This is a genomic window from Streptomyces cellostaticus (assembly GCF_023630175.1).
Lineage (GTDB): Bacteria > Actinomycetota > Actinomycetes > Streptomycetales > Streptomycetaceae > Streptomyces > Streptomyces cellostaticus_A.
On the sequence record NZ_JALLIN010000012.1, the window covers coordinates 1 to 57,671 of the forward strand.

A 57,671-nucleotide genomic window follows, 5' to 3' on the forward strand; every position below is an offset into this window, starting at 1 on the left:
GGCCCAGCGGCCGGGGCGCCCCGCACCGCGCAGCCGGGCCTTGCCCAGTTCGGCCATGCCGACGAACAGCAGCGGGACGAGGAGCGCCAGCGGGAGCAGCGGCCCCCGCCACAGTGCGCCGAGCAGTCCGGCGACGGCCGCCGACGGGACGGCGACCAGCAGGCCGGGCGCCGCCGCGCCGTCGGCCGGCGCGGACCGCCGCGCCCCGGTGCCGCCGCTGCCCTCGCGCGGTTCCGCGTCGGCGCGGGACAGGGCGGCGAGTTTGGGCAGCAGCGCCGAACCGGGCACCGGCTCCACCCGGCCCGCCAGTCCGGTGAACCGCTGGGCCACCGACCGCATGGGCAACGCCTGGCCGAGCAGTTTCCCGGCGAACTCCCTCAGGCCCTCGCCGATCCGTTCCCCGATGCCCTCGGCGGACGGCACCCGCAGGCCGAGGGCCGTCAGCCGGGCCGCCGATTCGGCGGGCGAGGCGGTCGCACCGCCGCCGCGCAGGGCGGCGCCGACGAGGTCCCGGTACTCGTCCAGCGCCCGGCGCGCCTGGTGGACGTCCGCCTCGAACGCGTCCCGGCGGCCGGGCCGCAGCAGCCCGGGCAGGCTCTGCAGCCCGGCCAGCGACTCCTCGGCGTGGTCGAGGGCCTCCGCGCAGGCGCGGTGGGCCTCGTCGGCCACCCCGCCGGGCTCCCGGTGCCGCTGGTCCCGGCCGCCGCGGGCCGCCACCAACCGGCGCAGCGGCTCGGGCAGATCCGCTCCGGAGGAGGCGGTCTGCGGGACGTCCGGCGCGAGTTCGGTGTCCTCGCCCGCGAACCGGGTGAGCGCGTCGCGCCAGGCCCGGTCGCGCACCTCCGGCGGCAGGTCCTGCTCCAGCAGCCGCACCCCGGGCGCGGCGACGGCCTCGGGCAGCGACCCGATCGCCGCCAGCACCCCCCGGTACAGGTCGGGCACCGACAGCACGTCGACCAGGACCGCCAGCGCGTCCGGATCGTCGGCGGCGGGCTGCTCCAGCGCGGTGTGCGCCGAGCGCAGATCACCGGCCCACAGCAGCCCGGTGCCCGAGGTGCGCAGCACGGCGGGCCGGACCAGTCTGCGGTCGGGCTGGAACGCCTCGTCCTCCCCGGCGTACGAGCCCGGCGCGCTGCCGACCAGCAGCACCAGCAGCCTGACCTCGCCCACCGCCCGGTAGCCGGTGAGCAGTTCGTACTGGAGCTGGTGGTCGGTCAGCCCGGCCGGGGTGTCGACCACCAGGAAGAGCGGGTCGTCGGGTTCCGGCAGCCCGGCCCGGCCCAGTTGCCGGGCCACCCGGGCGCGCAGGGCGGAGGCGCTGTCCAGCTCCGCCGCTCCCGCGCGCAGGTCCAGGTGGACGACGGCCGCGAAGTCCTGAGCGGTGCTCACTGCGCGTCACCGTCCCAGGGGGTGCGGCGGGACCGGTCGCGCTCGTCGCCGCCGTAGGTTCCCGACCCCGCGGAGTCGTCCCACGGCACCGTCGGCACGTCCTCGCGGCGGGACCGCTCCTCCGCGCCCCTCCCGGCGGCGGAACGGTCGTCCCGGCGGCCGTCCCGCTCGCCCCAGGGCTCCCGGCCCTCGTCGTCGTCCGTGCCGCGCCCGGCGCCGCGGTCCTCGCCGTACGCCCGCTCGTAGCCGCGTTGGCGGGTGCCCTCCGGGTCGCCCCGGCCGTCGTCGTCCGTGCGCGTGCGGGCGCCGCGGTCCTCGGCGCGCCGCCGCTCGTCACCGTACGACCGCTCGCCGTACGAACGCTCGTCACCGTACGACCGCTCGCCGTAGGGGCGCTCCTCGGCGTACGGGCGTTCCTCCTCGCGCGGCCGGTCGTAGCCGCGCGGGCGGGTGGCGTCGCCGTCCCCGTCCTCCCGGTCGGCCGCTCCCCGGTGGTTGTCGTAGGAGGAGACGGGGCCGGTGCCCCAGTCGTCGTCGTCGGCCGCGCGCCGGGGCCCGGGAACGTCCTCGCGGCCCTGGGGCCGCCCCGGTGCGCCGCCGCGCACGTGTTCCAGCAGGGTGCGCAGGGTGGGCTGGACGGCGCGCTGGTCACCGAACTCCTTGTCCAGCGCGGCCGGCAGGGTCTCCGCCCAGAACTCCCACAGCGGCCGCACCCAGCCCTCGACCCGCTCGCCGCCGCGTTCCCGGCGGTCCGCCAGCAGTTCGAGCTGGCGCGGGGCGATCTTCTCGACCAGGTCGACGAAGAGCGGATGGGGCTCGCTGCCGGTCCGGGCCAGGCCCAGCGGCTGCGCGCCCATCAGTTCACGGCAGTAGTCCTCGACGGTCCGCTCGTCGTCGAGGACCGTCCAGCGTTCGTACGAGCGCAGCAGCTCCGCCCAGCTCGACACCCCGCCGGGGAAGTCCCCGAGCCGGAGCCGGACGCCGGGGACGTGCGGGCCGGTCTCGGGGAACAGCCGCAGCCGGACCCGTTCCGGGGAGGCGGGGTCGCCGTCGACCACGTCCACCTGGCCGTTCCACATGCAGCACAGCAGCCGGTGCAGGATGGTGCGCCGGTCCTCCTCGCTGCTGACCATCCAACTGTCGCGGTGCCCGAGACGCTGACGCCAGCGCAGTACGTCCTGGGCCTGTTCGGACTCCTTCGCCCGGGCCCACTGGCGCAGCACCTTGCGGGCCTCCGGTACCTGGGTGAGGCTCATCTCGCTGCGGAAGAGGACCACCGTGATCGAGTCGCTCTCCACCGCCCGGTACTCCACGCGGTTCTTCGCGTCCGAGGGCAGCCGCAGTGTCTTGCCGAGGTACTCCTGCACCTCCTCCACGGCCTGCACCCTCGGGTGGGTGACCAGGACCCGCAGCGGTCCGGTGCCCTCCGGGGTGAACCCGACGGGCAGCAGTCCGGCGAGTTTGCGTCCGAACAGGTCGAGCGCCTCCTTGCTGACCTGGTCGGTGGCCTCCTGGTCGCCCGCCGCGGCGGACAGCAGGGTTCCCATGGCCGGCAGCAGCGGCCGCTCCTCCAGGTGGGTGCCGCTCTCGGCGAACAGCCGGGTGATGCGGGCCTCGAGCTGTCCCTTGACCTGCGCGACGGCGCCGTCCGGGTCACGCCGGCTGCGGGTGTGGACGCGGCGCCAGGTGTCGCCGTCGACCAGCTTGAGCAGCAGCGCCGCCTCGTAGTCGGTCTCCCGAAGGCCCTCGCGGCGGATCAGCCGGGCGACCACGTCCTCGTAGAAGTGGTTGATGGTGCGCTGCGGCGGCAGCAGGTAGGAGATCCCGGTGCGGTCCTCGTACAGCTCGTGGCCCTTCTGCGCGGAGGCCTTGCGCTCCTGGTCGCCGTGGCTGCGGAAGGCCCGCACCAGACGGTCCAGGTCGGCGCCCGCCGCGTCCGCGTGGGGCTGCCAGACCTGCTGCTGATCGCGCCAGGCCTCGTGCCAGATCAGACGGCAGCGCCACTCGTACCAGTCGTCCTGCTCCCGGATGGCGGCCTGGACGGCCTCGTCGCCCCAGCGGGCCGGCGCCATCCCGGCCAACTGCCCCTTGATCCGGGGGATCTTGGGCGGCTGCTCGGTGACCCCGCCCGGGCGCTGCGGGGCGCGGGCGCGGCTGTCCAGCATGCCGAGGAAGCCGAGCTTGACGATCCCGTGATCGCTGTCGGGTATGCCCCGCACCACCCGTTCGGCGAGGAAGGGATCGGCGCTCTGCAGCAGTTTGTCGATGGCGGGGCGCGGCGCGAACCGGTCGGCCATGACCGCGGCCTGGTGCTCGGCGTCCGCGCGCAGGGCGGCGAGCTGTCGCTGCATGTCGCCGATGCGCTCGCCCAGCGCCTGCTCGATGTTCTTGCCGCCGCGCGGCAGCGGGTCGGGCTCGGGCACCGGCAACTGCCGCCGTTCCCACAGCTCTTCCAGATGGGAGTCGGCGAAGAGCTGCCGGATCATCAGCACCCCGTTGTCGCCGCGCAGGGCGGCCCGCGGCCGCTCCACCAGTTCGGTGACCGACTCGCGCAGCATCCGGCCGGCGACCAGGTCGGCGAGCTGGTCCATGGGCGCCGTCATGGAGGCGACCAGGCTGGTGGAGACGCCCTGCCGGCCGATACCGGTGGGCGACAGCGAACTGCGGGCCACACCGCGGTTGATGAAGCTCGCGGAGAAGGTCTGGTAGTCGTCGTCGGTGGCCGTCTTGCGGCCCCGGGAGCGGCCGTCGCCCAGTTCGGTGCCGATCAGCGACATCACCAGCGAGACGATGGAGCGGCGCAGGTCGTCGGCCCGGATCCCGGCGGTGGGGCTGAACAGGAAGGCGGTGGGGAGGATTCCGGTGCGCAGCCGCACGGGGGTGGTGCCCGGGTAGCGGATGCCGAAGCCGGCGTCGTGGTCGAGGTCGCCGATCTCGGCGCCCTCGGTCGGCGCGTTCTGCCGGTCCACCAGCCGGAACAGGTCCACCAGGGCCCGGGCCGCGTTGAGTTCGGCCTCGCGTCCGCCGCCGGTGGCGGAGGAGAACGACGACGGCATCACCACCAGCGGATAGATCTTGACCCCTTCGAACCGCCGCACCTGGAACGCGTAGTTGATGAGGTGCAGGTAGTCCAGGAAGATGCCGGCCCCGGTGCCGCCGGCCACCGAGAAGGCGACGAACACGTCGCAGCCGCTGACCCTGCCGCCCCCCAGCTCGCTGAGCTCGCCCGCCGACTTGGCGATGGCGTCGATCGCCTGCAGCAGGGGTTCGAGGACGGGGTTCAGTCCGTGGCGGAGCGTCGCGAACAGGGCGGCGCGGCCGACGGTGGGAAGCTGCCCGGCGCCGTTGTGCAGCGGGGTGACCTCGGGCTCGCCGATGACGGGCGGGAGCCAGCCGGCCACCTCCTCGCGCAGGCTGGCCCGGAGCATCTTGGTGACCTCCGGTGAGCTGTCGAAGTTCGGCAGCAGGTGGTGGGTGGCCCGGGAGGTGCGGGAGTACGCGGCCCGCAGCGAGGGGTCCACGTTGAACTGCGGCAGCCGCTGCAGGTCGGTCTCGCTGTAGTCGGCGTACACGAACTGGAGGCAGTCCGGCAGTTGGTAGGGGGCCTGACCGCTCTGCCGGGTCAGCGCCATGCCGTCCGGTCCGCACAGTTCGGTGCGCAGTCTGCGTTCGAGTTCGGCGCCGACCAGTCCCCCGGTGCCGCCCAGGCCGACGAAGAGCATCGGCTGGAAGATCTTCATGGTTTCCTCCCCGCTCGCGGCCGGGGCGGCCGCGGGTTCGTGCTGGGACCTTCTGCGTGGTGCGTACGGCCTGGTGGCCGCGGTGCGGTGCGGTACGCCGGGCGGGCGGGGAGCGGTCGGGCCCCCCGCCCGCCCGGGGCGTCATTCGTAGGAGCTGTAGGCGCTGGGGGCGCTGCTCTCGGTGGTGCCGGGCTCGCGGCGGGGGCTGGACGGCTGCCGCCGGCGGCGGTTCGGCTTCGGGGGACGCCTGTCCTCGCCGAGGGCCAGTTGCAGCGTCTCGGTGAGCGGGACCGGGCCGCGGGCGGTCACCGGGGTCCGGCCGCCGCCCTTCCTGCGCAGGACCGCTCCGCCGCCCCTGGGGTCGCGCTGCACGGCGTACGGGCCGTGGGGGCGCCGTTCGATACGGGGGCTGCGGTGGGGTTCGGCGACGGTGAACTCGTACCACTGCTTCTGTCCGTGCCCGGCCTGGTGCTCGCTCAGGACGCTGCCGTCCTCGGAGACCAGTTGCAGCGTGAGGCCGTACGGGTCCCTGGCGCGCCGGCGCTGGCGCACCCGGGCCACGGCCACCAGGGCCAGCACCACCAGCAGGGCGGCGGCTCCCAGGACCATCCACTTGTACTTGTCCCAGAAGCCCGGCTCGGGCGTCACCCGCACCGAGAGCGGGGACCGTACGAGGGTCCGGGCGTGGTCGGTGGTGTCGGTGACGGTGACGGTTCCGGCGAGACTCAGCCCGTCGCCGCCGAGGCGGTCGCCGAAGACGCCCGCCGGGGCGACCTCGACGGTCACCTTCCGGGTGCCGGATTCACCGGGCGCGACCGTGATCCGCGCGGGGTCGACGGAGAGCAGCCCGGGCTGGAGGTCGGCCACGGCGAGCCGCAGCGTGTGCGACGCGCCGCTGGTGTTGTGCACGGCCAGGGTGCCGGTGACCCGGGCGCCCGGGTGGACGTCGGCGGCGGGCAGGTCGAGCGAGGTGGTGACCGGCAGTTGGCCGGGGGCGACCTCGCCGGACTCGCTGCGGGTGTCGGCGCTCAGCCCGGCGGCGGTCAGCGTGGCGCTCACCTTCAGCGCGCCGGAGGCGTCCTCGGGGACGCGCACGGAGCCGGTGAAGGAGCCGTCGCTCGCCGTGGGGTCGGCCGCCTTGCCGTCGTCGGCGAGGTCCAGCTTCAGCGGGGTGAACCCGTCCCCGGTGAGCGCGCTGCGCACCCGCAGCCCGTCGTAGTCGCGCGGGTCCTTGATCTGGTAGCCCTCCCGGGTCTGCAGCCGCATGGTCACCTTGACCTGGTCCCCGGCCTGCGGGGAGGGCGGGTCCATGGTGATGGCGCCGCGCAGCTCGCCCTGCCACAGCACGCTGACGGAGACCGGCAGCGAGCGGTGTCCCTCGGGCGCCTCGGCCTTCACCTTCCAGGGTCCGGGCAGCGGGTCGACGATCTTCAGCGCCTCCACCACACCGTTTCCGCCCGCCAGTTCGAAGGACGACTTGTGGTACTTCCCGTGCGTGGGAACCTTGTTGCCGTTGGGGTCGTAGTACGTGATCTCGACCGCGGGGTCGCCCTTGTCGACCACGATGCTGCCCACGGTCGCCAGCGGGGAGATGGCGATCTCCTGGGTGGACGGCGGCCGCTTCGGGGCCGGTCCGCGCTCGTGCCGCAGGCAGTGGGCGGCGGCGAAGATGTCCTCGAGCGTGGTGCCGATGGCCTCCGGCTCGACCTTCCTGGGCCCGGGGGTCGCGGACGGCAGGTCGACGCATCCCTTCTGGTATCCGCCGGCCGCCATCCGCTTCAGCTCGGCCATGCGCGGCTGGGCCCCGAAGCCGAGCGGCCAGACCTGCACGTGCTCGTCCCTGGCCTCCTTCAGCGCCAGGCGGAGCTGCCGGTCGCCCTCGTCGTCGCGGTGCGCGGGGTCGCCGTACTTGGGGCTGTCACCGACGTCCATGTAGCCGTCGGTGAGCAGGAACAGCACCCGGGGCTGGGACGGGTCGGTGCCGTGGGTGAGGTCGTGCACGCCCTGGCGTATCGCGCTCGGGAAGTCGGTGCCGGTGCCCTGGCTCTTGGTCCGGCCGCGCAGCTTGGTGACGCAGCCGCCGATCGTGTCGCGGCCCGCCGCGTCCAGCGCGGTCCGCGGACACACCGGGTCCACCGCGCGCTGGTCGTCGGACTCGGCGGCGGCGAAGCCGAAGACGGTGACGTGGGACTGGGAGGAGACGTCGCCGAGCGCGATCCGGGCGGCGGCGGCCTTCTCGGCCTTCATGTCCGCGGCGGAGAGGCTCGCCGACTCGTCGACGGCCACGGCGTAGTTGACCGCCGGGAACGCCTGCCGCGTGTCCGCCGCCGGCACCGGATCGTGGCCCGGTGGTGCCAGCAGGGCGCCGCACAACGCGGCCCCCGCCAGCGCCCCGACCGCGGCGCGGCGCATCCCGCCCCATCGCGCTTGCCGTCTTCCCGTGACTGTTTCCACGGCGGTCCCCTGATTCCTCGTTCGTCTCTGCATGGAGTGCTCGGTGCGGGCGAACCCGCTCAGCGCGGGGTCAGGCCCCAGGCGAGGGCCAGCGCCGCCGAGAGGGCGAGCGAGCCCACGCCCCAGCGGATGGCCCGGTACTTGGCGGACAGGATCGAGCTGACGTCGACGGCCTGGACCAGCAGCCACCCGGCGGGGTCGCGCCCGGCCTCGGCCACCCGGTCGGACAGCCCCGCGAGGTCGCGGGCGGCCACCAGGTCACCGAAGTACGTGACCGCGTCCCGGCCGCGGTGGGTACCGGTGCGCGGCATCACCGCGCCGACCAGCGCGACCACCGCGCCGCTCCAGAGCACCGCGGCGAGCGCCAGCACCACGTCGGCGGGCCCGCGCCAGCCCGGCGGGCCGTGCCATCCGAGCAGCAGGGCGGGCAGCGCGAGCGCACCGGACAGCAGTACGGCGGCCTTCGAGTCGGCTCGTCCCAGGTCCTCTCGGATCGTGTCGAGCAGGCGTTCGGCGATGCGCTCCCCCGCCCCGTCGTGGCTGTGCCGACCCCCGTCCGGCACGAGCACGACCGGGGCGGGGGAGGTCCTGGCGGCCTCGTCCCCGGCGGTCATCCGTCCTCTTCCGCCCAGGACCAGCCGTCGTCCCGCGGGCGTCTGCGGCCGCGCGGGGGCTCCCGGTCGTGATCGTCCGTCCTGTGGTCGCCGGCGGGGTCCGGCCGGTACGCCGAGCCCGGCGCGGGCGCCCCGTCGTAGGCGTCGGGCGGGTAGGGCCCGGGCCGGTGGGCGCGGCCCGGGGACGGCTCCCGGTCCCGGTCGTCCCCCCGGTCGCGTTCCGCACGGTACGCCCGGCTCCACGGCTCACGGTCGTAGTCGTCCGCCGGGTCGGCTTGCGGCCGGTACGTGCCGCCCCACGAGGGCTCCCGGCCGTAGTCGTCCGCCGGGTAGGGCTCCGGGCGGCGGGCGGGTCCCCGGGACGGCCCCCGGTCCCGGTCGTCCCCCCGGTCGCGTTCCGCACGGTACGCCGGGCTCCGCGGCGGCCCCGGGTCGTAGTCGTCCGCCGGTTCCAGCTCGGGCCGGGCCGTCCGGGCGCGCTGCGGCGGCCGGCCGTAGTCGTCCGCCCGGTCGGGTTCCGGTCGGTACGAGCCGCTCCACGAGGGCTCCCGGCCGTAGTCGTCCGCCGGGTAGGGCTCCGGGCGGCGGGCGGGTCCCCGGGACGGCCCCCGATCGTGGTCGTCGGCCGGGTGGGGCTCGGTCCGGCGGTCGGTGCGGAACGGCGGTTCGTCCATGACGGCGTCGTCGTCCCGGTGGGTCTCGGCTCGGTGCACCTCCCGGGTGGACTCGATGCGGTGGCTCTCCGTCCGGTAGGTCTCCGCGCGGTGCGACTCGCCCCGGTGGGACGTCCGCCGGGGCGGTTCGTCCGACACCCACTCGGGGGTGAACGGCCCCTCGGCGGCGGCTTCGAGCTCGCGGGGCTCCCGGCGGGCCGGGACCGCTCCGATGGGCCCCTGGAGCGGGCGGCGCCGGCCCTGGTTGAGCAGGTCGAGGACCTGCGACTCCACGTCCGCGGCGTGCAGCTCGCCCTTGAGCGCCATGGTGTAGAGCCGGTCGACCCGTTCCCGCTCGTCCTGTCGGCCCTCCTGGCGGATCTTCTCCAGGAAGTCCTTGGCGCCCTCGGGGTCGGCGGCCAGCATGAAGCTGAGCTGCTCCAGCTCGCCGCCCTGCAGCATGCGCCGGAAGGAGTCCTGGCGGACCCGGGTGACCTCGGCGTCGGCCTGTGCCCCGCGCCGCTGCTTCGCGTACTCGATGGCCTCGTCGTTCACCCCGAGCCGGACGTACAGCCGCACCCGCAGGCCGAGTTCGTTGCCCAGGTCGCTCCAGCGGCCGCCGACGCACTCCCGGGTGATGACGCGGTTGGCCTGTTCGGCGTCGGTCACCCGGTAGGTCAGGGTAATCTCGCGCAGCCGTTCCAGGACCGGGGAGGTGAGCCGGGCCGCGACGTCGGTCACGACCTGGACGGCGGCCAGGTAGGGGTCGTGCACCTCCCACTCGATGTCCACCTCGGCCTTGAAGAAGCTGGTGCCGCCCGCGGCCGGCAGTTCGAGCTGGAGCGGCGAGACGTACGTGCCCTGCGCGACCTCGCAGATGTTGTAGGGCCGCGCCAGCGCACGCTTGTCCACGTGGCGCACCCCGGAGACGGTGATCACGCTGTAGCCGCCGTTGCGGTAGAACAGCACCGAGGCCCGCTGCGCGCTCGCCGCCGGGAGGGCGCCGAGCGGGGCGTACTCCCGCAGGAACGGTCCCGCGGGTGCCGGGCCCCCGGCCGCCGTCTCGTCCTCTTCCTCAGCCATGCCTGTCCTCCTCGCGGGTCCTCTCCCGGCGCGTCCGCTCCCGGCGGTCCGGCCGCCGCTTCGTGACGGCGAGCCACCACAGGTCGCGCGCCCGCGCGTCGGGGAGGGGGTTCTCGGGGTCGTTCATCATGTGGCGCAGCAGCCAGTCCAGCCGCCGCTGGTCGTGATCCTCGGTGGCCAGCGCGGGCAGCAGTGCCGCGAGCCCCGGCCGGGTCCACTCGGTGCCGTCCTTGCGCACGGCGGACCGCAGCAGACGTTCCAGCGCGTCCATCGCCACGTCCCTGGCCCGGGCCGTGTTGAGCGTCGTCCACATCAGGTCGGCCATGGGGCCGACGAGTCGGGGGCGGGTGGCCGCCAGGGCGAGCGGCAGCGGCCAGTCGCCCCGGTCGCCCAGGGAGGCGTCGGGGTCCGCCGTCAGCACCTCGTCCACCGCGGTCAGCGACAGCCGTACGGTGGTCACGAGGCCCAGGTCCTGGTAGGGCTCGCGCTTGTGATGGGTCCAGTCGGCGATCCGCGTCAGCACCTGGTCCGCGTCCGGCAGCGCCAGCAGCCGCACGACGTTGAAGGAGGCGACCGCGAGCTGGTCGCCGTCGTCCCGGACGCCGATCCTGGCCAGCGCGTCCAGCGTGTCGTCCATGGTGGCCGCCCCGTTGCCGTAGCCCAGCGCCATCGCCGCCGTCCAGCGCAGCGCCTTGGTGCCGTTGCGGCTCCAGTCGCCGACCAGCCGGTGCACCGTCCCGCGGTGGGTCCCGTGGCCGGCGGCCTGGTCCAGGGTGGTCGCCGCGAAGACCCTGCGGCGGGGCGTGACCGCCTCGGCGAGCGGCCGCACCAGCTCGGTGTAGCCGTGGTCGAAGTCGCGTACGCACAGCTCGCCGGCGGCGACCGCGGCCCGCATCCACACCTGGGGGCGCGGATCGTCCGCGAGCAGTCTGAGCCAGCGCACCACGGGGGCCCGGACCGGGAAGTGCCGGTCCCAGACCTCGCTCAGCACCGCCGAGGGCAGGGCGGTGCCCCGGTACCAGATCAGCCGGGCCGGGACCTCGCCGCCCGCCACCTCGACCCGTCCGTCGGTCACCTCGGCGCGCGAGAGCGCCAGGTCGGCCTCCGGGTCGTCGCAGAACAGCGGGCGGGCCGGGGTGTTGTCGGGGTCGCACTGGACGGACAGTTCCCAGGTCAGCAGGTGGGCGGCGGCGGCCACCGCGCTGTGCGAGGCGCCACCGAGCACGGCCAGGGCGATCCGGAACGCCACCGGGTGGAACAGGGACGCCGTGTCCGGGCGCCCGGCGCCGTTCTCGCCGGCGGCGGGCCGCGCCGTCAGCGCCCGGTCCACCCCGGCGAACCACTCCTGGACCTGGCTCGCGGCCAGGCTCCGGCAGCCGGTCAGCAACTCCTCGTAGGAGATGTCGCCGAGCACATGGCCGGCCAGCAGGGAAGCGAGGAGTTCGGCCTCCGCCGGGCGCAGGTCCTTCAGCCCGACGACGCCCTCGACCTCCTCGCGGGCCCACAGTTCCTCGGCGCGGGCCAGCAGTTCGGCGGTACCCGACCCGCCGTCCGGTGCCCGGTCGGCGTGGCGCTCCAGCCGTTCCAGCAGCCGGGTGCGCAGCAGTTCACGGGTGGGCGCGGGCGGGCAGAGCATGCCGTACCGGCCGGCGAGCAGCGCGTTGGCGGCCGACCCGACGGTGACGACGAGGACCGCGTAGGCCGCGCGGCGGTCCAGGGCCGCGGCGAGCTCGTCCAGGTCCATTTCGGCGGGCGGCACCGCGCCGGGCCGGGTCAGGGACAGCTCCAGCAGGTAGCCGGTGGCGCTCGGTGTCTCCTCGCCGTCGCCGCGTGCGTGGCCCAGCGACTCGGCGAGCTGACGGACCCCTCCGTCCGGGTCGACCCGCCGCACCCGTGATCCGGTGCCGGACTCCGGGGCGTTCTCGTCGGCGGCTGCGGTGGTGGCCGCGGTGGTGACCTCGTCGAGGAGGGAGAGCGCCGTGCTGGTGCGGCCGGTGCCCGGTGCGGCGCCGAGGACCAGCAGCCGGCGGGCGCGCAGCGCGTTGCGCAGCCGCAGGTAGCCGTCCGGCTCCACGTGGACGCGGCGCAGCCGGCGCAGTTCCTCGTCGGGCACCGGCCCGCTGCGCATGCCGGCGCCGGACCGGCGGGCGTCCAGGTGGAGGTTGACGTCGCCGATGAGAGCGCTGTGGAAGTACGAGCGGTCGAAGCGGGTCAGGTCGCGGCCGACGTCGAACAGCAGTTGGGTGGCGCGGCGGGTCCGCGCGGCGGCGGCGAGGTCGGTGGGGCCGTCCTCGCTCTGCTCCGCGGCGAGGGGGTCGCGGGTGTACTCCTTGATCCGCCCGGCGGCGCGCTCCCGTTCCCGTTCGCGTTCCTTCTCCCGTTCGGCCGCCTCGTCCTCCGCGCCGTCGTCCTTGCCGGAGCCGCCGTCGTCGCGGGCCCGCTCGTCGCGGCCCTTGCCGTCCTCGGGGTCGGGCGAGCGGTCCTGGTCGGGCCGGTCGGGGGCGTCGTCGGCCGGGGCGTCCGGCTGCCTGTCGTCGCTCATGCGCCTCGGCCCTTCCGCCGTTCGTCGTCGCGGTCGGTGACGCGGCCGATGTGCACGGGCTGCTGGTAGACGTTGTCGTGGTGCTCGGACATGTCACCGTGCACCGTGTACCGGCTGCCGGAGGGGGGCTCCCGGTCCGGCCCGGCCGCCGGCGCGGCGTCGGCGCCGGTGTGCGCCGCCTCCGCCGCGCCGGCGGCCGGGTCGTCCCCGGGGCCGGGCGGCGGCACGTCGGCGGTGCTCCCGGACGGGGGGTCGGCGGGGATCTCCGGGGCGGGCAGGCCCGGCAGCAGGCACCAGGCGGTGACCTCGCCCTCCTTGAGCCGCAGCCGGACCCGGGCGTACTGGCCGGGCTCGATGAACTTGCCGCCGCCGCTGACCACGTCCTCGTACAGGGACTGCGAGGTGACCAGGACCAGGTCGGCCCCGTTGTCGTCGAGGAGGCGGCGGGCCGCGGAGGAGTCGGCCAGCCGGCAGGCCAGGTCGACCGCGCGTCCGCTGATGCCCCGCTCGTCGTGCCGGACGGGGCCGACGTGCATGCCGATGCGCAGTCCCAGGGGGACGCGCAGCCCCCGGTTCTCGTCCCGCAGCTTCTCACGCACCTCGACCAGCCACAGGCCGAGCAGCCGGCTCACCGGGATGCGGCCGGTGACCGCCACGAGCACACCGTCCCCGCGGTCCTCCAGGTGGAGGGCGTCGCGGGGCACCGAAGCGTGGGTGAACGCCGTCTCCAGCACCCGGTAGATCCGGGCGCGCATCCGCGGCTTGTCGACGTCGTCGTACTCCCCGGACCGTCTGGCGTCGACGCTGATCACCAACTCGTAGTGTTCCTCGGTGATTTCCGGTGCGTCGTGGTTCACCCGTGCCCCCTGCAGTGCTGTCCGCTCATGGATGAGGTGGTCGTCCCAACAGCGTCGGGCCCGGGACGCGGGGCCGTCTGTAGCCGTTTACACACGGCGGGCGGTGCGTTACTCGTGATGGCCGTCCGCGAGGAGGGCGAGCAGGGCCGGGTCGAGGATCTCGACCATCCGGTTGCCGGTGCGCACGATGCGCTGGCTGCGCAGCAGCCGCAGGGCCTTGGCGACGGCCTCCCGGGTGGCGCCGATGGTGGCGGCCAGCTCGTCCTGGGCCAGGTGGACGACGGAGCCGGCGGGCGGGGGGCCGGACGGGCGGACCGACGCGGAGGGGGTGTAGGGGCCCGCGGGTTCGGCCGCGGCGAGTTCGCTGAGCCGGCCGGCCAGGCGCTGCAGGACGGTGAGGGAGGCGAGCGCGGACCGTTCCTGGTCGGCGCTGCGCAGCCGGAAGGTGAGCTGGCGTATCACCAGTCCGCTGACGCGGGGATGCAGGGCGAGGAAGCGCCGGAAGGCGTCCCCGGATATGAGCTGGGCCTGTATCGGGCCGAGGGCGCGCACGGTCGCACTGCGCGGATGCGGGTCCAGCGCGGCCATCTCGCCGAGCAGTTCACCGGGTCCGCGCAGGCCGAGTATCAGCCGGGTGGCGCCGCGGTCGGTGGAGACGGAGACGGTGACCCAGCCCTCGATGAGGATCAGCACATGGCTGGACCGGTCGCCCTCGGTGAGGAGGTGGGCGTCGGGCGGGAAGTGCTTCCGGTTGCCGAGGGCCATGACGCCCTCGCGCTCCTGCGCGGACAGAGACTGCGCGAACGCAAGGTCATTGCCGAGCAGCCCCATGGCCACGCCCCCCGCCGCAGTGCCGATGGCCGGTTTTTCGATGGCGTTGATGGTGGCAGAGTGTCGTTTTCAGGCGAGTGAATTGCGCCACATCGGGGGTACCGTCCGGTAATGACGGATCTGCCAGGTAGGTCTTACGGGCAGCGCGTCTCCAGGAACCGATCCGGCCGCCGGGCGCGGTGGCGCGAGGCCGTTCCGGCCACCGGTGTCGATCAGCCAGGACGAGGTCAGACCCCCTTGCGGGTGACTCCTCGCATAAATGCGCCAGGTCGGCGAGCGGGGGGATTTGGCGAGAACTCAGGTTATCCGAGGGCGTGGCGCCGCGGATTTCAGCCTGCGGCGCAGGTCTCCCCGTTGAGCGTGAACTCGCGCGGTGTCCGGTTCCGGTCCCGCCAGGACGCGATGAAACCGAAGGACAGCGCCGAGCGCGCGGCGACGGACCTGTCGTAGTCGGCGGCGGTGGCGGTGACCCGGGAGCCCTCCTGACGGGCGGTCGCGTCCCACATCCGGCCGACCTGCTGGCCGTCGGGGAAGCTCCAGGCCACCTGCCAGCCGGTGAGGGCCTCGGCGGTGGTGACGGTGACGGTGGCCTGGAAGCCGTCGGGCCACTGGTCGACCACGTCGTAGGCGACCTGGCAGGCGGGGACCTGCGGGCCGGCGGGGCCCGCGCCGGTGGTGGCGGAGGAGGTGCCCTGGGGTTCGGGGCCGGGGTCCCCTGTCGCGCGCCGGGTCCGGGGAGCGGTCGTGGACGGGGTGGCGGAGGCCGGCTCCCGGGGCGCGGAGTCCCCGGAGACCGATGCGGTGGGCGCCGGGGAGCCGCCGGTCACCGGGAAGGCACCGGGGTCGGCGACGGGCCGGCGGTCGTCGCGGGCCGCCGCCTCCTCGCTCCCGGAGCCGCCGAAGGGCATCAGCGACACCCCGAGCGCCAGGGCCGACAACAGGACCGCCGCCGCCAGCAGGCCGCCGCGCAGCGCCCGGCCGGGGCCCGCGGGCTCCTCCGGTTCGCCGCCGGCGCCGGCCGCGTCCGGACGGCCGGCACCCAGCCGGACCTCGGCGGCGCGCCGCCTGCGCTCCAGATAGGCGAGGCCGCCCCAGCCGACGGCACCAGCGGCGATCGCGGCGGGCAGACCGTCGCCGTGCAGGCGCAGACAGGCCGCGGCCTCCGCGCACCGCGCGCAGGTGGCGAGGTGCCGGGAGAGGTCGGCCGGCGTCTCGGCGCCGGCCGACCGGGTCACCGCGTCCAGCAGCCGGGCGTACGCGCGGCACTCCGCGCCCGCCGGCGAGTCGAGGTGCGCGCGGTGGCAGCGGCCCCGGAACTGGTTCCGGACCCGGTCGAGTTCGTCGGCGGCCGTGGCCGGGTCCAGGCCCAGCCGGCGGGCCACGGCGGGCAGTGGCAGCGACTCCACCTCGGCGAGCCACAGCAGCGCGGCGTCCGACCCCGGCATGTCCCTCAGGCCCCGCAGCGCGATCGGCCGTCCCGGCGGCGGCCCGGCGAACCGGGCGGCCCGGCCGGAGTTGAGCCACAGCCGCAGGTCCGGGTCCAGCTTGTGCCCCTGCCCGCCGGCCTCCCAGCCCGCGGCCGTGTTCCGCACCTCGGTGAGCAGTTCAGGGATCGCCGGCAGCCTGCCCGGGCGCGGGCCCGGGCCGCGCCCGGGGACGGTCGCGACGGCGCGCAGCTCGCGCAGGCCCGACGTGAAGGCCTCGGTCGCGAGCTGATGAGCCGTCGCCGGCCCGGAGGTGCACAGGTCGGCGTAGCTGAGCACCGCGTCCCAGCACTCCGAGAACAGGTCCGCCTCGGTGGCGTCCTGAGGGGCCGGCAGGTCGGGCATGGCACTCCTGCATCCACGGGCGAGGTCAACTCACTGCACAAATAGAGGAGTTGGCTAAACCTCGCGACGGGCGGGAGCCTTTCACGCCGCCGACACAACTGACAAGCGCCATGTTCAAACCGGGTGATCACGGCGTCGCCCGCCGTGACCGGCCGCGGCCGGGCCCGCCACTCCCGTCTGTCATACGGGCGCGGGCCCCGTTCCGCTCACCGCCCGGGCACCTTCCGGCGAACGGGCGTCCGCAGGTGGTCAGGCCTTCGCCGGCTCCTCGGCGGGCAGGCTGTCCATGAAGGAGCTGACGGAGAACACCGCGCGGCCCGGTCCCGGCTCGCCGTAGCCGGGCGGCGAGGAGAGCCCGAAGTCGTCCATCGTGGCCCGGTAGGCCTCCAGCAGCCGGATGTGGTACTCCAGCGGCGCGCCCTGCGGGTTCGCCTTGCCGAGCGGTGTGGTGGGCTCCGGGCACCAGGTGGTGAAGCGCGGCGTGATGCCGTGCGACATGAAGAAGCGCAGGCCCTCGGTGGTGGACGCGATGGCCTCGTCGACGGAGGTGAAGCCGAACGGCTCGGCCATCTCCACGCCCGCGACGAAGTTGGGGATGACGTTGCGCGCGCCGAAGATCTCCGCCGAGTCCAGGATCCGCCGGTGCCACTCGTCCCGGCCGACGTACCGCTCCTTGCCGGGGCAGTACAGCTCGAACAGCCGGCGGTCCCACACCTCGTAGTTGGGGTGGTAGATCTGCACGCCGTAGTCCTTGAAGCGCTGCACGTCGTCGCGGGGCAGGGCCTGGGCCACCACCTTGCCGATCCAGCGTCCGGGGAACCGCTCCTCGATGGCCTTGGCGTAGTGGCCGTAGAAGTCGGCCTCGTCACGGCCCGCGACGGTCTTGGTGATCGCGCCGCCGGTGAGGGTGTAGGCCGTCGACGCCTTCGCGGTGTCGTACCGGTCGATGATCTCCAGGGCCTCGAGGACCTCCTCGACGTCCTTGACCCCGGTGTACGGCCGGCCGGCCGCCTTGTGCTGGCGCCAGTTGTGGTTGATGTCGCAGTACTGGCACTCCTCCTTGGCGCCGAAGTACTGGCAGACCCGGAAGACGGTCAGGTAGATCAGGTAGCCCCACTGGATGGTGGGGGCGACCTCCATCACGGACTTCCCGTTGGAGAGGGTGTGCCGGTAGTACTCGGGCATGGGCGGCACGCCGACGTCGGCGATCCGGCTGCCGTCGAGGTACAGGCCCAGGAGCCCCGCCTCGTCGGCCGCGACCCGGTACGGCGAGGCCGGGTTCACCCGTACGGAGACGACGGTGCGCCGCAGGTCGTACGGGCCGCCCGTGAGGATGATCTCCTCCGGGGGCCGGCGCAGCGCGGCCTCCCCCAGCTCGGGCAGGGTGCCGTGGTCGAAGGAGAAGATGAAGTACGACTTCGGCTTGACCTCGCCGCTCTCGTTGTCGCTGAGCGCCGAGGCGTCGAAGGCGACTCCGCCCCGGAGCAGGTCCTCCTTGAAGACGGCCTCCCGCGGCACATGCGGGAAGCGCTCCATCAGATCCTCGACCAGCGCGGTGCGGCTGCCCATCCGTCATCTCCTCCCGGCTCGGACATTCGGTTCTCACCGTATGCCCCCCTTCACCCGCCGGCCCCGCCGGGTCCCCGACCCGGCGCGCGGGCCGCCCCGGACCCGGCGGCGCGCCGGGCCGTCCGGTCCGGGGCGGTGTGATCGGCGGCACACCCGAGCGGGTCACGGCCACCGGCCGCACCCCGTCCCCGGGCGCCGTCCGCCCGGGCCGGGTGTCGCCGTCCGAAGGCCCCGAATCCCGCGCGGGCCGCAGGCCACGGCCCGGATACCCTGGGACGTCGGCCCGGCAGCGAGGGAGGTGGCCCATGGCCCGTGCGGGACTCACCGTCGACCGGATCGTCGTGGCCGCCGCCGAACTCGCCGACGAGGCGGGCTTCGCGAACGTCTCCCTCTCCGCGCTGGCCCGGCGCTTCGGCGTGAAGGACGCGAGCCTGTACTCGCACGTCCGCAACCTGAACGACCTGCGCACCCGGCTGGCGCTGCACGCGGGCGGCGAACTGATCGACCGGATCGCGGCGGCCGTGGCCGGCCGGGCGGGCAGGGACGCGCTGACCGCCTTCGCGGGCGCCTACCGGTCGTACGCCCTGGAGCACCCGGGCCGGTACGCGGCCACGCAGATCCGCGTCGACCAGAGCCTGGTCGCCGACTCCCCCGCCCTGCGCCGCACCGCCGAGATCACCTACGGCATGCTGCGCGCCTACGGGCTGGCCGAGCCCGACCTCACCGACGCCGTACGCCTGTTGCGGAGCACCTTCCACGGCTACTGCGCCCTGGAGTCCACCGGCGGCTTCGGCGCCCCCCGCGACGCGCGGGCCTCCTGGGACAAGGCGGTGGAGGCCCTGCACATCGCCCTCACCCACTGGCCCCGCGAGCGGCGAGCCGGCGGCTGAGCGGGACTGCCGCGGCCTCATGGGTGCGGCCCGTCACGAGAGGTCCCCCACCGCGTCCGCGTAGTAGGTGGACTCCGCCACGTGGTGCGCCAGTTCACGGAAGGTCCAGCCTTCACCGGGCGAGGCGTCGAGTTGTTCGGCGGTCAGCGCGTCCAGGCGTACGGCCCAGATGCGGGCGAGCCGGGTGAGGCGGCTGCGAGCCTCGTCGAGGTCGTCGGCGGTGAAGGGGGCCAGGTCCGCGGCCGTGGTGATCGCGGAGGCGTGCCAGCGGTCCGGCCGGGGGGCCTCACCCGCCAACCTGGCCTCCAGTTCGGCCAGATGGTCGATGAGGTGGTCGGTGACCCTGCGGATCGCCTTGTGCGGGGTGTGGACGCGGTCGTCGGCGTGGACCGGGGTGCCGTCCCAGGCGGTCCAGCCGGCGGCCAGCGCCAGCACGTGTCCGACCATGGCGGTGACGGCCCCTGCGGGCGTTCGCTGTGCGGTGTCGCTCATGCGGAGCACGCTAGGTCCGGGTCCGTTCGGCGGCGGCCGAAACGTCCGCGCCCCCTACTCCGCGCGCTCGGCCGCGCTGCGCTCCACGCAGAACTCGTTGCCCTCGGGGTCGGTGAGGACCGTCCAGCCGGTGCCGTCGGGCCTGCGCCGGTCGTCCACCAGGGTGGCGCCGAGGGCGATCACCCGTTCGACCTCCTCGTCCCGGGTGCGGTCCTGCGGCTGCAGGTCGAGATGCAGCCGGTTCCGGACGGTCTTGCCCTCCGGCACGGTGACGAACAGCAGTCCCGCGCCCTCGATCAGCGCCTCCGGGTCGCCGGGGTGGTCGTCCTCGTGCAGCGGCCGGCCCAGCACCTTCGACCAGAAGTCGCCGAGGGCGTAGGCGTCGGCGCAGGCGATCGTCACGTGCCGGATCCGGGAAGTCATGCGGTGGAGTCTTCTGCACCCTGCTCCGGCGTGGCAACCGGGTTGTCCCGGGCCACGAACCGGAACCGCCCGGTCCGTCCCGTGGCCCGGCGGACGGCCGGTTCGCACTCGTCCGTGGAGCACCCGGACCGCGTGCCGTACGGGGCGCGGCGGACGTCGCCGCCGCCGTGGTCGTGCGGGCGTCCGTGTGCGCGAGGTGGGCGCGAGCCGGGTGGTCCAGTGCTGTGACCGGAAGGGTTTGCCGGAAGGCTCGCGGCGTCCGGTGCGGTGCAGCGCAAGGCGGAGCGTCGTCCGCGTACCGGACGTACCCGGGTGATGCGACGACGCGGCGAGGTGCCGTGCCGGGCGCCGCGAGCCGGTGAACCTTTCCGGTCGCAGCACTAACGTGCGTGGCATGACCAGCAGCACGACCGGCGGCGGCACGCGCCCCCGCCTCGCCGAAGCCCTCACCGCCGGAGCGGTCGTGCTCGACGGCGGGATGTCCAACCAGCTCGAGTCGGCCGGGTACGACCTGGCGGACGACCTGTGGTCGGCGCGGCTGCTCGCCGAGCGGCCCGAGGCGATCACCGAGGCGCACCTCGCCTACTTCGACGCCGGTGCGAGCGTGGCGACCACCGCCGGCTACCAGGCCAGCTTCGAGGGCTTCTGCAGGCGCGGGATCGGCCGGGCGAGCGCGGCGCGGCTGATGGCGCTCAGCGTGGAACTGGCCCGGGAGGCGGCCCGGCGGGCACGGGCCGGCGGGGCCGACCGGCCGTTGTGGGTGGCGGCCTCGGCCGGCCCGTACGGGGCGATGCTCGCCGACGGCTCCGAGTACCGGGGACGGTACGGGCTGAGCGTCGGGGAGCTGGAACGGTTCCACCGGCCGCGCCTCGAGGTCCTGGCGGCGGCCGCGCCGGACGCGCTGGCGCTGGAGACCGTCCCCGACGCCGAGGAGGGGGCGGCGCTGGTGCGCGCGGTGCGGGGGCTGGGGGTGCCCGCATGGCTCTCGTACACCGTCGAGGGCCGGCGTACGCGTGCCGGGCAGACGCTGGAGGAGGCGTTCGCGCCGGCCGCCGGGACCGACGAGATCATCGCGGTCGGCGTGAACTGCTGCGCGCCGAAGGACGTGGCGTACGCGGTCGGGGTCGCCGCCCGGGTCACCGGGAAACCGGTCGTGGTCTACCCCAACAGCGGGGAGGCCTGGGACCCGCGGGCACGCGCCTGGACCGGCCGGTCCCGGTTCGCCGCCGGGCGGGCCGAGGAGTGGCGGGACGCCGGGGCGCGGCTGATCGGCGGCTGCTGCCGGGTGGGACCGGAGGGTATCGCCGCGCTCGCGCGGGCGATGTGAGCCGGCCGCGTCCGCGCGGGCCCCGGCACCGCGCGCGGTGTCACCGGCGCCGGACGGCGACCGAGCGGCGCAGGCGCCGGACCGCGGAGGCCCGTGCGGCTCCGGGTGCCCTGACGCCGGGGGCGGACGCAGGCTCCGGGATGGTGGTGGCGGTCGGCCACAGCGCGAGTTCGGCGTCGCGCGGACCGTACGCGACCCGCGGCTCGCCGCCGTCGAAGATCCGCACCGGATGCGAGGCGTCCCAGGGCCGCCAGCCGGGGTCACCGGTCGCGGCGAACCGCACCCAGGCCGCGTGCATCGCGTCGCACAGCTCCTGCGGCGCGCCCGGCCCGGCCAGCTTGGCCGACTCCCGCACCTCCCCGGTGTCGAAGACGAACCCGAGTTCGAGCGCGTGGCAGGCGCCGAGTCCGGGGACCAGGGACGGCCAGGCGAACTCGTACAGGTACGAGCTGCCCGGGCGGGCGTCGGCGAGCCGGTGCATGGGCAGCCGCAAAAGGTGGTCGGTGACCATCTGGCCCACGATCTCGGCGGTGCCGGCGCCGGGGCGCGCGGCCCGGTAGCCGCGGGGCACGTCGTGGCCGGCGTGGCAGCGGGCCATGGCCCCGGCCAGGGCGACCGTGCCGAGCCGGTCGACGCGCTCGACCAGCCCGCCGGGCACCAGCCACAGCCGGTACTCGTCCCGGGTCCAGCCCATGAGCAGGTCGGCGCCCCGGGCCGCCTCACCGTCGATCAGGGCCTTGAGCGGGTCCCGGGGGACGAGGTCCCCGTCCACCACGATGCCGAAGGCGGGGCCGCCCAGCACGGGGCTGCTCAGCCGCCCCACCTCGGCCTGGGTGCGCAGCAGCAGTGCGCGGTCGACCGCCGCGAAGGCCTCGGCGGTGGCCGGGACCTTCAGCCGGCCTGCCATGCGGCGCACCATCCGCCGCACCCGGTCGCGCTCCGAGAACTCCGGCGCGCCGCTCTGCAGCACCGCCCGCCGGAACAGGCCCTGGGCCTGGGGCGCGGCGATCAGGGCGCCCACGCTGATCGCGCCGGCCGACTGTCCGCACAGGGTGACGTTGTCCGGGTCCCCTCCGAAGGCGGCGACGCCGTCGCGCACCCAGCGCAGAGCGGCGAGCTGGTCGCGCAGTCCCGGGTTGGGCGGCGCGTCCGGGAACAGTCCGTAGCCTTCCACCCCGAGCCGGTAGTTGACCGAGACGAGCACCACCCCGTCCCGTGCGAACGCGTGCCCGCCGTAGACGGGTACCGCGGACGACCCCCTGGTCAGGGCGCCGCCGTGCAGCCACAGCAGTACCGGGAGGCGGGCGCCGGGGCCCGGCTCGGGGGTCCACACGTTGAGGTTGAGGCAGTCGTCACCGGCGACGACCGGGTCGGAGAGGTACCGGGCGAAGGCCTCGGAGTACGGCGGTTTCGGCGCCGTCGGTCCGAAGGCACCGGCGTCCCGTACGCCGTCCCACGGCTCGGGCGGCTCGGGCGGCCGGAACCTCCGGGGCCCGAAGGGCGGAGCGGCGTACGGAATCCCCCGGAACACCGCGACACCCCGCTCGTACCGGCCGCGTACGGCCCCGTGGGGTGTCACGACCACGGGGCCCGTCGGCTGCTCTGCCGTCATCACCCACCAGCCCTTCACCACACCCGGCCCCCGCCGCGGCGCGGCCACCCGGGTACCGATCAAGCACCGCTCACTTCAGAGCACCACATCCCGCGGATGTATTCCGGCGCACAGAGTCCGCGTTGCGCCGTAAGGGTGATCAGCCTTCCGGACGCGGACGCCGAAGCGACCGCGGGCACGGCGCCGGCCCCGAGCACCGCCGCCGTGAGCCCGCGGCCGCCCGTCAGCCGGGCACCGCACCCGTCACACGCCCACGTCCTCGGGCCGCGGCCGCTCGCGGACGATGTCGCGCCCCAGCGGAAGGGGCGACGCCCTGACGCCGACCCCGCCCGACGGATCCACCCGCGGCAACCGGCCGTCGGCCGCCCTGAGTTCGGTCGGCGCGCAGTCCGTGGCCCGGTGCGCGGCGAACGGGCGGGGCGTGCTGTGCACGGCCACGTCGACACCGAGGTCGGTCCGGCCACGCGGTGAAGCCGATGTCCGGCAGGCCGTAGCAGGAGGCCGCGAAGCCGAAGCCCGACACGAACAGCCCGTCGTAGTGCCTGGCCGCGATCGGGGCCGAGCACATGTCGTGCACGCCGATCAGCGGTGTGGTCCCGGGCCCGGCGATCCGCTCGCGCGGTTGCTTCCCGTAGGTCAAGGTCCGGCTCCTTCTGCGGGTGGGTGACGCGGACCTGTGGGAGGTCTCCGCGCCTCGACGCCCTTTGCCGATCCCAAAGATTCCCTATACGAATGGCTGACCATTGCCATACACGGGCTTTACTCACTCCGATGGCGCAACGGATTCACCGCAGAAACGTCACTCGGTGACCCGTCCCGCCCAGTACGGGCACGGACCTGGAGCCGCGCGGCCCCGGCGGCGGCCGCCACCCGGGCGCGTACAGCTCGTTTGGACGGGTGCGGGATGGCGAACACGGGCACAGGTGTGGGGAGTTCGACCGCATGGGTACGAGCCGACGGGTGCGCCGGAACGCCTCGGCGATGCGGATGGTGGGTGCGCTGATCGCCCTCCACCGCGAGGCCGCCGATCCAGACGAGGTGGCCATCCTCACGCAAAGGTGTGCGACGCTGCGGTCACGGGCACTCACCCCGAGGACACGCGGGAACTGCTGGACCGTCTCCCGGGAGAGCAATGAGCACCGTACTTCAGCTGCAGCGGTAGCGACGGCGGCAACTGCCTCGAGGCCGCCCTCCGTCCCACCGCCGTCCACGTCCGCGACTCCAGAACCCCGGCCGCTCCCCACCTCACCGTCGCCCCGGCCGCCTGGGCCGCGTTCCTGAGGCTGACCGGGGACGCCTGACGGGGCGCGGCCGCTGTCCGTTTCCTTCAAGACCGGCGGCCCGGTAGCTGCCTACCGTGGGTCCATGACTCCACGATTCGCCGTGATCGGCGTGGTGGCCTCCGATCCGGCCGCCTCGCTCGCCTTCTACCGCCGCCTCGGGCTGGTCTTCCCCGAGGATGCCGAGTCCCAGCCGCACGTCGAGGCCGAGCTGCCCGGCGGGCTGGTGCTCGCGCTGGACACCGAGGAGACCGTGCGGTCCTTCCACCCGGCGTGGCGGCCGCCCGCCGCCGGTGGACGGGTCGCGCTCGCCTTCCGCTGCGGCTCGCCGGACGAGGTCGACGCCGTGTACGAGGATCTGGTCGGCGCCGGATATCACGGCGAGCTGAAGCCCTGGGACGCGTTCTGGGGCCAGCGGTACGCCACCGTGCACGACCCCGACGGCAACGGCGTCGATCTGTTCGCCCCGCTGGGCTCTGCCTGAGGGTTCACGTCCGCTGCCCGAGGGGCGGCCCGTCGCCGGACGGGCCCTGGCCGCCGAGCAGCTCGCCCAGCGTCCGGCCCGCCAGTTGCCGGACGTCGCGGGCGAGGTGCGGCTGGTCCGCGTAGCCGGTGCGGGCCGCCGTCTCGGCGTAGGGCACCCCGGAGCGGGCCAGGGCCAGGGCGCGCTGGAGGCGCAGGATGCGGGCCAGGGTCTTGGGGCCGTAGCCGAACGCGGTCAGGCAGCGCCGGTGCAGCGCGCGTTCGCCGAGGCCGAGGCCGGCGGCCGTGGCCGCCACCGGGTGGCCGGCGTCCAGGCACCGCACCAGCCGGCGCAGCAGCGGGTCGGGGTCCCCGGACCCCGCGGCCAGGTGCAGGGCGGCCTCCTCCAGGGCCGTCGCCGGCTCCGGTGCGGCCGCGACGCGGTCACGCAGCCGCCGGGCCCGGGCGGCGGGCCACAGGTCGGTCAGTTCGACCCGGGCGTCGCGCAGTTCCCCGGCCGGTACGCCGAGCAGCGCGGGCGCGGTGCCGGGGAAGAAACGCAGGCCCGCCCAGGCGCGGGGTGGGCCCTCGGGGACGTGGGCGCGGGTGTCGGGTCCGGCGACCAGCAGCCGGCCCTCGCTGAACAGCAGGTCCATGCAGCCGTCGGGCAGTACCGGCCGGGCGGCGGGGTCCTCGGGGGTGCGGCGCCACACCACGGCGCCGGTGAGCCTGGACGGCCGTTCCTCGTACACGAGCGCCAGGCTACGCCGCCGACGACGCGACGGGCGGCCGGGACGGCGGTCACCTCCCGTGCGGAGGCGGTTCGCCGTTCCTGCCGTCGACGCCGTGCGGTCCGGTCGCGCCGTGCGGACCGGGCGGGGTCGTCCCGCCGACCGCCCCGTCCTCCTTGCGCGGGTGGTGGTGCGGGTTCCTGGCGTGGGTGCGCAGGCGGGCGGTCACGTCCTCCGGGGGCAGGAAGCGGGACCAGCGCTCGGGGAACTCGGAGGGCATGTCCGGGTCGTCCGGGTCGCTCTCGCGGGCCGCGGCGGCCCAGGCCACGTACTCGGCGACCTGCGCCTCGCGCACCCGATCGTTCGCCTCGCGGGCGGCGGCCGTGGCGGCGGCGGGCCAGACGCGGTCGATGGCGGCGTTCACCGCCGCGCCGACGAGCACGGCGAAGGCCGACACACCGATCCACAGCAGGACGGCGACGGCGGCGGCCAGGGAGCCGTAGATCGTGGCGCCCTCGATGGTGTGGGTGAGGTAGATGCGCAGCAGCAGGCTGCCCAGGACCCACATGGCGAGGGCGACCAGGGCACCGGGCACGTCCTCGATCCACGGCGAGCGCACGGGCACGGAGACGTGGTAGAGGGTCGTCAGGAAGACGACCGACAGGACGAGCACGACCGGCCAGTAAAGGATCTGCACCAGCGTCTCGGACCAGGGCACGATCCGCACGACCGCGTCCGGTCCGGCCACCATCAGCGGCAGTGCCACCGAGCCGATCAGCAGGGCCACGACGAACAGCAGGAACGCCATGATCCGGGTCTTGACGATGCCGCGCACGCCGTCGAGGCCGTACATCACGGTGATGGTGTCGATGAAGACGTTCACCGCGCGGGAGCCGGACCACAGGGCGAACAGGAAGCCGATGGAGATGACGTCGGGCCGGCCACCCGCCATCACGTCGTGCAGGATCGGCTCCGCGATCTCCTTGACACCCTTGTCGGACAGGACGGTGCGCGAGGCCTCCAGGATGTTGTTCTCCAGGCCCTGGATGGTGTCGGCGCCGGTCCAGGCGTCGACGTAGCCGAGGAGGCCGATGAGGCTCAGCAGCAGCGGCGGCACCGACAGCAGTGTGAAGAACGCCGCCTCGGCCGCCAGACCCAGGATGCGGTACTCCATGCACGAGTTGACGGTGTCCTTGAGAAGCAGCCAGGCCGTCCTGCGCTTGGATACGTTCCGGTAGAGGGCTCTGGCCCGGTGGAGGCGGCCGGCGGGCCGCTCGGGGGTTTCACTTCCTGGCTGCACGACCTAACGGTATCCGCCGCACCGGACCGCCCTCACCCTCCGGGGTGGGGGACCGGGGCCGGCGCGCTCCCGAACGGCGCCGGGGCGCCGCGGGGGCGGCATCGGCGCGATCGCGGGTAGGTTCGCAGCATGGCAGGCAACCCCACGCACACCGTGACGAACCAGCCGCCCGCGCTGGTGGGCTACGACGTCTTCGGCGCCGACCGGGCCCTCGTGGAGGCCGTCGAGCGGCACACCGCCGCCGAGGTGCTGGACGAGGTGCGCGCGGAACTGTCCGGGCTGGGCCGGGCCGCCGGGTCGCCACAGGTGCAGGAGTGGGGGACGCAGGCGAACGAGTCCCCGCCGCGGCTGCGCACGCACGACCGCTACGGCCACCGGATCGACGAGGTGGACTTCCACCCGGCCTGGCACCGCCTGCTCGGCAAGGGCGTCTCGGCGGGCCTGACCGCCGCCTGGAACCGGCCGGCGGGGCATGTGCGCCGGGCGGCCGGGTTCCTGGTGTGGACCCAGGTCGAGGCGGGCAACTGCTGCCCGCTGTCGATGACGCACGCGGCTGTGCCCGCCCTGCGGACCGATCCGGCGCTGGCCGCCGAGTGGGAGCCGCGGCTGACGTCCACCGTCTACGACCGCGGGCTCCGGCCCGCCGCCGGGAAGGCCGGCGCCCTGTTCGGCATGGGCATGACCGAGAAGCAGGGCGGCAGCGACGTACGGGCCAACACCACGCGGGCCCGGCCGCTCGCCGAGGCCGGGACGTACGCGCTGACCGGGCACAAGTGGTTCTGCTCGGCACCCATGTCCGACGGCTTCCTCGTGCTCGCGCAGGCTCCCGGAGGACTCACCTGCTTCCTGGTGCCGCGGGTCCTCGCCGACGGCGGCCGGAACGTGTTCCTGATCCAGCGGCTGAAGGACAAGCTGGGCAACCGCTCCAACGCCTCCGCCGAGGTCGAGTTCGACGGCACCTGGGCGCGTGTGGTCGGGGAGGAGGGACGAGGGGTCCGTACGATCATCGACATGGTCGCCGCGACCCGGCTGGACTGCGCGACCGGCTCGGCCGGGCTGATGCGGCAGGCGGTGGCGCAGGCGGTGCACCACTGCGAGCACCGGGAGGCCTTCGGCGGCAGGCTCGTCGACAAGCCGCTGATGCGCAACGTGCTGGCCGACCTCGCGCTGGAGTCCGAGGCCGCGACCACGCTGGCGCTCCGGCTCGCCGCCGCCCAGGACGACGGGAGCGAGCAGGAGCGCGCCTTCCTGCGGCTCGCGGTGCCGGCCGCCAAGTACTGGATCACCAAGCGCTGCGCCCCGGTGGCGGTGGAGGCCGCCGAGTGCCTGGGCGGCAACGGGTACGTCGAGGAGTCGGGCCTGCCCCGGCTGGTACGGGAGTCGCCGCTGAACTCCGTGTGGGAGGGCGCGGGGAACGTGCAGGCGCTGGACGTGCTGCGGGCACTGCGGCGGGAGCCGGGCGCGCTGGACGCCTGCCTCACCGAGATGGGGCGGGCGCACGGCGCCGACCACCGGCTGGACCGGGCGGTCAAGGACCTGTTCACCGAACTGGCCGACCTGGACGGCATCGAGGGCCGGGCCCGGCGGCTGGTGGAGCGGCTCGCGCTGGTGCTCCAGGGCTCGCTCCTGGTGCGGTTCGCGCCGCCGGAGGTGGCCGACGCGTTCTGCGCCTCCCGGCTCGGCGGCGACCGGGGCGCCTCGTTCGGCACGCTGCCGGCGGGCCTGGACCTGGCCCCGTTGGTGGAGCGGGCACGACCGGTGTCCTGAACCGGACTGCCCTGCCCCGTCCCGGGCACACGTCACGGGGGTGGTGCTGCGCCGACACGGCACCACCCCCGCTGAATGGGCCTGTTGACAGGCCGGAGCGCCGCCTCCGGGCGACGCCGTGGACAAGTCTCGGCCGTCCGCGTGCGGTTCACCAGGGTTGCAGGGGGTTGCAACTTATCGGTGACTGTGCGCGGAGTCTGTGCCGCCGGCACACGCCCGGCGGCAGTATGTGCACTGAAGCCGACCGGAAACCGCCGCTCGGTCTGGCTTGACAAGTGTGTTCGAGGCCTTTCCGGGAGGACCACCAGTGGTGAACCCGCCGATGAACCTGGCGCGGCTGGCCGCCGTGGACCCGGCGCGGGCGGCGCGGTTGCTGAGCGAGGTACGGGACGCGACACTCTCCGGGAAGCGCGCGCGGATCGCGCCCCGGCCGGTGATCGAGCAGTCCTGGGGACGGATGCTGCGCAGCGGGGTCGACCCCGACCACGACTGCCGATCCGGCCTGCTGTCCGCCGACGAGGTGCGGCGCAGACGCGAGGAGTCGGCGCTGCGGCATGTGCTGCCGGTGCTGCGCGCGGGACTGCTTTCGGTCGCCGACGTCGCCCAGCACATCATGGTCGTCGCCGACGCCGACGGACGCGTGCTGTGGCGGGAGGGGTCGCCGCAGGTGCTGCGCAAGGCGGACGGGGTCGGCCTCGAACTCGGCGCGGACTGGCGGGAGGACGTCGTCGGCACCAACGGCGTGGGCACCCCGGCGGTGGTGCGGCGGCCGGTGCAGGTCTTCGCCGCCGAGCACTTCGTCCGCTCGCACGCCTCCTGGACCTGCACGGGCGCCCCGATCACCGATCCCCGGGACGGCCGGCTCATCGGGGTGGTGGACGTCAGCGGCCCGCTGCGCACCATGCACCCGGCGACGCTCTCCTGGGTGGACTCCGTCGCCAAGCTCGCCGAGGCCCGGCTCCGGGAACTGCACCTGGACTCGCTGGAGCGGCTGCGCGCGGTGGGCGCCCCGGTGCTGGCCGGGCTGGGCTGCCGGGCCCTGGTGGTGGACCGGCACGGCTGGGCGGCGGCCGTGACCGGGATGCCGTACCTGCGGCGGCTCGCCCTGCCCAAGTCGCTTTCCCCGGGGCGCCGGTGGCTGCCGCCGCTGGGCCACTGCTCGGTGGAACCGCTCGCCGGGGGGTGGCTGCTGCGGGTGGCGGAGGAAACGCCGCCGGGCACGGCGAGCCGGATCCGGCTGGACCTGGGCCGGCCGGCCCGCGCCTCGGTGACCGTGTGCGGGGCGGCCGGCCCCTGGTCCCGGGAACTCAGCCCCCGGCACGCCGAGTTGCTGTACCTGCTCGCCGAACACCGGGACGGGCGGGGGGCGGCGGCACTGGCGGAGGACCTGTTCGGCGATCCGTCGCGCACGGTCACGGTACGGGCGGAGATGTCCCGGGTCCGGCGCTACCTGGGGGACCTGCTGCAGCACCGGCCGTACCGCTTCCGCGAGGACGTGGAGGTGGACGTACTGCTGCCGGGCGACCTCCGTGACCTGCTGCCCCGGTCGGTGGCGCCGGCCGTGACCGCACGCCGGCGGACGGCGGGCTGACGGGCGGCGGGCGGGCGGTGCCCGGCAACCGGCGGGGCGGGCGGACCGCCGGTACGCGCGGGTGTCTTTCGCGTATTTGGGGGTCTTGCCCCTGCACCGCCCCTTACTGCCGTAGCATCCCTGTGGGCCTCCCCACCTGCTCCTCGGTCAACGTACGGACCACCTGGCGCAGTTGGCCCATCGGGAGGAGATATGAAGCATCGCGGCAGACATCGCCGGCGCAGACGGGGTGCCGCCCTGCGCGCGGTCCTCACCGGGACCGCGCTGGCGCTCACCGCGGCCGCCACGCTGATCAGCACCTCGCAGGCCGAGGTCGCCGAGAACCCCGGCGCGCTCGAGCCGCTGACCTCCACCTCGGACACCGCCCGGTTCAGGCTCCAGGAGCACCTGGTACCCGACCGCGACCTGAAGCGGCTCGCGGCGTCCATGGGCCGCCCGGTCGGGGTGAGCGCCGTCCTGGGCAGCGCCGACCGCACCCTGCGCGAGGGCGCCGACTGCTCGACGGACGACCGGGCCACCCTGCCCGTGACCCCGTCCGTCGGCCGCGCCTACTGCTGGGACCCGGCCGACGCCGCCGACACCACCTGGCGGCCGCACTCCGTCACCACCTCCGCGGACGCCGACGACGACGGCGTCTGGGGCACCCACCGGGTGATCCTCACCGGCTGGACCCGCACCGCCGCCGGCGGCCCCGCGGCCGACCGGGGCCTGGCCCGGGTCGCCTTCGTCGACGCCGACGACCCCGCCCGGCCCGTGTACCGCTGGGTGCTGCTGGTGGTGCCCGTCGACGGCGGCCGGGACTACCGGGGCCTGTCCTCCACCCTGTCCGGCATGGTCTGGTACCAGGACAAACTGCTGGTCACCACCCGGAACGGCAACTCCGACGCGCTCTACGTCTACGACCTCGACCGGATCCAGCGCACCACGGCGGACACCCCCGCGATCGGCCGGGTGCCCGGCGGCTGGTCCGCCAGGGGCTACCGGTACGTCATGCCCGCCGTCGGCTCCTACCGCTTCGCCGCCGGCCGCTGCACCGCCACCGGGCCGCCCTGCCCGGCCACCCTCTCGCTGGACCGCGGCACCGCGCCCGACAGCCTCGTCGCCGCCGAACGGACCGCGCCCGGCGGCGAACGGCACGCCCGGTTGTGGCGGTACGCGTTCGACAGCGCCTCCGCGCGCGGGGGACTGCTCGCCACCGACGGCACCGGCCGGGCGGACGCGATCGAGGCGTACCGCACCCGGGTGACCGGCATCCGGGGCGCGCTGTCCCTCCGGCGGCCCGGGACGGGCTTCCCGTCCTGGTACGTGGGACGCGCGTCCACCAAGGGAGACGGTCACGGCGGCCTGTGGCGCCAGGACAGCCAAGACGCCGAGGCGGCACGCTGCGGCTTCGACTCCTCCCACCACTGCTGGGCCGAGTCGGTGGGCTCCCTGTCGTACGCGGAGGCGACGGATGAGGTGTGGTCCCTCTCCGACCGCATGCTGTTCTCGGTGCCGCTGCCGGCGCTCGACCGCTCACTGGGGTGACCGCCCGCCGGGACAGGGGGCCGGCCTGCGGCCCGGAGCCCGGAGGGGGTGACCCGGCCGATCGACAATCGACAGACGGGCCGCCGGGATGGTTCGCTGGCCCGCATGAGCAGCGTCACCGTCACCACCTGGTCCCTGGAGCAGAACTCCCCGGCCGACCTCCTGCCGGCCGCCGCCCCCGAGGGCGACGTCCGGATCGTCCGCGCCGAGGTCCCCTCCCCCGAGTTCAGCCGCTTCCTGTACGCCTCGGTCGGCGGCGACATCCGCTGGACGGACCGGCTCGGATGGACCTACGCGCGGTGGCAGGAGCACCTGGACCGTCCGGGCGTCGAGACCTGGGTGGCCTACGACCGGGGCACCCCCGCCGGATACGTCGAACTGGAGGCGCAGGACGAGGGCGTGGTCGAGATCCTCTACTTCGGCCTGATCCCGGCCTTCCGCGGCCGCCGCATCGGCGGCCACCTGCTCTCGTACGGCACGGCCCGCGCCTGGGACCTGGCCGAGCGGTGGCCAGGGCGGGCGCCGACGAAGCGGGTGTGGGTGCACACCTGCAGCAAGGACGGCGAGTTCGCCATGGCCAACTACCAGCGGCGCGGGTTCCTGCTGTTCGACACCGTGGTGGAACGGGAACCCGAGGTGGCGACGCCCGGCCCGTGGCCCGGAGCCTGAGCCCCGGAACACCGGGGCCCCGAGTCCTGGACCCCGGCCCCCCGGACCCCTGGACCGGGCCCCGAGGGACTCGCCACCGGGCCCCGCGGCCTCACCGCCCCGGAGAGTGACCCACAACACTCCGTCTCGCCATTCAGAATAGTTCCGTCCATATTACGGACGAAGGTGGACTGGCCGGAGATCCGCGTGACACGCTTCCGTCATGCCTGGAACTGGAATTGCCTTGGTGAGTCGGCGGCACGTCGACCTCGGCCGCATGTCCAGCGCCATCTGTCCGGCGAGCTGACAGCACCAGCACCGCCGATCTCCCCGCACTTCCCCCCCCTGCTGCGCAATGACGCGCGGGCATGCCTCCGTGCGCCCGCACGCGCAGGTCAGAGCCACGCTTTCCGCCTGTCCCGAAGGACGTGTCACCCATGGCCGCCACCCCCCAGAACCCCGCCGCCTCCGCGCCCCGCCGCAAGGTGAGCCGTCACCGTGGCGAGGGTCAGTGGGCCGCAGGCCACTTCACCCCGCTCAACGCCAACGAACAGGCCAAGAAGGACGACGACGGTCTCAATGTGCGGACACGCATTGAGACGATCTACTCCAAGCGGGGCTTCGACTCCATCGACCCCGGCGACCTGCGCGGCCGCATGCGCTGGTGGGGCCTGTACACTCAGCGCAAGCCCGGGATCGACGGCGGCAAGACCGCGATCCTGGAGCCGGAGGAGCTGGACGACGAGTACTTCATGCTCCGGGTGCGTATCGACGGCGGGGCGCTCACCACGCGGCAGCTCCGGGTCATCGGCGAGGTCTCGCAGGAGTTCGCGCGGGGCACCGCGGACATCACCGACCGGCAGAACGTCCAGTACCACTGGATCCGCATCGAGGACGTGCCCGAGATCTGGAACCGGCTCGAGGGCGTCGGCCTGTCGACCATCACCGCGTGCGGCGACACCCCGCGTGTCATGATCGGCTCGCCGGTCGCGGGCATCGCCGAGGACGAGATCATCGACGGCACGCCGGCGCTGGAGGAGATGAAGCGCCGGGTCCTCAACAACAAGGCGTACTCGAACCTCCCCCGGAAGTTCAAGACGGCCATCTCGGGGTCGCCGCTGCTGGACGTGGTGCACGAGATCAACGACGTGGCGTTCGTCGGTGTACGGCACCCCGAGCACGGGCCGGGCTTCGACCTGTGGGTCGGCGGCGGCCTGTCCACCAACCCCAAGCTGGGCGTGCGGCTCGGCGCCTGGGTGCCGCTGGACGAGGTCGCCGACGTCTACGAGGGCGTCGTCTCGATCTTCCGTGACTACGGCTACCGCCGGCTGCGCACCCGGGCCCGGCTGAAGTTCCTGGTCGCCGACTGGGGCCCGGAGAAGTTCCGCCAGGTGCTGGAGGACGAGTACCTGGGCGGCCGCAGGCTGATCGACGGTCCCGCGCCCGAGCAGCCGGTGCGGCAGTGGCGCGACCACATCGGGGTGCACCGGCAGAAGGACGGCCGGTACTACGTGGGGTTCGCCCCGCGCGTCGGCCGGGTCGACGGCGCCACCCTCACGAAGATCGCCGACCTCGCGGAGGCGCACGGCTCGGGGCGGGTCCGCACCACGGTCGAGCAGAAGATGATCGTCCTCGACGTCGAGCAGGACCAGGTCGACGCGTTGGTCGAGGGCCTGGAGTCGCTGGACCTCACCGCCCGGCCGTCCTCCTTCCGGCGCGGCACCATGGCCTGCACCGGCATCGAGTTCTGCAAGCTGGCCATCGTGGAGACCAAGCAGCGCGGCGCGCAGCTCATCGACGAACTCGAGCGCCGCATGCCGGACTTCGACCAGCCCATCACCATCAACCTGAACGGCTGCCCGAACGCCTGCGCCCGCATCCAGGTCGCGGACATCGGCCTCAAGGGCCAGCTCGTCCTGGACGACGACGGCAACCAGGTCGAGGGCTACCAGGTGCACCTCGGCGGCGCGCTCGGCCTGGAGCCGGGCTTCGGCCGCAAGGTCCGTGGCCTGAAGGTCACCTCGGCGGAGCTGCCCGACTACATCGAGCGGGTCCTCAAGCGCTACGAGGCCGAACGCCAGGACGGCGAGCGCTTCGCCGCCTGGGCCGCCCGGGCCTCCGAGGAGGCCCTGTCATGAGTGAGCGGGCGGCGCCCTTCTACTGCCCGTACTGCGGTGACGAGGACCTGCGGCCCGGCGAGCAGGGCCACGGCGCCTGGGAGTGCGGGGCATGCAACCGGGCATTCCAGCTCAAGTTCCTGGGGCTGCTGGCCCGGGGCCTGAGGCGAGCCGACGACCAAGGGGGAGACGGAGCATGACCACGGCTCAGCAGGAGCGCACGGCCGAGGAGTTGAGGCGGCTCGCCGAGCAGGCGGGCCGGGACCTGGAGGACGCCTCCGCGCTGGAGATCCTCCGGTGGGCGGTCGACACCTTCGGAGCGGAGTTCTGCGTCACGTCCTCGATGGAGGACGCGGTGGTCGCCCACCTCGCCTCCCGCGCCCGCAAGGGCGTGGACGTCGTCTTCCTCGACACCGGCTACCACTTCCCGGAGACCATCGGCACCCGGGACGCCGTGGAGGCCGTGATGGACGTCAACGTCATCACCCTCACCCCGCGGCAGACGGTCGCCGAGCAGGACGCGGAGCACGGTCCGGAGCTGCACGACCGCGACCCCGACCTGTGCTGCGCGCTGCGCAAGGTGAAGCCGCTGGAGGAGGGCCTGAAGGGCTACCGGGCCTGGGCGACCGGACTGCGCCGCGACGAGTCCCCGACCCGGGCGGACACCCCGGTCGTCGGCTGGGACGAGAAGCGGCAGAAGGTCAAGATCTCGCCCATCGCCCGCTGGACCCAGGACGACGTGGACGCCTACGTCGCCGAGCACGGGGTCCTCACCAACCCGCTGCTGATGGACGGTTACCCCTCCATCGGCTGCGCGCCCTGCACCCGCCGCGTCCTGGAGGGCGAGGACGCGCGTGCCGGCCGCTGGGCGGGGCGCTCCAAGACCGAGTGCGGGCTGCACGGATGACGGAGCTCACAGCTACGCACACCGCGCCCACAGATCCGGCTGCTACTGATTTCCCCGAAGCCCCCGACACCCTGGAGAACCACGTGACCACCGGAGCCACCGTCTGGCTCACGGGCCTGCCCAGCGCCGGCAAGACCACCATCGCGTACGAGCTGGCCGGCCGGCTGCGCGCCGAGGGCCACCGCGTCGAGGTGCTCGACGGCGACGAGATCCGCGAGTTCATCTCGGCGGGCCTCGGCTTCGGCCGCGAGGACCGGCACACCAATGTGCAGCGGATCGGCTTCGTCGCCGAACTGCTCGCCCGCAACGGTGTGAAGGCGCTGGTCCCGGTGATCGCGCCCTATGCGGACAGCCGTGAGGCCGTGCGCGGGCGGCACGCGGAGAACGGGACGCCGTACCTGGAGATCCATGTGGCGACCCCGGTCGAGGTGTGCTCGGTGCGGGACGTGAAGGGGCTGTACGCCAAGCAGGCGGCGGGTGAGCTGTCGGGGCTGACGGGCGTGGACGACCCCTACGAGGAGCCCGAGGCACCCGACCTGCGGATCGAATCGCAGCACCAGACCGTGCGGGAGTCCGCGGTCTCGGTGCATGCCCTGCTCAGTGAGAGGGGACTGGCATGACGACCGTCGCCGAGACCGCGACGGGCGGCGAGGGTACGGACGCTCCGTACGCCCTGTCGCACCTGGACGCGCTCGAGTCCGAGGCGGTGCACATCTTTCGCGAGGTCGCGGGCGAGTTCGAGAACCCGGTGATCCTCTTCTCCGGCGGCAAGGACTCGATCCTCATGCTGCACCTCGCGCTGAAGGCGTTCGCGCCCGCCTCGATCCCCTTCTCGCTGCTCCATGTGGACACGGGACACAACTTCCCCGAGGTACTGGAGTACCGCGACCGGGTGGTCGCCGAACATGGGCTGCGGCTCCATGTGGCGTCCGTGCAGGACTACATCGACCGCGGTGTGCTCAAGGAGCGTCCCGACGGCACCCGCAACCCGCTGCAGACCCTCCCGCTGACGGAGAAGATCCAGGGCGAGCGGTTCGACGCGGTGTTCGGCGGCGGCCGGCGCGACGAGGAGAAGGCCCGTGCCAAGGAGCGGGTGTTCTCCCTGCGGGACGAGTTCTCCCAGTGGGACCCGCGCCGGCAGCGCCCCGAGCTGTGGAACCTGTACAACGGGCGGCACGCCCCGGGCGAGCACGTCCGTGTCTTCCCGCTGTCCAACTGGACCGAGCTGGACGTCTGGCAGTACATCGCCCGCGAGGGCATCGAGCTGCCGGAGATCTACTTCGCCCACGAGCGCGAGGTGTTCCGCCGGGCGGGGATGTGGCTGACGGCCGGCGAGTGGGGCGGCGCCAAGGACGGCGAGACCGTCGAGAAGCGCTTGGTGCGCTACCGCACGGTCGGCGACATGTCCTGCACCGGCGCCGTCGACTCCGAGGCGACCACGCTGGACGCCGTCATCGCCGAGATCGCCGCGTCCCGGCTCACCGAACGGGGCGCGACCCGCGCCGACGACAAGCTCTCCGAGGCCGCGATGGAAGACCGCAAGCGCGAGGGGTACTTCTGAGCATGAGCATCACCACGACCGAGACCCTCTCGGAGACCACCCTGCTGCGGTTCGCCACCGCCGGCTCCGTCGACGACGGCAAGTCCACGCTCGTCGGACGGCTGCTGCACGACTCCAAGTCGGTGCTCACCGACCAGCTGGAGGCCGTGGAGCGGGCGTCCGCGAGCCGCGGCCAGGACGGTCCTGACCTGGCACTGCTCACCGACGGCCTGCGCGCCGAGCGGGAGCAGGGCATCACCATCGACGTGGCCTACCGGTACTTCGCCACGCCCCGGCGCCGCTTCATCCTCGCCGACACCCCCGGCCATGTGCAGTACACCCGCAACATGGTGACCGGCGCCTCCACGGCCGAGCTCACGGTCATCCTCGTCGACGCCCGCAACGGAGTGGTCGAGCAGACCCGCCGGCACGCGGCGATCGCCGCTCTGCTGCGTGTGCCGCACGTGGTGCTCGCGGTCAACAAGATGGACCTGGTCGGGTACGAGGAATCCGTCTTCGCCACGATCGCCGAGGAGTTCACCGCCTACGCCACCGAACTGGGCGTCCCGGAGGTCACCGCCGTCCCGATCTCCGCGCTGGCCGGTGACAACGTGGTGGAGCCGTCCGCGAACATGGACTGGTACGGCGGCCCGACCGTGCTGGAGCACCTGGAGACGGTCCCGGTCAGCCACGACCTGGCGCACTGCCACGCCCGGCTCCCCGTGCAGTTCGTGATCCGGCCGCAGACCACCGAGCACCCGGACTACCGGGGCTACGCCGGCCAGATCGCCGCCGGCACCTTCCGGGTCGGCGACTCCGTCGCCGTGCTCCCGTCCGGGCGTACCACCCGGATCTCCGGCATCGACCTGCTCGGCGACCCGGTCGACGTGGCGTGGACGACGCAGTCGGTGACGGTCCTGCTCGAGGACGACATCGACGTCTCGCGCGGCGACCTGATCGTGCCGGCGAAGGACGCCCCCGCCGTCACCCAGGACGTGGAGGCGACCGTCTGCCATGTCGCCGACCAGCCGCTGGTCGTCGGGCACCGGGTGCTGCTCAAGCACGGGACCCGCACGGTCAAGGCGATCGTCAAGGACATCCCGTCCCGGCTCACGCTCGACGACCTCTCCCTGCACCCGCACCCCGGGCAGCTCGCCGCCAACGACATCGGCCGGGTCAAGATCCGCACCGCCGAGCCGCTGCCGGTCGACTCCTACGCGGACTCGCGCCGCACCGGCTCCTTCATCCTGATCGACCCGAACGACGGGACCACCCTCACCGCCGGCATGGTCGGCGAGTCGTTCGCCTCCCCCGAGCCGGTCAACGACGAGCCCGAAGACGACGGCTGGGACTTCTGACCATGAACTCCCCCGACTTCTACTCGATGTTCGCCAAGGAGGGCGGCCGCATCGGCAGCGGCGCCCTGGGCAGCGGGCAGGGCGGAGTGGGCCGATGTGTGCGATGACGTACGCGCACCGCATGCGCGCCCAGCGACGAAGACCCCCTGCCGGACTCCCGGCCACGGCCTGAGAGGCCCGTGACCGCCGGGCCGACGAGAGGAACACCTCCCGTGCCTGTCAGTTCCACCCCGCTTCGCCGCGGCCTGGCCTCGATGGCGGCCCTGCCCCTGCTGGCGCTCGCGGCCTGCGGCTACGGGTCCGAGGCCAAGGACGACCACGCCGGCGCCCGGATCGCCGCCGGAGCCGAGAAGACCGACGGCCTGGACTCCGTGCGGATCGGCTACTTCGGCAACCTGACCCACGCGACCGCGCTGGTGGGCAACCAGAAGGGCTTCTTCCAGAAGGCGCTCGGCGCGACCAGGGCCGACTACCAGGTGTTCAACGCCGGCCCGTCCGAGATCGAGGCGCTGAACTCGGGTTCGGTCGACATCGGCTGGCTCGGCCCCTCCCCGGCGATCAACGGCTACACCAGGTCGAACGGCAAGAACCTGCGCATCATCGGCGGTTCGGCCTCCGGCGGGGTGAAGCTGGTCGTGAACCCCGAGAAGATCAAGTCCCTGAAGGACGTCGAGGGCAAGCGGATCGCGACGCCCCAGCTCGGCAACACGCAGGACGTGGCCTTCCTCAACTGGGTCGCGGAGCAGGGCTGGAAGGTCGACGCGCAGAGCGGCAGGGGCGACGTGTCCGTGGTGCGCACCGACAACAAGGTGACCCCGGACGCCTACAGGGCCGGCTCCGTCGACGGCGCATGGGTGCCGGAACCGACCGCGTCCAAGCTGGTCGCCGAGGGCGGCAAGGTGCTGCTGGACGAGTCCTCGCTGTGGCCCGGCGGGAAGTTCGTGATCACCAACATCGTCGTGTCGCAGAAGTTCCTGAGGGAGCACCCGAAGGCGGTCGAGGCGGTGCTGAGGGCATCGGTCGACACCAACGCGTGGATCAACGCCCATCCGGACGAGGCCAAGGCCGCGGCGAACAGGCAGCTCGGCGTCGACTCCGGCAAGGAACTGCCCGGCGACGTCCTGGACCCGGCCTGGAGGTCGATCCGGGTCACCGACGACCCGCTGGCCGCGACCCTCCGCACCGAGGCGCGCGACGCGGCCGAGGCGGGCCTCCTGGAGGACCCGGAGCTGAAGGGCATCTACGACCTCGCCCCGCTGAACAAGGTTCTCGAGGCCAAGGGTGAGAGCACCGTCGACGACGCCGGTCTGGGCGTCGGCTGACTTACGGATCCGAGCGTCCCAGGAGGTGACGACCATGGCAACCGCCCTCGCCAAGGCCGAACAGGCACAGACGGTCGAGTACGCGGCGCGCATCGAGCGCGTTTCGAAGTCCTTCGCCGGCCCGGCCGGCCAGCAGCTCGTCCTCGACGACATCTCACTCGATGTCGCGCCGGGCGAGTTCGTCACCCTCCTGGGTGCCTCGGGCTGCGGCAAGTCGACGCTGCTGAACCTGGTCGCGGGGCTCGACCGGCCCACCACCGGCAGCATCGCCACCCACGGCCGCCCCGCCCTGATGTTCCAGGAGCACGCCCTGTTCCCGTGGCTGACCGCGGGCAAGAACATCGAACTCGCGCTGAGACTCAAGGGCGTTCCCAGGGCCGAGCGGCGCGGCAGGGCCGAACGGCTCCTCGAACTGGTACGGCTGCAGGGCGCGTACGGCAAGCGGGTGCACGAGCTGTCCGGCGGTATGCGACAGCGCGTGGCCATGGCCCGGGCGCTCGCGCAGGACAGCCGGCTGCTGCTGATGGACGAGCCGTTCGCCGCGCTGGACGCCATCACCCGCGACCTGCTGCACGACGAACTGACCCGGATCTGGACGGAGACGGGACTGTCCGTCCTGTTCGTCACGCACAACGTGCGCGAGGCGGTGCGGCTCGCGCAGCGGGTGGTGCTGCTGTCCTCCCGCCCGGGCCGGGTGGCCCGCGAGTGGCGGGTGGACATCCCGCAGCCGCGGCGCATCGAGGACGCCCCGGTCGCCGAACTGTCCCTGGAGATCACCGAAGTACTGCGTGGGGAGATCCGCCGCCATGGCCAGCACTGAGACGGGGACCGCCCCGGACGCGGGAAGCGTCGAGGCGGGTCTGGACGCCCTGGAGACCGCCGTGGCGGGCCGGCCTCCGTTCCGGCAGACCTTCGTCCGCAAGATCCTTCCGCCGGTCGTCGCCACCGCGGTGGTGCTGGTGGTCTGGCAGGCGCTGATCTCCCTCAGGATCGTGGACGATCCGACGAAGCTGCCCTCCCCCGCCGATGTGGGCGGCGAGTTCCGGCGGGCCTGGCTGGAAGGAAAGCTGCTCGGCTACATCTGGACCAGTGTCTCGCGCGGCCTGCTGGGCTTCCTGTTCGCGCTCGCCATCGGCACCCCGCTGGGGCTGCTGGTGGCCCGGGTGAGGTTCGTGCGCGCGGCCATCGGCCCGGTGCTCTCCGGTCTGCAGTCACTGCCGTCGGTGGCCTGGGTGCCGCCCGCGGTGATCTGGCTGGGCCTGGACAACCGGATGATGTACGCGGTGATCCTGCTCGGTGCGGTGCCGTCGATCGCCAACGGCCTGGTGTCCGGGATCGACCAGGTACCGCCGCTGTTCCTGCGGGCGGGCCGCACGATGGGCGCGACGGGCCTGAAGGGCGCCTGGCACATCGTGCTGCCGGCCGCGCTGCCGGGCTACACGGCCGGCCTGAAGCAGGGCTGGGCCTTCTCCTGGCGCTCGCTGATGGCGGCGGAGATCATCGCCTCCTCCCCCGATCTCGGCATCGGTCTGGGCGCGCTGCTGGAGAACGGCCGCAACGCCAGCTCCATGTCCATGGTGTTCGAGGCGATCTTCCTGATCCTGTTCGTCGGCATCGCCATCGACCTGCTGGTCTTCTCCCCGCTGGAGCGGTGGGTGCTGCGCAGTCGTGGCCTTCTGGTGAAGAGCTGATTCCCGTGCACGGCAAGCCGGTTCGACCCGTCCTGTTGGTGGTGGCCCACGGCAGCCGCGACCCGCGGCACGCGGCGACGGTGCACGCCCTGGTGGAGCGGGTGCGTTCGCTGCGGCCCGGCCTGCGCGTGGAGACGGGCTTCCTGGACTTCAACATCCCGTCCGTGCAGGGGGTACTGGAGTCCCTGGCCGCGGAGGGGGTGCGGGACGTGGTGGCCCTGCCGCTGCTGCTGACCCGCGCCTTCCACGCCAAGGCCGACATCCCGGCGGTCCTGCGGAACGCGCCGCGCGGCCTGCGCATCCGCCGGGCCGAGGTGCTGGGCCCGTCGCCGCTGCTGCTGTCGGCGCTGGAGCGGCGCCTGTACGAGGCCGGGCTGACGCCCGCCGACAAGTCCTCGACCGGGGTCGTGCTGGCCTCGGCGGGGTCCTCCGACCCGGAGGCGATCGCGGTGATCGCAGACATCGCGCGGGAGTGGTGGCACACCGGTTGGTGCGCCGTGCGGCCCGCGTTCGCCTCCGCATCCCTTCCCCGCACCGAGGACGCGGTCCGCGAACTGCGCGCCCTCGGCTGCGAGCGGGTCGCCGTGGCGCCCTACATCCTGGCCCCCGGCTTCCTGCCGGACCGCATCGCACGCGGCGCGGCGGACGCCGACGTCCTGGCGGACGTCCTGGGCCCGGCCCCCGAGGTGGCGCGGCTCCTGCTGGACCGCTACGACACCGCGGGTCTGCCGGCCCGGGCCGCCCTGGGCGCCTGACCCGACGCCGGACCCCGTGGCGGCGGGGCCCGGTCCGTTCACAGGTCCAGCAGGCGCACCAGTTGCTGGGTGAAGGCGAGGCTGCCGGTGCCGGCCGGGGCACCGATGCTGATGGCCTCCAGGCTCGATCGGATACGGCCCCGGTTGGGCGGGCCGCCGTCCGCCGCGGCCTCGTCCAGCGCGGCCATGATGACCTCGCCGTGCACCACGAGTCCGGGGAGTTCGGCGTGCAGCGCCTCTAGGAGTCCCTCGGCGAGCCGGAAGACGGTCTCCGGATCGGGTCCGTGGTCGCTGCCGGCGTGGCCGTTGATGTTGCCGTGGTAGTACGTGCTCATCGTCCTGTCCTGACTCCTGGTCTGGGAGGGGCCGTACCGGGCTGGGATCCGGGAGCGCCGACGTTGCCCATGCGGCGGGCCCGGGGCCTGTGCAGGAGTCTGGTGGTGCTCCCCCCATGCCTGCGGACTGGGCCGAAAATAGTCACCCGTACGAGTGATTCGCGCCCATTGACCAGGCCGGACACTCCCGACGGAACGGACGGCCGGCCCGCGTGGGGAACGGAGCGCGCCCGTACCGGGTCCCTGGGGGGCCGGGCGCTGCGCGGGCGCGCCGGGACCGCCGGCCGCGGTCCGGCGTTCCCCTGTGACGTCGGACCACGGCCGGTACCTCGTTCTGCGTCCGGTCCCGCGGATGCGTCACCGGCACAGGACGTCCCTGGCGCCTCAGGGGCGCTAATCGGCCACGCTCCCTCACTCGTCGGCGGCGGTCGGTTCGACGAGGCTCAGCACCGTGTTCCGGTTGCGGCTGGTGGCGATCAGCCCCTTGGCGGGGCGGGGACTCGGCGAGCCTGGAGCGGCCCGGGCCGTCCGGGGCGCAGAGGGAGAGAGCGGTCTTCGGGGCGGAACTCCTCGGGAAGGTGCGCTGCGGAGTCGATCCCCTCCAAGCGCCCGGGAGTGACCGGTGCGTAGACGTAGGTGCCGTGGAGCTGTCTCGCCGTCAGTTCGGCGGCCGGGAACGGGCACGCCTCGGCCACCGTCCGCAGATGGACGTGACCGCGCACGATCACGTCCACCACGAAGCCGGACCGCTTCTCGATCGCCCGGGCCGACTCGGCCGCCAGGAAGTCCTCGTCGCCGCGCCCGGCGCTGAACACGCCCTGGCCGCCGTGCGGACGGGTGCCTGGGACCGGTGTGACCGAGGCCGGTCAGGATCGGGCGGAGACCGGCCAGCGGGAGTTTCTTGCCGCCACCGACGTCGATTCCGCGCAGCGGCGCGGCACAGGTCGTCGTCGGGACAGGCTGGAGCGGCCGCCGTGCCCCGTGGGGGCGGGCACGGCGGCCGGACCCGGAAGGACCGGGGTTGCGCGAAACTCTGGCCGATCAAGGGGCCCCGGTTCAACCTCTACACGCACCTGTGACTTGTTCAACAAGGTTTCGTCATCACAAAGTGGATCTTCGGCGGCGGATCGGACACGGCCCTCCGACCGCCGGCCTCCCCCGGGCGGCTCCCCTGAGGCGGGTCCCCGGGTAGCCCCGAAAGATGTAAGGGCCTGCCGTCCTCCCCAGCGGTGACGCGGGCCGGCGCCACTTCACCGGGCAGTACGACGAGACCTCCGCGCCGGGCCCATACCGTCGAATCGGAAGCGAGCGAGGACGTGGCGGCAGGGGGCCGTCACCGCATACGAGGGGGGAAAGCCCGTCATGGGGAACACGGACGTGCGCGTGCGGGGACTGGCCGCGCGCGCCGGGAGTTGGAGCGCCCGGCACCGCTGGGCCGCCGTCGGCGTATGGGTGCTGTTCGTCGTCCTGGCCATGGGGCTCGGTTCGGCGGCCGGCCGGGTCGACGTGGACGAGAGCGACCAGCTCAAGGGCGAGACACACACCGCGGCGAAGATCATCGAGGACGCGGGCATCGAGCAGCCGGCCGGGGAGACCGTACTGGTCCAGTCCCGGGACGGCGCCCTGAAGGCGACGAGCGGCGAGTTCCGGGCCGCCGTCGACGACGTGGTCGAGGCCGTCGGCCGCACCGGGAAGGTCACCCATGTGACCTCCCCGTACGACACGCGCACCATCTCCCGGGACGGCCGTACCGCACTCGTGCAGTTCGACATGCGCGGCGACGCGGAGACCGCCGCCGACCGGGTCGAGCCGGTACTGGACGCCGTCGCCGGGGTGGCGAAGGCGCACGACGGCCTGCGGATCGAGGAGATCGGCGGCGCCAGCATGAGCAAGCAGTACCAGGACGCCTTCGGGGACGACTTCCAGAAGGCCGAGTACTCGGCCGTGCCGGTGGCCCTCGGCATCCTGCTGATCGCGTTCGGCGCCCTGGTGGCCGCGCTGCTGCCGGTGGCCCTGGCGGTCACCGCGATCATGGCCACGATGGGTCTGATGGGCCTCGTCAGCCATGTCCAGCCGATGAGCGACACCGCCAACTCCGTGATGCTGCTGGTCGGCATGGCCGTCGGCGTCGACTACTGCCTGTTCTACCTGCGCCGGGAGCGCGAGGAGCGGGACGCCGGCCGGGACGCGGGCGCCGCCCTGCGCATCGCGGCGGCCACCAGCGGCCGCGCGATCGTGGTCTCCGGGGTCACCGTGTGCGTGGCGATGGCCGGCATGCTCTTCACCGGGCTCGCCGAGTTCGAGGCGATGGGCCTGGCCTCGCTGATGGTGGTCGCCGTCGCCATGGTCGGCTCGGTGACCGTGCTGCCCGCGCTGCTCTCCCTGCTGGGCGAGCGGGTCGAGAAGGGCCGTATCCCCCTCCTGGGCCGCCGGCGCCGGCGCGGCGGCAACGGCGAGAGCCGCTTCTGGACCGCCGTGCTGCGCCGGGTGCTGGCCAGGCCGCTGGTCTCCGTCCTCGTCGCGGCCGGCGCGCTGCTCGCCGTCACCGCGCCCGCGCTCGGCATGAAGACCCAGCAGCTCACGCTGGACCAGGAGTTCGGTGACTCGCTGCCGATCGTGCAGACCTACGACCGGCTCAACGAGGCCTTCCCGGGCGGCTCCGAGCCCGCCCAGGTGGTCGTCGGCGCCAAGGACATCGGCGCCCCGGAGGTACGGCGGGCACTGGCCGACTTCAAGCAGCGGGCCATCTCCTCGGGTGCCTCGCGCGGCCCCGTCACCGTCGAGGTGCACCGGGCGCAGAACGTCGCCCTCGTCTCCGTGCCGCTGGTGGGCGGCTCGGACATGGACCGCGCGGTCAAGAGCCTCGACAAGCTGCGCGACGAGGTGCGGCCCGCCACCCTCGGCAAGGTGGAGGGCGTCCGGGCGCCGATCACCGGGCAGGTCGCGGGCAACCACGACTTCAACGACCAGCTCGTCGGCTCCGTCGTCCCGGTCTTCGTGTTCGTGGTCGTCTTCGCCTTCCTGCTGATGCTGCTGTCGTTCCGCTCGCTGACCGTCGCGATCACCTCGATCGTGCTCAACCTGCTGTCGGTGGGCGCCGCCTACGGCATCCTCGTCGCCGTCTTCCAGCACGGCTGGGGTGCCTCGCTGGTGGGCGCCGAGGGCGTCGGCGCCATCGTCACCTGGCTGCCGCTGTTCCTCTTCGTGATCCTGTTCGGCCTGTCCATGGACTACCACGTGTTCGTGGTCTCCCGGATCCGCGAGGCCCGGCTGCGCGGCCGCAGCACCAAGGACGCCATCCAGCACGGTGTGGTCACCACGGCCGGGGTCGTCACCAGCGCCGCCGTCATCATGGTCGCCGTGTTCGCGATCTTCGGCACGCTGTCGATGCAGTCCATGAAGCAGATGGGCGTCGGCCTGGCCGCCGCCGTCCTGATCGACGCGACGGTCATCCGCGGGGTGCTGCTGCCGGCCGTGATGGCACTGCTCGGCGAGCGCAACTGGTACCTGCCGAAGTGGCTGCACCGGATGCCGGACCTCACCCACGACGAGTCGCCGGAACCGGCCGCGCCGGCCCCGGTCCGCGACGAGGGCGAGCGGCTGACCGTCTGACACCACCCACGAACGCGGGGGCCCACCGGTCTTGGGGAACCGGTGGGCCCCCGCCCGTGCTCAGCGTGCGGGCAGTTCCGCCTCGATCAGGTCGGCCGCGCGCCGGGCGCCGCCCTCCGCGGCCATCTCCGCCCGGATCTCCGCCAGCCGGCGGGCGACCCCGGGGTCGCCGGTGAGCGCCAGGGCGGCCTCGCGGAGGCGGTCGGCGGTGGCCTCCTCGATGGGCAGGTGCCGGGCCACGCCGAGGGACTGGAGCACGTCGGCGTTGCCGAACTGGTCCACGGCCTGGGGCACGGCGATCATCGGCGTGGCGGTGGCCAGCCCCTCCTGACTGCCGCCGGCGCCGGCATGCGTGATGAACAGGTCGGCCTGCCGCAGGATCGCCAACTGCGGTACCCAGTGGTGCACTTCCACGTTCGCGGGAATATCGCCCAGCTCGGCCCGGGTCACCTGGCCGCCGACCTGCAGGACGAGGTGCCAGCCGGGCAGGTCGCCGAAGGCGCGGACGCACTCGCGGTAGAAGGCAGGCCGTCTGGTGAACGCCGAGCCGAGGGAGACGAGGACCACCGTTGCGGCGCCGGCGGGCCGCCGCCAGTCGCCCTGGTCGGCCCGGTCGCCCTGACACGCGCCCACGAAGCTGTGCACACGCTCGTCGACGCGGTCGGCGTGCGGCTGGAGGGCCTTCGGGATGAGGACGAGGGAGCGGCCGGGCCGCCCGACGAAGGGGTCGGGGTGCTCGGTGATCCCGTTCTCCGTGAGCCAGGCCCGGAACCGGGCGTAGTATGCCCGGCCGCGCTCGGTCTCCCGGGGTTCCGCCCACATCGGCTCGGCCACCTCCTCCTCGTAGCCGTCCCAGGCGACGAGGTTCGGGGAGAGGGAGATCGCCGGGACACCCCAGCGGCGGGCGAGCACACGGGCCGGGTAGGAGGTGATGTCGTGCAGCACCAGGTCCGGTTCGTCGCCCTCGTAGGCCTCGATGAGCTGCGGGAGGGCCTGTACGGCGTCGTTCAGGAAGGGTTCCACGTTGTCCAGCAGGGTGGTTCCCCAGGCCGCGGGATCGGCGTCGGGGCCGGGCAGCGTGGAGTGGTAGGGCACGGGCCGGGCGCCGGTCGCGGCCACCTTCGCGGCGAAGACCGGCGGGATGGCGTACGTGACCCGGTGGCCGCGGGCGACGAGTTCGCGGATCACCTCGAGGTTCGGGTTCACATGGCCGTGGGCGGCGACGGAGAACATGGCGATGTGGGCGGGGCGGGCATGACGGTGAGGCTAGGCGAGACGAGACGTCTCGTTCAAGCGCATTGACGGCGCAGGCCCGGCGCCGGCGGCGGGCCGGCCCCGGGTCGCCGTCCCCGGCCGCCCGCACCGGACCGATCGGCAGCGGCACTCCCCGACCTGCGCGAATGGGAGACTGGCCGCGGGCCACGACGGCCGGGACGGTACGCGGAGGGCACGGAGGCGGACGATGGACGAGGCACGGGCGCGGGACGTACTGGCCGCGGCGAAGGTCCTGCCCGGCCCCGCGGAGGACGCGCGGCTCATCGCCCTCGGCGAGAACGCGGTGTTCGCCGCCGGCGAGCTGGTGGTCAAGGTGGGCCGGGACGCCGAACTGCTGGACCGGGCCCGGCGCGAGCTGGACATCGCCGCTTGGCTGGCCGGGGCGGGCGTGCCCGCGGTGCGGGCCGCCGAGCCCGAACCACTGCTGACGGAGGGGCACCCCGTCACCGTCTGGCACCGGCTGCCGGATCCCGTGCGGCCGGCCGGCCCCCGGGACCTGGCCGGCCTGCTGCGGACCGTGCACGCGCTTCCGGCGCCTCCCTTCGCGCTGCCGCCCCGGGATCTGCTGGACGGCGTGGAGCGCTGGCTGCGGCTCGCGGGCGAGGCGATCGACCCCGGGGACGCAGCGTTTCTGCGCGAGCGCAGGGACGGGTTCGCCGCCGCGGCGGCGGCGCTGACGCCCCGTCTGCCCCCCGGGCCGATCCACGGGGACGCCCTGCCCCGCAACGTCCACGTGGGGCCGGACGGGCCGGTCCTGGTCGACCTGGAGACCTTCTCCGCGGACCTGCGCGAGCACGACCTGGTGGTGATGGCCCTGTCCCGGGACCGCTACGGGCTGCCCGCGGAGGCGTACGACTCCTTCGTCTCGGCGTACGGCTGGGACGTGCGCGAATGGGAGGGCTGCCCGGTACTGCGGGGCGCCCGGGAAACGGCGAGCTGCGCGTGGGTGGCCCAGCACGCACCCGCCAACCCGAAGGCGCTGAGCGAGTTCCGCCGCCGGGTGGGCTCGCTGCGCGCCGGGGACGAGGCGGTGCGGTGGCATCCGTTCTGAGCCGCCCGCGGTGCCCCCGGCACATCGTGCGGGTCTCCGCGAGCGGCTGCGCACAGCGCCCCGAAGGGAAGTGACCGCCCGGTGCGGCTGCGCCGGTCACCGTTCTCCCTGATCGCCGCCACCGTCGTCGGGCCTCACGGCCGCCGCCGTCCACCTGCCGGCCACAACGGCACCACCGCCCCGACCGGCTGTGATCAAAAACCACGACCGCTGCGCCCGACAGCACCCACCGTACCGATCCGATTACCAAGAGTTGCGGGATCTCACCGAGAAGGGCCTACTGAAGCCAGGGGGACCTCACAAGGCTCGGAACAGGGAGCAATCAGCATGAGCCCCAAGCGCAAGACGACCTGGCAGCTTGAACCAGCAGCTCAAGGCAGACCCAAGAGCCTCCGCAGGCTCGCCGTGATCGCAGCGGCGGTCACAGTCGCGGTAGGAACCCCTGCGGCGGCGGTCGCCACCGGCATGACCTCCCGGTCCGACACAAGGTCCGCCACAAGGTCCGCCACCGACACTCACTGCGACCCCAGCAAGCCGAAAACCGTTTCGGGCGGTGACTGCCCGACGAAAAGCCCAAAACCTACCGTTACCGTGACACAGACTGTCACCGCCCCGGTGACCGCGACAACCACCGCGACGCCTCCGCCCGTGACCGCGACAACCACCGCGACGCCTCCGCCCGTGACCGCGTCAGCTGTCGTGACGCCTCCACCGGTGACCGCGGTAGCTGTCCTGCTGCCTCCGCCGGTGACCGTGACAGCCAACGGGCCGGGGACATTTCTCGCGACGCCTCCGGCGATGACCGCGTCAACCACCGTGACACCTCCGCCGGTGACCGCGTCAGCTGTCGTGACGCCTGCGCCGGTGACCGCGACGACTACCGTGACGCCTCCGCCGGTGACCGCGACGACTGTCGTGACGCCTGCTGCGGCTCTCGCCCGATCGAGCGATTGAACTGCGAAGACGCCCCCGGGTCGCATCCGATGCGAGATTGATCCCGCGCGGCCTGGATGACCGTGGAGCCGGCGTCCCGCATGCGGCGCCCGGCCCACTCCGCAGCCGGCCGGTCAGCCTGGTACCGGCCGGAATCGGCGGGATCCGCTCGATGAAGGGAGCGGGTCCACCCGCGCGACGGACACCCCGTCGAGGTCCGGCAGCAACGCCGTATCGTTGAGCACGCCCGTGGCTCCTGCATGATCGTTCTGCGTCGAGAGCAGAAATGATCACGCAGGAGCCACGGGCATCCTGCGTCCGGGGCCGTGCCCGAATGCGTCACGACGGTCGGCCGGGCGTGATTCGCCGCCGGGTTGACTCAAAACCTGGGGATCGTCGCATTCGAATCCGCCGAGACGTTCCAGGCATGGCAATCTCGCGGCGGCCCCGACCGCCGAACCGGCCGCGGCCACGTTCTTCGAGCCGCATTCCGCCTGACGCACCCGCCGGAGTCACCTCGGGCCATGAAATCCATCGTCCGGCCCAGCTCACCCACGCGCGCACATTCGGAACTATCCACCCAATTGGCGCCCAACGTTCGATTCACAAGCGATCAACATTGTTCACGGGCCACCAATTCCTCATGTTCACTGACAATGACGCCGAGCCGGCGGTTGCCAAATGATATTTCAGATGCCGACACCAGACTCCCAATGGCACCCGCGAGGGGGACCCCAGTGGTGAATCCGCTGCGCGCTGACGACCCATCCGAACTCCACGGATACACCTTGCTGGGCAGAATCGGCGAAGGCGGCATGGGCGTGGTCTACCTGGCGCGGGATTCGGCAGGCATGGAGGTCGCGGTGAAGACCATTCTGCCGTCGCGAGAAGTCGACGAAGAGTTCCAGAAGCGCTTCGCACGGGAGACCCGAATTCTGCAGACACTTCGAGACCCCCACATCGTCTCTGTCCTTGCCGCAATTCCCGGCCCAGGAAAACCGTGCCTGGTCACCGAGTACGTCCCCGGTCCGACTCTCGCGGACCGACTGCGTGAGGGCCCGCTGCCCCCGGACGCGGTACGCAAGCTGGCACTCGATCTGGCCAGAGCGCTGGAGGCGGCACACGCACGCGGCGTGGTGCACCGCGATCTCAAGCCGTCCAACGTGCTGCTCGGTCCGCACGGCACCAAGGTCATCGACTTCGGTATCGCCCGGTGCGTCGACGAGAGGTTCACCGAGGAGCTCACGAAGTCAGGGCATGTGCTGGGCACCCTGCCGTACCTCGCCCCGGAACAGCTCAGACGGGGCAGCGCTCCCGCCGGCCCGCCGGCCGACATCTGGGCCTGGGCGCTGACCGTCGGCTGCGCTGCTCGCGGGCGGGGGTGCTTCGTGCTGGAGGACGGGACGGAGCATCCCTACCCCGGCCCGGACGAGCTGCCTGATCTCAGCGGCTTGCCGGACGACCTCCTCCCGCTGCTCAGTGCCGCGCTGGACAGGGACCCGGCGAAGAGGCCCACGAGCAGGGCCCTGGTGAACGCGTTACGTCCCGAACCGCCGCACCTGCGGGCGCCGCAAGTGCAGCGGGTGCGCAAGTGGCGCAAGGTGAGCGCGGTGGCCGCAGCGGCGGTGCTGATCCCTGCCCTGATCGCAATCGGTGTGAGCGTCATTCCCAGCCCGAAGGCGCCGGGCATCGACTGCTTCAGCGAACTGACGCCGAAGGGTTCCGAATGCGTCGGCGTCGCCGCTCCCCTCGTCCACTCCGACGCCTTCGGCCCCGAACTCAGAACGATCGTGGGGAAGATCGCGCAGGAGAACCGGCGAGTCGCCCAGGAAGCGGCCTCGGACAAGCGGAAGCCGTTTGTCCGAGTCGCCCTCGTGATGCCGTACGCGGCGAACGACAGCAGCCCGCTGTCGTGGAATGCCATCCGCGAGAGCCTGGCCGGCGCGTACACCGCCCAGTGCCGCGTCAACGCCTGCCCCGGGTTGCAGGGACGGAGTACGACGGGTCTGCCCGGCAAGGTCCCCGCTGTGCAACTCCTCCTGGCCAACGAGGGAAGCAAGCAGCAGCACTGGCAGACGGTCGCGGATCGGCTGGCCGGACTGAGATCGGGCAACCATCCGGTGGTCGGGGCCGTCGGCCTCGGAGTCAGCCTTCCGCAGACGCAGCGACTGGCGGACCGGCTGTCCGAACTGAAGATCCCGGCGGTCGGCGGGCCACTGACGGCCACGAGCCTCCAATCGCCCTACCTCTTCAAGACGTCCCCCTCCAACCTCGAGCACATCGCCAAGGTGCGCAAGCACCTCGGGCACCTGGGGGACGGGCAGCACGGATTCCTCGTCTACGACAGGAACGACGACCTCTACGTGAAGACCCTCCGCGAAGCGTTCGACCAAGAGTTCATGGAATCCATCGGTTCGAGCCGTTTCGGATATTCGGGGACGACCGCGGGGAAGGACGTGATTCCAAATCTCTTCGGGCAGGCCGTACAGAACATCTGCTACTCGAAATCGGAACTGGTATTCTACGCAGGCCGGGACAATGATTTCCCTGAGTTCATCAAGTCCCTGGCCGATCGCGGGCTCTGCGACCAAGCGGGCGGCCTGCGCCCGATCACGATCGTGACATGCTGGTCGGGGCGCTCGGCTCTCAGCGGGAACCCACAGCGCGCGCAGGAACTTGCCCGCGACAAGATCAGAGTGGTTGATGTATCCGTGCTCAGCCCGGAGAGCTGGAAGACGAGTGGCAGCAACCCGCCCGGATTCACCTCGTTCAGGCAGAGTTTCAAGGAACTCGGCCACACCGACAGTGAACTCGGTGACGGGTACGCCATCATGAACCACGATGCCGTGCTGACAGTGGCGTGGGCCGCGGAGTCCTTCGCCAACCAGACCGGGGGCTCCGTACCCGGACCCCAGGACGTGTACAACCAGATCATCAACCTGCACGAGGCCAACTGGGTGGCCGCCGCCAGCGGCAACCTCGAGTTCTTCGACCCGCAGTACCCGCCCTACGGGTGGGCAAAGGGAGGACAGCTCACCGTCAGCGAATTCGGATAGCGGCAACAGACCTCGGCTCGCCATGACTCGGCCCGTCACCGACCCCGAGGACGTGGTCCAGGTCGGCGATCCTCCCAGCACGGAGATCCTCCACGCCGCCCCCGCCCCTCGGCCACTCGACCACTCCCACGCGGGGGCTCTCACACAGGGGGCCCACCCTGTCTATCGACTGCGCGGGATGACCGGCCAAGCCGCCTCGACGACCGCCGTCGGGTTCGAAGTCCGCCGCAGGTAGGCCTGCAGTGAGGCCGACTGCTCGGCCGCCGCACGAACCTGGAGGTCGTGCAGGTCCGCCGGGGACATCGCCCCGACCGGCTGGTGCCTCTCGGCCATGCGCCGCACCACACGGGCGGCAGCCACCGCGTCCGCCCTCGCGTCGTGCGCCTCGTCGAGCGGCACCCCGTAGTGCGCGCACAACGCGTGCAAGGCGCGCGTTCCCTTTCGGTACTTGTCGACATGCTTGTCGATCACCAACGGATCGATGACCGGCGAGGGCACGACGCCCAGTCGGTCACTGATCGACTTGAGCCCGTACCGCCGACACTCGCGGTCCAGCAGTGACAGGTCGTAGCGCGCGTTCATCACCACCAGCGGGGTCCCTGATCGCAGGACCTCGGCCACGGACCCCGCGATTTCCTCGATTGCGGACGCAGCCGAGACTCCGTGCGCGCGGGCATGGCCCGTCGAGATGCCATGGATCGCCGAAGCCTGTTCGGGTATCGCCACCCCGGGGTTGACGAGCCAGGTCCGCTCCGCGGAGACAGCCCCGTCCGGCTCCAGCCGCACGATGGCCGCGGTGACGACGCGATCGGTCTCGACGTCCGTACCCGTGGTCTCCAGATCGAACGCCACCAGGACCCCGGTGTTCCAGCTCATCACCGACCCCCCGCTCCGGCCCGGGCCGGAACGCGGCACTCCGCCGGCGGATGGGACAGCGGGTCCGTGCCGGTGGTCTCCAGGTCGAAGCCGATCAGCGGCTCCCGGTGCCAGCCCATGGGCGGCCCCCCTTCTTGGTGGTGCTTTCCCCCAGTGGCTCCCACCATCGCACGCGGCACTGACAATCCGGGGGGCGCGTTCCACCTGCCCGCACGGACAGTTCAGGACACGGGGCGCGAATCAGCCCAGGACAGCTCGAACTCCTCGCGATACGTGGGGAAGATACCGGCATCGCCCATGTCGTCCGGCTTGAGCACCTTGCTGCCGCCCCGCAGCACCAGCACCGGCGACTCCATCCCCCGGGCCCCGCGCAGATAGGACTGCACCACGGCGATGCCGTCCGCGCCGTCACCGTCCACCAGGTAGGCGGTGAAGCGGGGCGTCTCGTCGTAGACCTGGATCTCGAAGGCCCCCGGGTCGCGCAGCCGGGACCGCACCCGGCGCATGTGCAGGATGTTCATCTCGACGGAGCGGCTCAGTTCGCCCCGTTTCATCCCCAGTTCGCGCTCCCGGCGCTTGACCGCACTGGAGGCCGGGTTGAGGAAGAGCAGCCGAACCCGGCAGCCGGACTCGGCGAGCCGGACCAGCCTCCGGCCGGAGAAGTTCTGCACCAGCAGGTTGAGCCCGATGCCGATGGCGTCGAGGCGGCGCGCGCCCCCGAACAGGTCCTCGGCCGGGAACTGGCGCATGAGGCGCACCCGGTCGGGGTGCACGGCCACGACGTCCGCGTAGCGGTCGGCGACCAGGTCCTCCACCGCGTCGACCGGCAGCCGGCGTGCGGAGGGCACGTCACCGCCCGCGCCGAGCATCTCCAGCAGCCGGGCCGAGGCCCGCTCGGCCTGGTTCAGCACCGCCTCGGACAGAGCCCGGTTGCGGGAGACGACGTTGCGGGTCACCTCCAGCTCGTCCAGGGCGAGTTCGACGTCCCGGCGCTCGTCGAAGTACGGCTCGAAGCACGGCCAGTGCTGCACCATCAGCTCCCGGAGCTGCGGCAGCGTGAGGAAGCTGAGCACGTTGTCGTCGGCCGGGTCGAGCAGATAACCCTTGCGGCGGCTGACCTCGCGGACGGCGACGGCCCGCTGCACCCACTCCTGTCCGGCGGGCCCGGCCGCGGCCACCACCCAGTCGTCGCCGTGCACCGGCTCGTAGACGGGCCGCAGCACGGCGGCCACGACCGCGCGCAGCCGCTGCTCGACCAGGTTCAGCCAGATGTAGGCCCGGCCCGCCCGCTGGGCGCGGACGCGCACCTCGTGCCAGGCGTCGGCGTCCCAGTCCAGTTCCGGCCCGATGGACCCCGCGGTGTCCATCGGGCGGGCCAGGGACACCGCACCGGGCGGGACGTCTGCGGAGTTCCCCTCGTGACCCTCGTCACCAGGGGGTAGCTCCAGCCCTCCCGCGCCCACCCGCGCACCGCCTTCCGCCACCCCGGGCCTTCCCCACGCCAACGATCAAGGAAGGGTACTCCGGGAGCGGTCGGCGGTGCAGCCGGATGGACAGGTCGGTTTCTCAACTACGCGGCCTCCAGTGGCCGTTCTGCCACGAGAGCTCGTCCGGAGTGAGCGGATTCATAGCCGTGACGTCGCGCGGCGCGATGGCGAAACCCTGCCAGTGGATCGGCATGGGCTGCTGGTCCTCGTCCCGGGCGATGTGGTGGAAGCCGACGTTCATCCAGACCACCGGGTGAGTGAGCCTCTGTCCGTTGACCCACTTGTCCACCGACTTCGGGTAACCGCGGGCGCAGCCCGGGTTGTTGCTCGCGAACCGCTCGCACTTGTTGTACTGGGTGAAGTACACGTCGTGCTTGGTGAAACTGCGGCCGGGGTACCTCGTGGTCGGGCCGGGGACGATCTCGTACGAACGCGCGTGCCCGTCCTTGTTCTTGCCGGTCGCGCTGACCACCCGCCACCAGCGGTAGGCCTTGGAGTCGCCCGCGAGTTCCTTGGTGACCTTGGTGCGGGTGGTCTTGGCCGTGGGCGCCTGCCGGCCGCGGGCGGGCGCGGTGACGGCCGAGTCGTACTGCTCGACCTTGGTCTTCGAGGAGCCGTCGAGCCCGAAGTCCAGCCGCCAGAAGACGTTATGGCTGTGGCTGGTGGCGTAGGCCTTGGCGCCCTTGCCGACGGGCCAGCCGCGGCCGTCCCCGGCGTCGTAGTCCTCGTAGGAGAGGCTGCCGGTGGCCCCGACGTTCATGTGGACGGTGCCGTCGTCCTGGAAGCGCCACTCGGTCATGTACTCGTACCAGCCGACCTGGTTGACCGTGTAGACGAGCAGGTCCTTGCCCTGTGCCTGGAAGACCTTGTTGGCCGCGTCGCCCTGCATGCGGTAGGCGTGGCCGCGCGAACGCGTGGTGGCGCACAGGCCCTTGACGTCCGGGTGGTCCGGGTCCCAGGAGTCGGGCACCCGTACGGTCCTGATGGTGCCGCCGGGGCACTCGCCGGGCGCGAGGTTCACCAGGCCCTGGCCGAAGCCGAAGCCGGTCAGGTCGTCGTACTCGACGCTGCCGTCGTCGTAGGGGACGTCGATCTGGGCGAGGCGGGCGCTGTTGAGGACCTTGATCGGCTTCGGCTCGCCCTTGGGCCGGTAGGAGACGTTCTCCAGGACCAGGCCGGCCTTGCTGTCGTAGCGCCAGCACATCCGCCAGGTGGTGCCGCTGGAGAGCTTCTGCTCGATCCGGTAGGCGGCGCTGCAGTCCGCGGCGGCGGCCGGCGCGGACTGCGGCCGGGCGGCGGCCGGTCCGGCGCCGGCGGTCGCACCGGCGGCCAGCGCGGCCACGGTGAGGCCGACGGCCGCGCGTGCGCGGGCACGGCTCATTGTGTTGTCACGCATGAAGGAGTGGCTCCCTTGGCAGGAGATGCGGTTCGGAAAGGTGGACGGGCGCCTGGCTCAGTGGCGTTCGAGCCGGCCGACCTTGCGGGCGCTGAGGTCGACGACCAGCCACCGGGCGTCGATCCAGGGACCGTTCTTGACCTTCGGGAACAGCCGCACGCAGCGGTGCTCACCGCACTTGTCGAGCACGGCCGGCTGCCCGCCCGGAGTGGCGCGGTAGACGGCACCGGCCAGCAGGAGCTGGTCCGGGGAGGTCAGCTCGTGGCCGGTGGCGTCCCGGTAGTCCGCCTTGAGGCCCGCGCCGAGCGGGTCGGCGATCAGCAGCCCGGCCGCCGCGGCGTTCTCGTCCCGGCTCAGCGGCGGCTGGTCGCCCCGGCTGGTGACGCTGCCGACGACCTTTCCCGTTCCCAGGTCGACCGTCCTGGTGGTGAGCGCGTCGTTCCTGTAGTCGTAGAAGGTCACGTCGGCCCGGCGCGGCGCTCCCGGGTCGTCGAGTTCGTCCGCCGCCGGGTCGGCGAGGTCGACGCTCAGGCGCTGCGGGCCCCGCCGCCCGTCGACGTTCTCACCTGCGCTGAGCATGCGCCCGCTCAGGGCGAGGCTCTCGACCCGCCGGATCTCGTCGTCGGTCAGCGGGTCGCGGCCCGTGCCCTTCTTCCCCGCGGCCGGCGCCTGCTTCACGACGCCCGGCGGGACCTCGCCCGGCCCCTGCCCCGCCTGCCCGGCCGCCGGTGTACCGCCGCCCCCGGCCCCTCCCGCCCCGTCGGCCCCTCCCGTCCCGTCGGCCCCCGCCGTGCCGGGCAGGGTGACCGCCACCATCACCGCGGTTCCGGCCACCGCCAGGGCCGCGCCGGCCACCACCTTGCCGAGATGCCGGTGCACTGTCTCGCGCACATCTGCCCCCTACTCCCCCAAGGTCCCCGGGAGTACGTGTATCCCCACTGATTCGGCGCACGGCGGGTACACGAGTCGCCGTGCGCACTGGTCGGCCGATAAGAGGGATGTAAGTCCCGGAAGGTTCCCTCACTTTCGGGGAGACTCGCAGCCAACGCGCCCCCAGCGGGGCCGCACACCTGGAAGAGTCGTGGTCATGCAGGTCTGGCCTGGAGAGGCGTATCCGCTCGGCGCCACGTACGACGGCGCCGGAACCAACTTCGCGGTCTTCACGGAGGCCGCGCACCGAGTAGAGCTGTGTCTGCTGCACGACGACGGCTCGGAGACGGCGGTGGAACTGCGCGAGAGCGACGCGTTCGTCCGGCACGCGTACCTGCCGGGGGTGATGCCGGGACAGCGGTACGGGTTCCGGATGCACGGACCGTACGACCCCGGGCGCGGGCTGCGCTGCAACTCGGCGAAGCTGCTGCTCGACCCGTACGCGAAGGCGATCAGCGGGGCCGTGTCGTGGGGCGAGGAGGTGTACGGCTACCACTTCGGGGCCCCCGACCGGCGCAACGACCTGGACTCCGCGCCGCACACCATGACCTCGGTGGTGATCAACCCCTACTTCGACTGGGGCGACGACCGGCCACCGCGCACCGACTACCACCACACGGTGATCTACGAGGCCCATGTGAAGGGCCTGACGATGACCCACCCCGGGCTCCCGGAGGAGCTGCGCGGCACCTACGCGGCACTCGCCCATCCGGCGATCATCGAACACCTGACCAAGCTCGGGGTGACCGCGCTCGAACTGATGCCCGTGCACCAGTTCGTGAACGACCACCGGCTGGTCGACATGGGCCTGAACAACTACTGGGGCTACAACACCATCGGCTTCTTCGCCCCGCACAACGCGTACGCGTCCTGGGGCGATCGCGGCCAGCAGGTGCTGGAGTTCAAGTCGGCGGTGCGGGCGCTGCACGAGGCGGGCATCGAGGTGATCCTGGACGTCGTCTACAACCACACGGCCGAGGGCAACCACCTGGGCCCGACCCTGTCGTTCAAGGGCATCGACAACGCGTCGTACTACCGCCTCACGGACGACCCGTGCTACTACATGGACACCACCGGGACCGGGAACTCACTGCTCATGCGGTCCCCGCACGTGCTCCAGCTCATCATGGACTCGCTGCGCTACTGGGTCACCGAGATGCACGTGGACGGCTTCCGCTTCGACCTGGCGGCCACACTGGCCCGGCAGTTCCACGAGGTGGACCGGCTGTCGTCGTTCTTCGACCTGGTGCAGCAGGATCCGGTGGTCTCCCAGGTGAAGCTGATCGCCGAGCCGTGGGACGTGGGCGAGGGCGGCTACCAGGTGGGCAACTTCCCGCCGCTGTGGACCGAGTGGAACGGCAAGTACCGCGACACGGTCCGGGACCTGTGGCGGGGCGAGCCGCGGGCGCTCGCGGAGTT

The 57,671-nt window shown here is 73.1% G+C and carries 44 protein-coding genes and 4 pseudogenes (1 of these 48 running past the window's edge); 23 read left to right on the forward strand and 25 right to left on the reverse strand.

Annotated elements, in window-relative coordinates:
- The 10 genes and pseudogenes from MXD57_RS09940 to MXD57_RS09985 form a co-directional block, all read right to left on the reverse strand.
- Positions 1-1,389 (reverse strand): annotated as a pseudogene (locus tag MXD57_RS09940) (hypothetical protein); the annotation flags it as partial.
- Positions 1,386-5,129, reverse strand: coding sequence for a tubulin-like doman-containing protein (locus MXD57_RS09945; RefSeq protein ID WP_250400973.1), 3,744 nt, complete (start codon positions 5,127-5,129; stop codon positions 1,386-1,388). The pseudogene MXD57_RS09940 and the gene MXD57_RS09945, both read right to left, overlap by 4 nt.
- A 141-nt stretch (positions 5,130-5,270) precedes the next feature.
- Positions 5,271-7,541: a VWA domain-containing protein gene (locus MXD57_RS09950; RefSeq protein WP_250400974.1), complete on the reverse strand. Its 2,271-nt coding sequence runs from the start codon at positions 7,539-7,541 to the stop codon at positions 5,271-5,273.
- Between the two features lie 101 nt (positions 7,542-7,642).
- Positions 7,643-8,197: a Pycsar system effector family protein gene (locus tag MXD57_RS09955; protein WP_250400975.1), complete on the reverse strand. Its 555-nt coding sequence runs from the start codon at positions 8,195-8,197 to the stop codon at positions 7,643-7,645.
- The gene (locus MXD57_RS09960) at positions 8,194-9,933 is read right to left on the reverse strand and encodes a hypothetical protein (protein WP_250400976.1); all 1,740 of its coding nucleotides are present in this window, start codon (positions 9,931-9,933) and stop codon (positions 8,194-8,196) included. The genes MXD57_RS09955 and MXD57_RS09960 overlap by 4 nt, the downstream gene beginning before the upstream one ends.
- Complete coding sequence (locus MXD57_RS09965; protein ID WP_250400977.1) at positions 9,926-12,475, reverse strand: hypothetical protein; 2,550 nt, start codon at positions 12,473-12,475, stop codon at positions 9,926-9,928. The genes MXD57_RS09960 and MXD57_RS09965 overlap by 8 nt, the downstream gene beginning before the upstream one ends.
- Complete coding sequence (locus MXD57_RS09970; protein ID WP_250400978.1) at positions 12,472-13,332, reverse strand: hypothetical protein; 861 nt, start codon at positions 13,330-13,332, stop codon at positions 12,472-12,474. Before MXD57_RS09970 ends, MXD57_RS09965 begins: the two co-directional genes overlap by 4 nt.
- A gap of 108 nt (positions 13,333-13,440) precedes the next feature.
- On the reverse strand, positions 13,441-14,163 hold the full coding sequence (locus tag MXD57_RS09975; protein WP_250401082.1) for a Crp/Fnr family transcriptional regulator: 723 nt from the start codon (positions 14,161-14,163) through the stop codon (positions 13,441-13,443).
- Between the two features lie 329 nt (positions 14,164-14,492).
- Positions 14,493-15,992, reverse strand: a complete 1,500-nt coding sequence (locus tag MXD57_RS09980) for a cellulose binding domain-containing protein (protein ID WP_250400979.1) — start codon at positions 15,990-15,992, stop codon at positions 14,493-14,495.
- A 249-nt stretch (positions 15,993-16,241) separates the two neighbouring features.
- Positions 16,242-17,561 carry a radical SAM protein gene (locus MXD57_RS09985; protein WP_250400980.1) on the reverse strand — a complete coding sequence of 440 codons (1,320 nt, stop codon included), beginning with the start codon at positions 17,559-17,561 and terminating at the stop codon, positions 16,242-16,244.
- Positions 17,562-17,866: 305 nt separating this feature from the next.
- Between MXD57_RS09985 and MXD57_RS09990 the strand changes: the two genes are divergently transcribed.
- A complete protein-coding gene (locus MXD57_RS09990) occupies positions 17,867-18,451 on the forward strand; it encodes a TetR/AcrR family transcriptional regulator (protein WP_250400981.1) in 585 nt (194 codons plus the stop codon).
- Positions 18,452-18,484: 33 nt separating this feature from the next.
- Here MXD57_RS09990 and MXD57_RS09995 read toward each other — a convergent pair whose 3' ends face one another.
- Together MXD57_RS09995 and MXD57_RS10000 are read right to left on the reverse strand one after the other, a co-directional pair.
- Positions 18,485-18,943: a hypothetical protein gene (locus tag MXD57_RS09995; protein ID WP_250400982.1), complete on the reverse strand. Its 459-nt coding sequence runs from the start codon at positions 18,941-18,943 to the stop codon at positions 18,485-18,487.
- A 54-nt stretch (positions 18,944-18,997) separates the two neighbouring features.
- Positions 18,998-19,366 carry a VOC family protein gene (locus MXD57_RS10000; protein WP_250400983.1) on the reverse strand — a complete coding sequence of 123 codons (369 nt, stop codon included), beginning with the start codon at positions 19,364-19,366 and terminating at the stop codon, positions 18,998-19,000.
- A 394-nt stretch (positions 19,367-19,760) separates the two neighbouring features.
- Between MXD57_RS10000 and mmuM the strand changes: the two genes are divergently transcribed.
- The gene (gene mmuM, locus MXD57_RS10005) at positions 19,761-20,693 is read left to right on the forward strand and encodes a homocysteine S-methyltransferase (protein ID WP_250400984.1); all 933 of its coding nucleotides are present in this window, start codon (positions 19,761-19,763) and stop codon (positions 20,691-20,693) included.
- A 40-nt stretch (positions 20,694-20,733) separates the two neighbouring features.
- Here mmuM and MXD57_RS10010 read toward each other — a convergent pair whose 3' ends face one another.
- The 3 genes and pseudogenes from MXD57_RS10010 to MXD57_RS10020 form a co-directional block, all read right to left on the reverse strand.
- Positions 20,734-22,305 carry a carboxylesterase/lipase family protein gene (locus MXD57_RS10010; protein ID WP_250400985.1) on the reverse strand — a complete coding sequence of 524 codons (1,572 nt, stop codon included), beginning with the start codon at positions 22,303-22,305 and terminating at the stop codon, positions 20,734-20,736.
- Between the two features lie 243 nt (positions 22,306-22,548).
- Complete coding sequence (locus tag MXD57_RS10015; RefSeq protein ID WP_250401087.1) at positions 22,549-22,743, reverse strand: hypothetical protein; 195 nt, start codon at positions 22,741-22,743, stop codon at positions 22,549-22,551.
- Between the two features lie 16 nt (positions 22,744-22,759).
- Positions 22,760-22,945: pseudogene (locus MXD57_RS10020) on the reverse strand (isocitrate lyase/PEP mutase family protein); the annotation flags it as partial.
- Between the two features lie 523 nt (positions 22,946-23,468).
- Between MXD57_RS10020 and MXD57_RS10025 the strand changes: the two are divergent.
- Positions 23,469-23,606: pseudogene (locus MXD57_RS10025) on the forward strand (DUF397 domain-containing protein); the annotation flags it as partial.
- A gap of 64 nt (positions 23,607-23,670) precedes the next feature.
- Entirely contained in the window at positions 23,671-24,069 is a 399-nt protein-coding gene (locus tag MXD57_RS10030; protein ID WP_250400986.1) for a VOC family protein, read from the forward strand.
- Positions 24,070-24,073: 4 nt separating this feature from the next.
- Here MXD57_RS10030 and MXD57_RS10035 read toward each other — a convergent pair whose 3' ends face one another.
- Both MXD57_RS10035 and MXD57_RS10040 read right to left on the reverse strand, forming a co-directional pair.
- Positions 24,074-24,799 (reverse strand): helix-turn-helix domain-containing protein, encoded by a 726-nt coding sequence (locus MXD57_RS10035; protein WP_250400987.1) that lies wholly within the window; start codon positions 24,797-24,799, stop codon positions 24,074-24,076.
- Between the two features lie 49 nt (positions 24,800-24,848).
- Positions 24,849-26,078, reverse strand: a complete 1,230-nt coding sequence (locus MXD57_RS10040) for a YihY/virulence factor BrkB family protein (RefSeq protein ID WP_250400988.1) — start codon at positions 26,076-26,078, stop codon at positions 24,849-24,851.
- Positions 26,079-26,207: 129 nt separating this feature from the next.
- On the opposite strand from MXD57_RS10040, the gene MXD57_RS10045 reads away from it, so the two are divergent.
- The 15 genes from MXD57_RS10045 to MXD57_RS10115 all read left to right on the forward strand — a co-directional run bounded on the left by MXD57_RS10045 (position 26,208) and on the right by MXD57_RS10115 (position 41,301).
- Positions 26,208-27,845: an acyl-CoA dehydrogenase family protein gene (locus MXD57_RS10045; RefSeq protein WP_250400989.1), complete on the forward strand. Its 1,638-nt coding sequence runs from the start codon at positions 26,208-26,210 to the stop codon at positions 27,843-27,845.
- Between the two features lie 322 nt (positions 27,846-28,167).
- Entirely contained in the window at positions 28,168-29,436 is a 1,269-nt protein-coding gene (locus tag MXD57_RS10050) for a GAF domain-containing protein (RefSeq protein WP_284505346.1), read from the forward strand.
- A gap of 192 nt (positions 29,437-29,628) precedes the next feature.
- Entirely contained in the window at positions 29,629-30,963 is a 1,335-nt protein-coding gene (locus MXD57_RS10055) for a hypothetical protein (RefSeq protein ID WP_250400991.1), read from the forward strand.
- A 105-nt stretch (positions 30,964-31,068) separates the two neighbouring features.
- The gene (locus MXD57_RS10060; RefSeq protein ID WP_250400992.1) at positions 31,069-31,632 is read left to right on the forward strand and encodes a GNAT family N-acetyltransferase; all 564 of its coding nucleotides are present in this window, start codon (positions 31,069-31,071) and stop codon (positions 31,630-31,632) included.
- 202 nt (positions 31,633-31,834) lie between these two features.
- A complete protein-coding gene (locus MXD57_RS31985; RefSeq protein WP_310739661.1) occupies positions 31,835-31,918 on the forward strand; it encodes a putative leader peptide in 84 nt (27 codons plus the stop codon).
- Between the two features lie 130 nt (positions 31,919-32,048).
- A complete protein-coding gene (locus tag MXD57_RS10065; RefSeq protein ID WP_250400993.1) occupies positions 32,049-33,749 on the forward strand; it encodes a nitrite/sulfite reductase in 1,701 nt (566 codons plus the stop codon).
- Positions 33,746-33,928, forward strand: a complete 183-nt coding sequence (locus MXD57_RS10070) for a hypothetical protein (protein ID WP_250400994.1) — start codon at positions 33,746-33,748, stop codon at positions 33,926-33,928. The genes MXD57_RS10065 and MXD57_RS10070 overlap by 4 nt, the downstream gene beginning before the upstream one ends.
- Positions 33,925-34,635, forward strand: coding sequence for a phosphoadenylyl-sulfate reductase (locus tag MXD57_RS10075; protein ID WP_250400995.1), 711 nt, complete (start codon positions 33,925-33,927; stop codon positions 34,633-34,635). Before MXD57_RS10070 ends, MXD57_RS10075 begins: the two co-directional genes overlap by 4 nt.
- An 83-nt stretch (positions 34,636-34,718) precedes the next feature.
- Complete coding sequence (gene cysC, locus MXD57_RS10080) at positions 34,719-35,255, forward strand: adenylyl-sulfate kinase (protein ID WP_308290683.1); 537 nt, start codon at positions 34,719-34,721, stop codon at positions 35,253-35,255.
- Positions 35,252-36,196: a sulfate adenylyltransferase subunit CysD gene (gene cysD, locus MXD57_RS10085; RefSeq protein WP_250400996.1), complete on the forward strand. Its 945-nt coding sequence runs from the start codon at positions 35,252-35,254 to the stop codon at positions 36,194-36,196. Before cysC ends, cysD begins: the two co-directional genes overlap by 4 nt.
- A gap of 2 nt (positions 36,197-36,198) precedes the next feature.
- A complete protein-coding gene (locus tag MXD57_RS10090) occupies positions 36,199-37,533 on the forward strand; it encodes a sulfate adenylyltransferase subunit 1 (RefSeq protein ID WP_250400997.1) in 1,335 nt (444 codons plus the stop codon).
- Positions 37,534-37,787: 254 nt separating this feature from the next.
- Positions 37,788-38,855: an aliphatic sulfonate ABC transporter substrate-binding protein gene (locus MXD57_RS10100; RefSeq protein ID WP_284505347.1), complete on the forward strand. Its 1,068-nt coding sequence runs from the start codon at positions 37,788-37,790 to the stop codon at positions 38,853-38,855.
- Positions 38,856-38,889: 34 nt separating this feature from the next.
- Positions 38,890-39,675 (forward strand): ABC transporter ATP-binding protein, encoded by a 786-nt coding sequence (locus MXD57_RS10105; protein WP_250401000.1) that lies wholly within the window; start codon positions 38,890-38,892, stop codon positions 39,673-39,675.
- Positions 39,662-40,546 carry an ABC transporter permease gene (locus MXD57_RS10110; protein ID WP_250401001.1) on the forward strand — a complete coding sequence of 295 codons (885 nt, stop codon included), beginning with the start codon at positions 39,662-39,664 and terminating at the stop codon, positions 40,544-40,546. The genes MXD57_RS10105 and MXD57_RS10110 overlap by 14 nt, the downstream gene beginning before the upstream one ends.
- A gap of 5 nt (positions 40,547-40,551) precedes the next feature.
- Entirely contained in the window at positions 40,552-41,301 is a 750-nt protein-coding gene (locus MXD57_RS10115; protein ID WP_250401002.1) for a sirohydrochlorin chelatase, read from the forward strand.
- Positions 41,302-41,339: 38 nt separating this feature from the next.
- Here MXD57_RS10115 and MXD57_RS10120 read toward each other — a convergent pair whose 3' ends face one another.
- Positions 41,340-41,636, reverse strand: coding sequence for a hypothetical protein (locus MXD57_RS10120; RefSeq protein WP_250401003.1), 297 nt, complete (start codon positions 41,634-41,636; stop codon positions 41,340-41,342).
- 411 nt (positions 41,637-42,047) lie between these two features.
- Positions 42,048-42,566 (reverse strand): annotated as a pseudogene (locus MXD57_RS10125) (DUF1697 domain-containing protein).
- Positions 42,567-42,998: 432 nt separating this feature from the next.
- Here MXD57_RS10125 and MXD57_RS10130 point away from each other — a divergent pair.
- Complete coding sequence (locus MXD57_RS10130) at positions 42,999-45,248, forward strand: MMPL family transporter (protein ID WP_250401004.1); 2,250 nt, start codon at positions 42,999-43,001, stop codon at positions 45,246-45,248.
- 60 nt (positions 45,249-45,308) lie between these two features.
- Here MXD57_RS10130 and mgt read toward each other — a convergent pair whose 3' ends face one another.
- A complete protein-coding gene (gene mgt / locus MXD57_RS10135) occupies positions 45,309-46,487 on the reverse strand; it encodes a macrolide-inactivating glycosyltransferase (protein WP_374114677.1) in 1,179 nt (392 codons plus the stop codon).
- A gap of 223 nt (positions 46,488-46,710) precedes the next feature.
- Here mgt and MXD57_RS10140 point away from each other — a divergent pair, with 223 nt between their 5' ends.
- Entirely contained in the window at positions 46,711-47,574 is an 864-nt protein-coding gene (locus MXD57_RS10140; protein ID WP_250401006.1) for a phosphotransferase enzyme family protein, read from the forward strand.
- Positions 47,575-48,089: 515 nt separating this feature from the next.
- On the opposite strand, the gene MXD57_RS10145 is transcribed toward MXD57_RS10140, so the two are convergent.
- The gene (locus tag MXD57_RS10145; RefSeq protein WP_250401007.1) at positions 48,090-48,554 is read right to left on the reverse strand and encodes a hypothetical protein; all 465 of its coding nucleotides are present in this window, start codon (positions 48,552-48,554) and stop codon (positions 48,090-48,092) included.
- A 690-nt stretch (positions 48,555-49,244) separates the two neighbouring features.
- Here MXD57_RS10145 and MXD57_RS10150 point away from each other — a divergent pair.
- Positions 49,245-51,563 carry a bifunctional serine/threonine-protein kinase/ABC transporter substrate-binding protein gene (locus tag MXD57_RS10150; protein ID WP_250401008.1) on the forward strand — a complete coding sequence of 773 codons (2,319 nt, stop codon included), beginning with the start codon at positions 49,245-49,247 and terminating at the stop codon, positions 51,561-51,563.
- Between the two features lie 162 nt (positions 51,564-51,725).
- Here the strand turns inward: MXD57_RS10150 and MXD57_RS10155 are convergent, their stop codons facing one another.
- The 4 genes from MXD57_RS10155 to MXD57_RS10170 form a co-directional block, all read right to left on the reverse strand.
- The gene (locus MXD57_RS10155) at positions 51,726-52,439 is read right to left on the reverse strand and encodes a 3'-5' exonuclease (protein ID WP_250401009.1); all 714 of its coding nucleotides are present in this window, start codon (positions 52,437-52,439) and stop codon (positions 51,726-51,728) included.
- A gap of 221 nt (positions 52,440-52,660) precedes the next feature.
- On the reverse strand, positions 52,661-53,902 hold the full coding sequence (locus MXD57_RS10160) for an SAV2148 family HEPN domain-containing protein (protein WP_250401084.1): 1,242 nt from the start codon (positions 53,900-53,902) through the stop codon (positions 52,661-52,663).
- Between the two features lie 103 nt (positions 53,903-54,005).
- Positions 54,006-55,322 (reverse strand): copper amine oxidase, encoded by a 1,317-nt coding sequence (locus tag MXD57_RS10165; RefSeq protein ID WP_250401010.1) that lies wholly within the window; start codon positions 55,320-55,322, stop codon positions 54,006-54,008.
- Positions 55,323-55,379: 57 nt separating this feature from the next.
- A complete protein-coding gene (locus tag MXD57_RS10170; RefSeq protein WP_250401011.1) occupies positions 55,380-56,213 on the reverse strand; it encodes a Tat pathway signal sequence domain protein in 834 nt (277 codons plus the stop codon).
- A gap of 196 nt (positions 56,214-56,409) precedes the next feature.
- Here MXD57_RS10170 and glgX point away from each other — a divergent pair, with 196 nt between their 5' ends.
- Positions 56,410-57,671, forward strand: the 5' portion of a protein-coding gene (gene glgX, locus MXD57_RS10175; protein ID WP_250401012.1) for a glycogen debranching protein GlgX. 925 nt of this gene lie beyond the right edge of the window; only the first 1,262 of its 2,187 coding nucleotides appear in the window; the start codon lies at positions 56,410-56,412; the stop codon falls past the right edge of the window.

What these genes read in the sequence shown, in the direction of transcription:
- MXD57_RS09945 (WP_250400973.1), bottom strand. Translation starts at nt 5,129, where the DNA reads ATGAAGATCTTCCAGCCGATGCTCTTCGTCGGCCTGGGCGGCACCGGG.
- MXD57_RS09950 (WP_250400974.1), bottom strand. Translation starts at nt 7,541, where the DNA reads ATGCGCCGCGCCGCGGTCGGGGCGCTGGCGGGGGCCGCGTTGTGCGGC.
- MXD57_RS09955 (WP_250400975.1), bottom strand. Translation starts at nt 8,197, where the DNA reads ATGACCGCCGGGGACGAGGCCGCCAGGACCTCCCCCGCCCCGGTCGTG.
- MXD57_RS09960 (WP_250400976.1), bottom strand. Translation starts at nt 9,933, where the DNA reads ATGGCTGAGGAAGAGGACGAGACGGCGGCCGGGGGCCCGGCACCCGCG.
- MXD57_RS09965 (WP_250400977.1), bottom strand. Translation starts at nt 12,475, where the DNA reads ATGAGCGACGACAGGCAGCCGGACGCCCCGGCCGACGACGCCCCCGAC.
- MXD57_RS09975 (WP_250401082.1), bottom strand. Translation starts at nt 14,163, where the DNA reads ATGGGGCTGCTCGGCAATGACCTTGCGTTCGCGCAGTCTCTGTCCGCG.
- MXD57_RS09980 (WP_250400979.1), bottom strand. Translation starts at nt 15,992, where the DNA reads ATGCCCGACCTGCCGGCCCCTCAGGACGCCACCGAGGCGGACCTGTTC.
- MXD57_RS09985 (WP_250400980.1), bottom strand. Translation starts at nt 17,561, where the DNA reads ATGGGCAGCCGCACCGCGCTGGTCGAGGATCTGATGGAGCGCTTCCCG.
- MXD57_RS09990 (WP_250400981.1), top strand. Translation starts at nt 17,867, where the DNA reads ATGGCCCGTGCGGGACTCACCGTCGACCGGATCGTCGTGGCCGCCGCC.
- MXD57_RS09995 (WP_250400982.1), bottom strand. Translation starts at nt 18,943, where the DNA reads ATGAGCGACACCGCACAGCGAACGCCCGCAGGGGCCGTCACCGCCATG.
- MXD57_RS10000 (WP_250400983.1), bottom strand. Translation starts at nt 19,366, where the DNA reads ATGACTTCCCGGATCCGGCACGTGACGATCGCCTGCGCCGACGCCTAC.
- mmuM (WP_250400984.1), top strand. Translation starts at nt 19,761, where the DNA reads ATGACCAGCAGCACGACCGGCGGCGGCACGCGCCCCCGCCTCGCCGAA.
- MXD57_RS10010 (WP_250400985.1), bottom strand. Translation starts at nt 22,305, where the DNA reads ATGACGGCAGAGCAGCCGACGGGCCCCGTGGTCGTGACACCCCACGGG.
- MXD57_RS10030 (WP_250400986.1), top strand. Translation starts at nt 23,671, where the DNA reads ATGACTCCACGATTCGCCGTGATCGGCGTGGTGGCCTCCGATCCGGCC.
- MXD57_RS10045 (WP_250400989.1), top strand. Translation starts at nt 26,208, where the DNA reads ATGGCAGGCAACCCCACGCACACCGTGACGAACCAGCCGCCCGCGCTG.
- MXD57_RS10050 (WP_284505346.1), top strand. Translation starts at nt 28,168, where the DNA reads ATGAACCTGGCGCGGCTGGCCGCCGTGGACCCGGCGCGGGCGGCGCGG.
- MXD57_RS10055 (WP_250400991.1), top strand. Translation starts at nt 29,629, where the DNA reads ATGAAGCATCGCGGCAGACATCGCCGGCGCAGACGGGGTGCCGCCCTG.
- MXD57_RS10060 (WP_250400992.1), top strand. Translation starts at nt 31,069, where the DNA reads ATGAGCAGCGTCACCGTCACCACCTGGTCCCTGGAGCAGAACTCCCCG.
- MXD57_RS31985 (WP_310739661.1), top strand. Translation starts at nt 31,835, where the DNA reads ATGCCTGGAACTGGAATTGCCTTGGTGAGTCGGCGGCACGTCGACCTC.
- MXD57_RS10065 (WP_250400993.1), top strand. Translation starts at nt 32,049, where the DNA reads ATGGCCGCCACCCCCCAGAACCCCGCCGCCTCCGCGCCCCGCCGCAAG.
- MXD57_RS10070 (WP_250400994.1), top strand. Translation starts at nt 33,746, where the DNA reads ATGAGTGAGCGGGCGGCGCCCTTCTACTGCCCGTACTGCGGTGACGAG.
- MXD57_RS10075 (WP_250400995.1), top strand. Translation starts at nt 33,925, where the DNA reads ATGACCACGGCTCAGCAGGAGCGCACGGCCGAGGAGTTGAGGCGGCTC.
- cysD (WP_250400996.1), top strand. Translation starts at nt 35,252, where the DNA reads ATGACGACCGTCGCCGAGACCGCGACGGGCGGCGAGGGTACGGACGCT.
- MXD57_RS10090 (WP_250400997.1), top strand. Translation starts at nt 36,199, where the DNA reads ATGAGCATCACCACGACCGAGACCCTCTCGGAGACCACCCTGCTGCGG.
- MXD57_RS10100 (WP_284505347.1), top strand. Translation starts at nt 37,788, where the DNA reads ATGGCGGCCCTGCCCCTGCTGGCGCTCGCGGCCTGCGGCTACGGGTCC.
- MXD57_RS10105 (WP_250401000.1), top strand. Translation starts at nt 38,890, where the DNA reads ATGGCAACCGCCCTCGCCAAGGCCGAACAGGCACAGACGGTCGAGTAC.
- MXD57_RS10110 (WP_250401001.1), top strand. Translation starts at nt 39,662, where the DNA reads ATGGCCAGCACTGAGACGGGGACCGCCCCGGACGCGGGAAGCGTCGAG.
- MXD57_RS10120 (WP_250401003.1), bottom strand. Translation starts at nt 41,636, where the DNA reads ATGAGCACGTACTACCACGGCAACATCAACGGCCACGCCGGCAGCGAC.
- MXD57_RS10130 (WP_250401004.1), top strand. Translation starts at nt 42,999, where the DNA reads ATGGGGAACACGGACGTGCGCGTGCGGGGACTGGCCGCGCGCGCCGGG.
- MXD57_RS10140 (WP_250401006.1), top strand. Translation starts at nt 46,711, where the DNA reads ATGGACGAGGCACGGGCGCGGGACGTACTGGCCGCGGCGAAGGTCCTG.
- MXD57_RS10145 (WP_250401007.1), bottom strand. Translation starts at nt 48,554, where the DNA reads ATGCGACCCGGGGGCGTCTTCGCAGTTCAATCGCTCGATCGGGCGAGA.
- MXD57_RS10155 (WP_250401009.1), bottom strand. Translation starts at nt 52,439, where the DNA reads ATGAGCTGGAACACCGGGGTCCTGGTGGCGTTCGATCTGGAGACCACG.
- MXD57_RS10165 (WP_250401010.1), bottom strand. Translation starts at nt 55,322, where the DNA reads ATGCGTGACAACACAATGAGCCGTGCCCGCGCACGCGCGGCCGTCGGC.